General features: G+C 45.0%; 45 protein-coding genes and 5 tRNA genes (2 of these 50 running past the window's edge). 32 read left to right on the top strand and 18 right to left on the bottom strand.

All coding sequences use genetic code 11. From position 1 onward, the window contains the following. Positions 1-569: the 5' portion of a hypothetical protein gene (locus ACLI09_RS03475; RefSeq protein WP_411418196.1), read on the bottom strand. The gene continues 202 nt to the left of window position 1, outside the view; 569 of the gene's 771 nt are visible here — the first part of the coding sequence; its start codon is at positions 567-569; its stop codon lies off the left edge, out of view. Between the two features lie 200 nt (positions 570-769). Further along, positions 770-1,735, bottom strand: coding sequence for an FKBP-type peptidyl-prolyl cis-trans isomerase (locus ACLI09_RS03470; RefSeq protein ID WP_411418195.1), 966 nt, complete (start codon positions 1,733-1,735; stop codon positions 770-772). An 80-nt stretch (positions 1,736-1,815) separates the two neighbouring features. On the opposite strand from ACLI09_RS03470, the gene ACLI09_RS03465 reads away from it, so the two are divergent. From ACLI09_RS03465 to ACLI09_RS03455, 3 genes are read left to right on the top strand one after another with little or no spacing between them, the layout of a single operon-like run. After that, the gene (locus ACLI09_RS03465) at positions 1,816-2,202 is read left to right on the top strand and encodes an RNA-binding S4 domain-containing protein (RefSeq protein ID WP_411418194.1); all 387 of its coding nucleotides are present in this window, start codon (positions 1,816-1,818) and stop codon (positions 2,200-2,202) included. A gap of 3 nt (positions 2,203-2,205) precedes the next feature. Further along, entirely contained in the window at positions 2,206-2,790 is a 585-nt protein-coding gene (locus tag ACLI09_RS03460) for an SAM-dependent methyltransferase (protein ID WP_411418193.1), read from the top strand. Positions 2,791-2,797: 7 nt separating this feature from the next. Continuing rightward, the gene (locus ACLI09_RS03455; protein ID WP_411418192.1) at positions 2,798-3,289 is read left to right on the top strand and encodes a phosphoribosyltransferase domain-containing protein; all 492 of its coding nucleotides are present in this window, start codon (positions 2,798-2,800) and stop codon (positions 3,287-3,289) included. On the opposite strand, the gene ACLI09_RS03450 is transcribed toward ACLI09_RS03455, so the two are convergent. Then, positions 3,282-3,800, bottom strand: coding sequence for a shikimate kinase (locus tag ACLI09_RS03450; protein ID WP_411418191.1), 519 nt, complete (start codon positions 3,798-3,800; stop codon positions 3,282-3,284). The two genes, ACLI09_RS03455 and ACLI09_RS03450, sit on opposite strands and share 8 nt — an antisense overlap. Positions 3,801-3,939: 139 nt before the next feature. Here ACLI09_RS03450 and ACLI09_RS03445 point away from each other — a divergent pair. From ACLI09_RS03445 to ACLI09_RS03410, 8 genes are all read left to right on the top strand, one after another. Beyond that, positions 3,940-4,012, top strand: a tRNA-Lys gene (locus ACLI09_RS03445). A gap of 27 nt (positions 4,013-4,039) precedes the next feature. Next, positions 4,040-4,112 (top strand) — tRNA-Lys (locus tag ACLI09_RS03440). 758 nt (positions 4,113-4,870) lie between these two features. Then, the gene (locus tag ACLI09_RS03435) at positions 4,871-5,071 is read left to right on the top strand and encodes a hypothetical protein (protein WP_411418190.1); all 201 of its coding nucleotides are present in this window, start codon (positions 4,871-4,873) and stop codon (positions 5,069-5,071) included. Positions 5,072-5,313: 242 nt separating this feature from the next. Next, positions 5,314-12,393: a T9SS sorting signal type C domain-containing protein gene (locus ACLI09_RS03430; protein ID WP_411418189.1), complete on the top strand. Its 7,080-nt coding sequence runs from the start codon at positions 5,314-5,316 to the stop codon at positions 12,391-12,393. A gap of 586 nt (positions 12,394-12,979) precedes the next feature. Further along, positions 12,980-13,061, top strand: a tRNA-Leu gene (locus ACLI09_RS03425). Between the two features lie 196 nt (positions 13,062-13,257). Further along, complete coding sequence (locus ACLI09_RS03420) at positions 13,258-14,928, top strand: T9SS type A sorting domain-containing protein (RefSeq protein WP_411418188.1); 1,671 nt, start codon at positions 13,258-13,260, stop codon at positions 14,926-14,928. Positions 14,929-15,209: 281 nt separating this feature from the next. Next, positions 15,210-16,019, top strand: coding sequence for an AraC family transcriptional regulator (locus tag ACLI09_RS03415; protein ID WP_411418187.1), 810 nt, complete (start codon positions 15,210-15,212; stop codon positions 16,017-16,019). 77 nt (positions 16,020-16,096) lie between these two features. Continuing rightward, the gene (locus ACLI09_RS03410; protein WP_411418186.1) at positions 16,097-17,758 is read left to right on the top strand and encodes a serine hydrolase domain-containing protein; all 1,662 of its coding nucleotides are present in this window, start codon (positions 16,097-16,099) and stop codon (positions 17,756-17,758) included. A gap of 15 nt (positions 17,759-17,773) precedes the next feature. Here the strand turns inward: ACLI09_RS03410 and ACLI09_RS03405 are convergent, their stop codons facing one another. Then, positions 17,774-18,694, bottom strand: coding sequence for a helix-turn-helix domain-containing protein (locus ACLI09_RS03405; RefSeq protein ID WP_411418185.1), 921 nt, complete (start codon positions 18,692-18,694; stop codon positions 17,774-17,776). A gap of 74 nt (positions 18,695-18,768) precedes the next feature. Then, positions 18,769-19,608 (bottom strand): SDR family NAD(P)-dependent oxidoreductase, encoded by an 840-nt coding sequence (locus tag ACLI09_RS03400; protein WP_411418184.1) that lies wholly within the window; start codon positions 19,606-19,608, stop codon positions 18,769-18,771. A 210-nt stretch (positions 19,609-19,818) separates the two neighbouring features. On the opposite strand from ACLI09_RS03400, the gene ACLI09_RS03395 reads away from it, so the two are divergent. The 4 genes from ACLI09_RS03395 to ACLI09_RS03380 all read left to right on the top strand — a co-directional run bounded on the left by ACLI09_RS03395 (position 19,819) and on the right by ACLI09_RS03380 (position 23,408). Continuing rightward, positions 19,819-20,172, top strand: a complete 354-nt coding sequence (locus ACLI09_RS03395) for a hypothetical protein (protein ID WP_411418183.1) — start codon at positions 19,819-19,821, stop codon at positions 20,170-20,172. After that, positions 20,169-21,497, top strand: a complete 1,329-nt coding sequence (locus tag ACLI09_RS03390; protein WP_411418182.1) for a hypothetical protein — start codon at positions 20,169-20,171, stop codon at positions 21,495-21,497. Before ACLI09_RS03395 ends, ACLI09_RS03390 begins: the two co-directional genes overlap by 4 nt. Before the next feature lie 128 nt (positions 21,498-21,625). Then, complete coding sequence (locus ACLI09_RS03385; RefSeq protein WP_411418181.1) at positions 21,626-22,429, top strand: SDR family oxidoreductase; 804 nt, start codon at positions 21,626-21,628, stop codon at positions 22,427-22,429. A 67-nt stretch (positions 22,430-22,496) separates the two neighbouring features. After that, positions 22,497-23,408 carry a helix-turn-helix domain-containing protein gene (locus tag ACLI09_RS03380; RefSeq protein WP_411418180.1) on the top strand — a complete coding sequence of 304 codons (912 nt, stop codon included), beginning with the start codon at positions 22,497-22,499 and terminating at the stop codon, positions 23,406-23,408. Here ACLI09_RS03380 and ACLI09_RS03375 read toward each other — a convergent pair. Continuing rightward, on the bottom strand, positions 23,401-24,387 hold the full coding sequence (locus ACLI09_RS03375; RefSeq protein WP_411418179.1) for a GlxA family transcriptional regulator: 987 nt from the start codon (positions 24,385-24,387) through the stop codon (positions 23,401-23,403). The two genes, ACLI09_RS03380 and ACLI09_RS03375, sit on opposite strands and share 8 nt — an antisense overlap. A 131-nt stretch (positions 24,388-24,518) precedes the next feature. Between ACLI09_RS03375 and ACLI09_RS03370 the strand changes: the two genes are divergently transcribed. Continuing rightward, positions 24,519-25,505 (top strand): SRPBCC family protein, encoded by a 987-nt coding sequence (locus tag ACLI09_RS03370; RefSeq protein WP_411418178.1) that lies wholly within the window; start codon positions 24,519-24,521, stop codon positions 25,503-25,505. A gap of 175 nt (positions 25,506-25,680) precedes the next feature. After that, positions 25,681-27,279 (top strand): GH39 family glycosyl hydrolase, encoded by a 1,599-nt coding sequence (locus ACLI09_RS03365; protein WP_411418177.1) that lies wholly within the window; start codon positions 25,681-25,683, stop codon positions 27,277-27,279. 135 nt (positions 27,280-27,414) lie between these two features. On the opposite strand, the gene lpxD is transcribed toward ACLI09_RS03365, so the two are convergent. Continuing rightward, positions 27,415-28,410, bottom strand: coding sequence for a UDP-3-O-(3-hydroxymyristoyl)glucosamine N-acyltransferase (gene lpxD / locus ACLI09_RS03360; RefSeq protein ID WP_411418176.1), 996 nt, complete (start codon positions 28,408-28,410; stop codon positions 27,415-27,417). A 225-nt stretch (positions 28,411-28,635) separates the two neighbouring features. Continuing rightward, positions 28,636-29,103, bottom strand: a complete 468-nt coding sequence (locus ACLI09_RS03355; RefSeq protein WP_411418175.1) for a hypothetical protein — start codon at positions 29,101-29,103, stop codon at positions 28,636-28,638. Positions 29,104-29,445: 342 nt separating this feature from the next. Here ACLI09_RS03355 and ACLI09_RS03350 point away from each other — a divergent pair, with 342 nt between their 5' ends. Next, complete coding sequence (locus ACLI09_RS03350) at positions 29,446-30,804, top strand: GH1 family beta-glucosidase (RefSeq protein ID WP_411418174.1); 1,359 nt, start codon at positions 29,446-29,448, stop codon at positions 30,802-30,804. A gap of 24 nt (positions 30,805-30,828) precedes the next feature. Next, the gene (locus ACLI09_RS03345; protein WP_411418173.1) at positions 30,829-31,842 is read left to right on the top strand and encodes a glycosyltransferase family protein; all 1,014 of its coding nucleotides are present in this window, start codon (positions 30,829-30,831) and stop codon (positions 31,840-31,842) included. A gap of 315 nt (positions 31,843-32,157) precedes the next feature. On the opposite strand, the gene ACLI09_RS03340 is transcribed toward ACLI09_RS03345, so the two are convergent. Then, positions 32,158-33,621, bottom strand: coding sequence for a magnesium chelatase (locus ACLI09_RS03340; RefSeq protein ID WP_411418172.1), 1,464 nt, complete (start codon positions 33,619-33,621; stop codon positions 32,158-32,160). 88 nt (positions 33,622-33,709) lie between these two features. After that, the gene (locus ACLI09_RS03335; RefSeq protein ID WP_411418171.1) at positions 33,710-34,831 is read right to left on the bottom strand and encodes a vWA domain-containing protein; all 1,122 of its coding nucleotides are present in this window, start codon (positions 34,829-34,831) and stop codon (positions 33,710-33,712) included. Between the two features lie 111 nt (positions 34,832-34,942). Here ACLI09_RS03335 and ACLI09_RS03330 point away from each other — a divergent pair, with 111 nt between their 5' ends. Then, the gene (locus ACLI09_RS03330) at positions 34,943-35,905 is read left to right on the top strand and encodes an alpha/beta hydrolase (protein WP_411418170.1); all 963 of its coding nucleotides are present in this window, start codon (positions 34,943-34,945) and stop codon (positions 35,903-35,905) included. 181 nt (positions 35,906-36,086) lie between these two features. Next, the gene (locus ACLI09_RS03325; protein ID WP_411418169.1) at positions 36,087-37,184 is read left to right on the top strand and encodes a metallophosphoesterase family protein; all 1,098 of its coding nucleotides are present in this window, start codon (positions 36,087-36,089) and stop codon (positions 37,182-37,184) included. A gap of 32 nt (positions 37,185-37,216) precedes the next feature. Here ACLI09_RS03325 and ACLI09_RS03320 read toward each other — a convergent pair whose 3' ends face one another. From ACLI09_RS03320 to proS, 6 genes are all read right to left on the bottom strand, one after another. After that, a complete protein-coding gene (locus ACLI09_RS03320; protein WP_411418168.1) occupies positions 37,217-37,756 on the bottom strand; it encodes a TPM domain-containing protein in 540 nt (179 codons plus the stop codon). Between the two features lie 87 nt (positions 37,757-37,843). Then, positions 37,844-38,254 (bottom strand): hypothetical protein, encoded by a 411-nt coding sequence (locus tag ACLI09_RS03315; RefSeq protein ID WP_411418167.1) that lies wholly within the window; start codon positions 38,252-38,254, stop codon positions 37,844-37,846. Positions 38,255-38,538: 284 nt separating this feature from the next. Further along, positions 38,539-38,793 carry a 30S ribosomal protein S20 gene (gene rpsT, locus ACLI09_RS03310; protein ID WP_411418166.1) on the bottom strand — a complete coding sequence of 85 codons (255 nt, stop codon included), beginning with the start codon at positions 38,791-38,793 and terminating at the stop codon, positions 38,539-38,541. Between the two features lie 31 nt (positions 38,794-38,824). After that, positions 38,825-38,896: transfer RNA gene (locus tag ACLI09_RS03305), tRNA-Glu, on the bottom strand. 19 nt (positions 38,897-38,915) lie between these two features. Continuing rightward, positions 38,916-38,987: transfer RNA gene (locus ACLI09_RS03300), tRNA-Glu, on the bottom strand. 85 nt (positions 38,988-39,072) lie between these two features. Next, on the bottom strand, positions 39,073-40,545 hold the full coding sequence (gene proS / locus ACLI09_RS03295; protein WP_411418165.1) for a proline--tRNA ligase: 1,473 nt from the start codon (positions 40,543-40,545) through the stop codon (positions 39,073-39,075). 101 nt (positions 40,546-40,646) lie between these two features. On the opposite strand from proS, the gene ACLI09_RS03290 reads away from it, so the two are divergent. The 4 genes from ACLI09_RS03290 to ACLI09_RS03275 all read left to right on the top strand — a co-directional run bounded on the left by ACLI09_RS03290 (position 40,647) and on the right by ACLI09_RS03275 (position 45,298). Then, positions 40,647-41,687, top strand: a complete 1,041-nt coding sequence (locus ACLI09_RS03290; RefSeq protein WP_411418164.1) for a hypothetical protein — start codon at positions 40,647-40,649, stop codon at positions 41,685-41,687. A gap of 89 nt (positions 41,688-41,776) precedes the next feature. After that, positions 41,777-43,273, top strand: coding sequence for an OmpP1/FadL family transporter (locus ACLI09_RS03285; RefSeq protein ID WP_411418163.1), 1,497 nt, complete (start codon positions 41,777-41,779; stop codon positions 43,271-43,273). 250 nt (positions 43,274-43,523) lie between these two features. After that, complete coding sequence (gene rimO / locus ACLI09_RS03280) at positions 43,524-44,852, top strand: 30S ribosomal protein S12 methylthiotransferase RimO (RefSeq protein ID WP_411418162.1); 1,329 nt, start codon at positions 43,524-43,526, stop codon at positions 44,850-44,852. Positions 44,853-44,920: 68 nt separating this feature from the next. After that, positions 44,921-45,298: a hypothetical protein gene (locus ACLI09_RS03275; protein WP_411418161.1), complete on the top strand. Its 378-nt coding sequence runs from the start codon at positions 44,921-44,923 to the stop codon at positions 45,296-45,298. Between the two features lie 12 nt (positions 45,299-45,310). On the opposite strand, the gene ACLI09_RS03270 is transcribed toward ACLI09_RS03275, so the two are convergent. Beyond that, a complete protein-coding gene (locus tag ACLI09_RS03270) occupies positions 45,311-47,659 on the bottom strand; it encodes a B12-binding domain-containing radical SAM protein (protein WP_411418160.1) in 2,349 nt (782 codons plus the stop codon). Between the two features lie 424 nt (positions 47,660-48,083). Between ACLI09_RS03270 and ACLI09_RS03265 the strand changes: the two genes are divergently transcribed. The 5 genes from ACLI09_RS03265 (at position 48,084) to ACLI09_RS03245 (ending at position 54,123) form a co-directional block, all read left to right on the top strand. After that, entirely contained in the window at positions 48,084-51,116 is a 3,033-nt protein-coding gene (locus ACLI09_RS03265; protein WP_411418159.1) for a choice-of-anchor D domain-containing protein, read from the top strand. A 109-nt stretch (positions 51,117-51,225) separates the two neighbouring features. Then, on the top strand, positions 51,226-51,900 hold the full coding sequence (locus tag ACLI09_RS03260) for a hypothetical protein (RefSeq protein WP_411418158.1): 675 nt from the start codon (positions 51,226-51,228) through the stop codon (positions 51,898-51,900). Between the two features lie 79 nt (positions 51,901-51,979). Beyond that, complete coding sequence (gene bshC / locus ACLI09_RS03255) at positions 51,980-53,569, top strand: bacillithiol biosynthesis cysteine-adding enzyme BshC (RefSeq protein ID WP_411418157.1); 1,590 nt, start codon at positions 51,980-51,982, stop codon at positions 53,567-53,569. 37 nt (positions 53,570-53,606) lie between these two features. Continuing rightward, on the top strand, positions 53,607-53,837 hold the full coding sequence (locus ACLI09_RS03250; protein WP_411418156.1) for a hypothetical protein: 231 nt from the start codon (positions 53,607-53,609) through the stop codon (positions 53,835-53,837). Continuing rightward, the gene (locus ACLI09_RS03245) at positions 53,827-54,123 is read left to right on the top strand and encodes a type II toxin-antitoxin system RelE/ParE family toxin (RefSeq protein WP_411418155.1); all 297 of its coding nucleotides are present in this window, start codon (positions 53,827-53,829) and stop codon (positions 54,121-54,123) included. The genes ACLI09_RS03250 and ACLI09_RS03245 overlap by 11 nt, the downstream gene beginning before the upstream one ends. Before the next feature lie 92 nt (positions 54,124-54,215). On the opposite strand, the gene ACLI09_RS03240 is transcribed toward ACLI09_RS03245, so the two are convergent. Then, positions 54,216-55,667 carry an FAD-dependent oxidoreductase gene (locus tag ACLI09_RS03240; protein WP_411418154.1) on the bottom strand — a complete coding sequence of 484 codons (1,452 nt, stop codon included), beginning with the start codon at positions 55,665-55,667 and terminating at the stop codon, positions 54,216-54,218. Positions 55,668-55,894: 227 nt separating this feature from the next. Here ACLI09_RS03240 and ACLI09_RS03235 point away from each other — a divergent pair, with 227 nt between their 5' ends. Together ACLI09_RS03235 and ACLI09_RS03230 are read left to right on the top strand one after the other, a co-directional pair. Continuing rightward, positions 55,895-56,758: a helix-turn-helix domain-containing protein gene (locus ACLI09_RS03235; RefSeq protein WP_411418153.1), complete on the top strand. Its 864-nt coding sequence runs from the start codon at positions 55,895-55,897 to the stop codon at positions 56,756-56,758. 99 nt (positions 56,759-56,857) lie between these two features. After that, positions 56,858-57,671: the 5' portion of an NAD-dependent epimerase/dehydratase family protein gene (locus ACLI09_RS03230; RefSeq protein WP_411418152.1), read on the top strand. Its footprint extends 116 nt past the window's final position; only the first 814 of its 930 coding nucleotides appear in the window; it begins with the start codon at positions 56,858-56,860; its stop codon lies off the right edge, out of view.

Genomic DNA, 57,671 nt, shown 5'->3' with positions numbered 1-57,671 from the left:
CCGATTTTTTTAAATTCAAATCCATCCAAAGTGTTCAGTGTATCATAATCTCCTCCCTCAATTAACTCCTGGCGTTCGTCATAATAGGTTTTGTAATTGCCATTTTTTTTACCTGAAATTTCAGTAATTATTTTACGTAGCTCATTCGGGTCTTTTAATTGGTTTTCAAACTTCTTTTCGAATATTAAAAACGAATCAATCATAACGCAGGACATAAGATTTATCTCGGCATTTTCATATTTTTCATTATTGGGGTCGTCTTCATCGTATCTTACATTATACACAACAAATTCAGTATTATAAATGTTCAGTATGCCTCCTTTCTCTCTAAGATTAAAAGCTGTTGGTTCAGAACCATTAAGTGTAAACGTATGCTTTTGGTAAGGTGATAAAAATACACTGTCTATAACACCGTGTGTAATAATTGTGTCTTTAGAATTAAAAATTAAGGTATCTGAAACAACATCTTCTTTTCCTATTATTTTAATCCCTACCTGCTCTCTTTTGCAGGAGATAATTACAAAAGAAAGAGATAAAATTGCAAATTTTAAAATCAGGCTGTTTTTCATATTATAAATCATAACGTAGTACAATACTACACAAAAAAATAATAGAAGAACAATGGTTTTTTCGCCATTTGTGAAACAGTTGTGGTATTGCGTAAATAGAAACTGATTGAAATAGCCTCGTCGCACTGCTCTGTATACTAAAACAAAAATCCCAACCTTATCCAGATTGGGATTTTTGTGTATATAGTGCTGCTATGCTATTACTCTGGGTGACATGTAGGATCTAAGTGTACTTTAATGGTACCTGTATCGCTGCAAATATTTGTGCGGATGGCCTCAAAGCTGGGATATTCTTCATCAGTATCCGGGTCAATCAACTCAAGCTGTGTAGAGAACCCGTCGTCGTCATCGTCAGGGTCAAGGTAATTTGGGGCATAACCATCCTTATAGGCCACTGTATGGTCAAGGGTTACATCGCCCTTATCCTTATCGGTGTTATAATAAAAGGGGTCGCTAAACTCACTTTCTCTTTCGTTTATATTTAAAATACCGTCGCTATCCGCATCCAGGTATTCGGCGGCATGCAACTTAAAGCTAAAAATAAGCGGTTCATAAGCCCCTACATTACCTGAACCTGAATTATAGTAGGCAAGCCCTGAAGGCACAAACATAACACCGGCGCCATAATTTTGGTAAGACGGGGGGTTAGGGCTACCGGGTTCATCTACATATACACCGGGCCTGAACATCGGTATTATTTCCTGCCATCCCTCTATAGTACCAGACAGGTTAAGCGGCGTTTCGCCCAGTGGGTTATAGTCAAACTGGGTACCGTCAAACAACTGCCCCCTGTAAGCCACCTTTACATTGTCGGCACGGGTGGGGGCTATACCCACTCCCTGCTGCAACACGATATAGTATAAGGTATACAGTGGCACGTTAGCTTCGGCAACGCTATACACGTTTTTGCTTATCTTCGGGTAGTCCGTCTGGTCCCATATAGAAACATGGCCTGAACCGGCTACAAGCGTATCAAAAGTTACGTTAAAGTTAGCATCAACAGTCATATAGTGGGTTTGCATGTACTCTTCTATCTGCACCTTCTCGGCAGCATACTGTACAGTATAATCACGGGGCGGGGTAACATCGGCACCATCGTCTTTTTTACATGAGGCAAAAAGGGTAATGAGTGCAATAAGGCCAAGCGCCTTTAAACTTCTGTTCATTATAATTTTTTTTATAGGGGTGCAAGATACAATTTTCCCTTATTTTTGTAATGGTATAACACCATATTTTAAGAAATAGTATGAGGATTGACAAATATTTGTGGTGCGTGCGGTACTACAAAACCCGCAGTATAGCTACCCAGGCCATACAAAAAGGTCATGTTACGGTAAACGGGCAGCAGGCAAAAGCATCGCGCGATGTGTTTCCGGGTGATAAAATTACAGTAAGGCGCGACCAGATAAATTATAAACTTACAATACTTGATATTCCGGCAAACCGGCTGGGGCCAAAACTCGTAGATATATACCGTAAGGATGAAACTCCCGCAGAAGCCTTTGAACACCTTGAACTATTAAAACTCAGCAAAGAGCATTACCGCGCCCGCGGAACCGGAAGGCCTACCAAGAAAGACCGCCGCGATCTGGATGATTATGCCGATGAGCTGCCCGATGCAGACGACATATAACCAATGGAAACACTCGACAAAACCTACTGGGAAGAACGCTACAAAAGCGATGATGTTGCCTGGGATACCGGCAGCATTACCCCACCCATTAAACAATATATAGACCAGCTGACGGATAAAAACGCCCGCATACTGGTGCCCGGCGCAGGTAACGGGCATGAGTTTGCCTACCTGGCCGAAAATGGTTTTGAAAACGCCACCGTGCTGGATATTGCCGAAACCCCGCTAAAAAACATTGCCGCACGCCTGCCCCACCTTACTGCGGAACGGCTTATAAACGCCGATTTTTTTGAGCACTACGGCACCTATAACCTTATTATAGAACAAACTTTTTTTTGCGCGCTGCCCCCTGCCCTGCGTCAAAACTATGTAACCAAAATGCACAGCCTTTTAGCCCCCGGCGGTAAGCTGGCAGGGCTGCTGTTTGATTTTGAGCTTACAGAACAGGGGCCACCCTTTGGCGGAAGCCGCGAAGAGTATGTAAATTTGTTTGCGCCGCTGTTTAAAATTAACATGCTGCACCGCGCGTATAATTCGATAAAACGGCGGGAGGGTAAAGAACTCTTCTTTATCTTTGAAAAAAAATAGTACCCGGATGAATGTGATACTGAACAAGCAGCAGATTGAATATAAAACCCGCCGCATTGCTTACCAGATTTATGAAACCTTTGCAGATGAAACCGAAGTGGTAATTGCCGGCATAGCCAGCAACGGCTACGTGTTTGCAAAAATGATTGCTGCCGAGCTGGAAAGCATATCAGACCTTACCATAACACTGTGCGAAGTTACCGTTAACAAACAGGAACCGCTACAACCGGTGCACACCTCGCTTACCACTGCCCAATACACTAATAAATCGCTGGTGCTTATAGATGATGTGCTAAACAGCGGCACTACACTTATATATGGTGTAAAGCACTTTTTAGACGTTCCGCTAAAAAAGTTTAAAACCGCCGTGCTGGTAGACCGCAACCACAAGCAATATCCCGTTAAAGCCGATTTTAAAGGACTCTCGCTCTCTACGTCTATGAAAGAGCACATTGAGGTGCAGCTTGAAGGCGCAGAGCCGTTTGCGGCGCTTAATTAAGAAAATCCATAATTTCATCAGCTACTGCATCGGGCGTTTTGCCATCGGTAGTTACCACATGTTTTGCGTGGTGATAGTAGTAGCTGCGCTCAAAAAGGTGCTGCCCTATAAACTCCTTTAGCTCCTGCCCCTGTAGTTTGTCCAGCAGCGGCCTTTTGTTAGCCTGCACCTGTGTACGTTGTATAATAGTGTCAATACCCGTTTTAAGGTATATCGACTGCACACCGTCCTGCTGCAGCAATAAGTGGTTGTTTGCATAGCAGGGTGTACCGCCGCCCAGGCTTAGCACAAAGCTGTAGTCGTTTGCCAGCATTTCTTTAAACGCTTCATGCTCCAGCCTGCGGAAATGTATCTCGCCCTGCTGCTCAAAAAGCTCCGGCACGCTTTTACCGGCCTTTTTTTCTATAATTTCGTCAAGGTCAAAATAGGGTATTCCGGCCGCTTTTGCCAGTATTTTGGCCGTAGTTGTTTTGCCGGAACCCATGTATCCGCACAAAATTATCTTTTTCATATAAATAAGCCTTTCTATACTAAGGCGTTGAGAAAATTAGTAAAAAAAAACTCAAATTTATAATAAAATCATTTTGGTTAATAAATAATACATCCTTATATTTGCACCCGCATTCAGGGAATGACTTTTACTGTATTTTGACTCGGTAGCTCAGCCGGTAGAGCACATCACTTTTAATGATGGGGTCCTGGGTTCGAATCCCAGCCGGGTCACAAAAAAGTCTTTTTCCAGAATGCTACGACTCGGTAGCTCAGCCGGTAGAGCACATCACTTTTAATGATGGGGTCCTGGGTTCGAATCCCAGCCGGGTCACAAAAAGAGACATTTTTTCTAAACAGAAAACTTGTCTCTTTTATTTTAATAACCTGTTTATAAGCAGCTATACCCCTTTATTTTGCTTATCTCATAAATTCCAACAACCATCATTGAAATTCATTATCTGATATTGAATTCGTACTATTAGTTAGTTTTTTTTATTTTAAGCCATATAAATTACTCCTCTACCATTTGGAAACTCATTAACTAAATGAGCCTATCAGAAGCCGAAAACCACAATACAAATAAGATGCACATCCAGTTTCCTGCCCGGCAGAAATGGAGTATAATTGCAAGTTCTTGGTGTAAATCGGCAATTAACGAAAACTCATACAAACACATCAAACCCGTTTCTACGTGACTTAAACAATTGTTAGTTCATTGTAAACATTTGTATTTTATAGATTTTCCATTCAGCAGGATATTTTTAGCTAAGACTCATCCATATCTCCATACTTAAAACCCTCTGTCCTACTTCACCCAATTCAATTCATTTACTAATGAATTTTTTAAGTTACAAAGACAACCATCACTATACAAAAAAGTACATCTAACGATGAAAAATGTATTTAAACCGATTGTTTAGTACTTTAACATTAAAAAAATTCCACGCTTATATATTTGTAACGAAATAATTTATATCTCTTAAAGGATATAAAATTTGCAACAGCACACACACCTTACAGGCTGATTGCTACAAGTTAAGTTCAATAAAATAGTGTTCGCTTAATGTGTTTCACTTAAAAATGATTGTTATGCAAACAAAATTACTATTTTTTGTAATGGGTAGCCTGTGTGTGTGCGGAATCCCTTTTTTGTCGCTGGCGGCACAGCAATTTTTAAGCGATACCTACCACATATTTTTTACAGTTAACCAGGCCAGGCCAACACCTGGCTATACATTACAGAAAAATATTGATATCAACTTAGCCAGTACTAAAACCTATCGGCATTAATAAGACGTTTCACTCTTTTTGAGCATACCCCATATCTACTATTTAAATATCTATCCCTAAATCAAATTAAGAAAGTTAGCACCGTATTACAGCTTAACAGGGCTATACTACATTTCAACTATACATAACCGTGCATCTGGCTATTAATGGATGGCTTGCTTAATTTCCTCTGTACCTTTGAGGGTATAAGGTAGTACAATTTCACTATAAAATATATAAAATCGACAATTAATTACTCTCACATGCAACTAAAATTACTTAAAAACAGCAGGTTATTCCTGGTATTGGCCGGCTTACTGTCACTCGCGGCGGGTGCCCAGCAGACTACCGTCTTTACACAGGATTTTACCACATCGGCAGGTACCTCCTATAGTACCGTAAATGGTGCAATAGGCAACAGCAGCACTTGGTCATTAGTACGCAGCGGTACCGATATGGGTGCCCGCATAAACTCCGGCTACCTGGATTTAACTAATGATGCTACAGGTGCGGCAAACAGTGCAGGATGGATTTTAGCCTACAGGCTTTCGGCCACGACCGCACCTTATAACGCTACCTTAAGTGCTAATCCGGGCACTGTAACCTGGACGTTTAATATGCGCCAGTACCGCACTAACCCCAGTGGTGTGGCAAATAATAACTATGGTAACGCCGTGGTGCTTGCGGGTACCTCAAACACTACTGCAACTACCGGTAGCGGCTATGCAGTAGTACTGGGCAACAGCGGTAATACCGACCCCATACGTTTAGTGCGCTATAGTGCAGGCTTGCGTACATCTACCGATATGATATCATCTAACACCAGCGGTGTAAACGACTTTGGCCGCCACTACGCCAGTGTAAAAGTAACCTATTCGCCAGCTAATAATACCTGGGAATTGTTTGTAAGGAAAGACAGCAGTTCATCATTTGCTAACCCCGCTACCGGGTATTATGCAAGCCAGGGAACTACAACTAACAACGCCTCTACGGCTACAGCATTGCCTCTTTTAGGGGCATTCTGGAACGCGGGTACCAAATCGAAACAAACCGCTTTTTTTGACAATTACTCTATATCGGTTGCTACACCGGTACTTGCTTCTATATCGCCTACATCTAAAGTGGCGGGTTCTGCCGCCTTTACCCTTAGTGTAACAGGTTCTAACTTTACCAGCACCTCTGTAATACAATGGAATGGCGTTGCCCTTACTACCACTTATGTTTCGCCCACACAGCTTACGGCAAGTGTACCTGCTGCTAATGTAGCCACAGCAGGTACGGCTGCTATAAACGTAGCCACGGGTGTAGCGGTAAGCGGCTCGCAAACGTTTTATATAGATGCGGTAAATACCCCGTCTATATCTACCTCTACAAGCGCGTTATCTAATTTCGTTACCATTAGCGGTACGCCGTCAGCACCGCAAAGCTTTACTTCAACCGGCACATCGCTGGGGGCCGGCAATAACATTACCATTACAGCGCCTGCAAATTTTGAGGTTTCTTCGGCAGCGGCCGGCCCATATTCAGCCAGCATACCGGTTTCGGCAGCTACCACCACTACGTATGTAAGGGTAAAAGCCAGCGCCCCCTCAGGACTGTACTCTAACGTGGTATTGCTGGCGGCATCGGGTGCCACAACACGCCAGATAACGCTTACGGCTACAGTATTAAGTACTGAGCCCACCACCACGGCCACATCGCTAACATTTACAAATACAAACTCTATACAAACTACCATAAACTGGTCTGGCGGTAACGGCGCTAACCACCTCGTTGTGGTACGCCAGGCATCGGCTGTAGCCGCTACGCTTACTGATGGCGCTACCTACTTTGCATCAACAACATTTGGCTCAGGAGCCGATGTAGGCACTACAAGCTATGTTGTATATGCAGGCGGCGCAAACTCGGTAACTGTTATTGGGCTTAACCCTGCTACTACATACTATGCAACAGTATATGAATATAATGGCTCTGGCGGTACTGAGAATTACCGTACTACCGGTATATCGGGCAGCACAACTACACTTAACGCGCCACTTGGCCTACAGGTTAAAACGGTAAATACCGTGTATACAATTGACTTTGATACTACCGTAGAAGGTGTAAATAACGGTACTTACGAAGGCGCAGGCCTTGCCGATTTTCCGGATGTGGGAGAGCTTAATACTAACTCGTTTGTATTCTCGCCAACCACTACAACAGGCGTAACCTTTGGCGGTGATATATTAGACGATGACCCGGCCTATGGTAATGGCCTTTCAGACGGAGGCGTAACAGACGGAGGTTTTTATGCATTCCATGTAGGCACAGGCAATTATGCACTGGGCATACAACCAGATGCAACCTATCCGTCGGGCAGTACAACGTTGCGTTTCCAAAACCAGACCGGTACAGCTATAACATCTGTAAACATTGGTTATAAAATTTATGTACGTAACGATGAGGCAGGCGCCAACACTTATAATTTCTTTTATTCGCCTACTAACGCTAACAACGTAAACTACCTGGCGGCCACAGTACTTAACCATACTACTACCGCCGCTGCCGATGCACTGCCCGGATGGAAAATGTATTATAAGGTAGTAACCCTTACCGGCCTTAATATTTCGGCAAACAGCTATTATTATATCCGCTGGAGCGGCGATGTTGCTTCAGGCACTGCCTATGATGAAATAGCGCTTGACGATATTACAATAGTGGCAAACCCTACCAGCAATTATGCACCTCTTGCAGGTACGGTACAAACAGCGGTTTTAGCAGGTAACTCTAACCTGAGTGGCGCTACAACTGTTAACGGCGATATTACCTTTAACGGAGGTAAACAATATTTAGGGGCAAACACACTTACCCTTAATGGCACGGTAACAAACACCACTACTGCAGGATTAAGCGGAAGCGCATCATCAAACCTGATTGTTTCAGGAGCGGCAAGTGCTACCCTTAGCTTTGACCAGACAACACTGGGCACTACAAACCTGCTGAACAACCTTACTGTAAGCCCATCCGGCAATAATACGGTAACGCTGGGCAACAATGTTGTTGTTAACGGCACACTTACCGTAGATGAAGGCCAAACCTTTGCCCTGGGTACTAACACACTAACAGGTACATTATCTACTATTACTAATAATGGTACGGTAACTACCACTAATACCACCACTACTCCATTTGCCTCGGGCAAAACATGGGGTGGTACGGGCCTGATAGCTTTTAATGCTGCCACAGCGGCACAATACCTGCCTGCCGGTACCTATAATAAAGTTACAATAAATACCACAGGAGGTGGTAACGCCACAGGCAATATCACTCTTACAGGCAACCTCGATTTGCCAAATGCAAACGTAAGCGCTACTAAAGGTGCTTTTGATACCGCTGCGTATAGTATTACCATGGGGCCTAACTCATTCAATACCGGCTTAGGCGATGTAAGCGGAGTTATAACACGTAATAGCGGTATTACTACTAATGTGGCTTATACCTTTGGCCACTCACGAACCACAATTTTTTACCCTACAACAGGTACATTGCCTACATCTATGAGTATTAAAATTGTATTAGGATCTGCGCCGGCCGGTAAAACCGATGCAATACTGCGTACCTACGATTTTATACAAACGGGTGGTATAGGAACAAAAGCTACCATTTCTGCGCACTATCTTGACGGCGAGCTAAACAACAATACAGAGAACAAACTGGTAGACTGGGTGGTAGTAGTGCCAAGTACGCTTGTGGAGCAGGGGCGCACTAACTATGGCACTACAGATAATTTTGTAGAGCTAAGTAACGTAAATGTGGCATTCTTTTCGTCAACATTTGATTCTAAACTACTTACACTGGCCAATTCACAGGTAGCTACTGTAACCTGGAACGGATCGGTAAGTACCTCATGGACAACAGCGGCAAACTGGACGCCAAATGCAACACCGTCTGACGCTACCAATGTAATAATACCGGACGCAGCTACCACGCCAAACGATCCTATACTAAATAGCAGCGTAACTATTGGAACGCTAAACATACAAACCGGCGGTATATTAAATACCCCTACCGGCGGGCAACTAAATATTACCAAAGCGAGTGGCGCCTGGATAAACCAGGGAACCTATAACCCATCAAACGGAACGGTTGCTTTTACTGTGCCGCTGGCCAGTGGAGATGCTACTATAGCAGGCAGTACCACATTTTACAACCTTACAGTACCTGCGGGTACCAACCTAAGGCCGGTAACAGATAACGTACTTGATATAAGCGGTACATTTACAAAAGATGGTAACCTGTATGCAGGTTCTGTTACAAACACTGTTGTATACAGTGGTACTAACCAAACGGTAGTTATACCAAATGGTGCACTGGGGGCTTATGACAATTTAACCATAAATGGAACCGGAGCTATTATTCCCGCGTCTATAAATATTGCCGGTAACTTAATTACAAACCAGGCTGTAAACTTTGCAGGCACTACCGTAAATATAATAGGTACTGAGGCAGCCGGCCAGCACATAGGCGGTACGGTAAGCCCGTCTTTTAACAACCTTACTATAAACAAGCCTTCGGGTTCGGGCACACTTATACTGCAAAACAATATCGCGGTAACAGGTACGCTTACGTTAAACTCCGGGCTTCTTGATATTGCAAGCCATAACCTTACATTGGGCGCTAATGCCGTGGCAGGTACATTTTCTACTACCAGTATGATTGATGCCGACGGCACGGGGCATGTTATACGCCCATACACAGGTGTAGGTTCCTACACCTTCCCTATAGGCGAAACTACAAGTAACACCAGCTATTCGCCGCTTACTATAAACGTTACGGCAGGTACATTTAATAATGCTACAATAGCGGTAAACCTTACCGACGCCACTCACCCTAACAACTATGGCACCAGCAGCTATTTTACACGCTACTGGAGTGTAACCGAAACCGGCATAACCGGCGCGGTGGCCACGGTAACCGGCAACTATACCTTAGGCGATGCTGTAGGCGGCGAAAGCGTACTTAGTGCTGCGCAGCTAAACGGTACTTTTAACGCGATAACAAACCCGTGGGTTAAATTTGGTACATTGGGCAACACTACTTTCAGTGCTCCAAATGCGACATTAACATCTGGCCAAACCTCTTACTTTTCAGGTATTACTTCATCGCCCGTTAGCGTTACTGTAGATGGTGGAGGTACTTTTTGTCAAAATACTACAGTACAACTTAGCTCAGCAGTAGCTGGCGGCGTGGGTAACTACACCTACAACTGGTCTAACGGATTAGGCTCTGGCACAACTGCGGTGCCGCCTACAAATACTGTAGGTAGCGTAACCTACACCCTTACAGTAAGGGATGCAAACGGCATAGTGGGCACAGCTACCGCCGTGGTAACCGTAACTGCCGCTCCTAATGGTGGCACACTTACAGGAAACCAGCAAATATGTGCTAATACCACACCGGCTGCTATAACACTTACAGGCTATGTGGGTAGCATTGTACGGTGGGAGCGCTCTACCTCTACCGCATTTGCAAACCCGGCCTTTATAGCCAGCACCAATGCAACTTTAACCGGTGCCGAAATAGGTACCGCACTAACTTCTACACGCTATCTTAGGGCTATTGTACAAAACGGATCGTGTGATGTTGTACCTTCAAATTATATTGAGGTAAAAATAAACACTACCACCTGGAACGGTACTGCCTGGGATAACGGCGTGCCTACCGCCACAGATGCTGTTATATTTAATGGCGACTATACAGCAGGCGCAAGCTTTTCTGCCTGTACCATAGTGGTTAACAGTGGCGCAGATGTACTTATCCCTTCTAACTTTACCGCAACGGTAAATGGCTCGGTAACCGTTAATGAGGGTGGCAGCTTTACATTTAATAATAATGCTGCGCTCGTACAGCTTACAAATGCCGTAAATACAGGCAACATTATATTCCATAAAAACAGCAACCCGCTGTACAGGCTTGACTATACATTATGGTCTGCACCTGTAACCGGGCAAAGGCTTCGCACCTTCTCTATGGGTACCTCTAACAACCGTTTTTATATCTATAAATATGACACCCCTGATAATGGCATTACCTACGTTGAGGGCTACTGGCCTGTAGACCCGCTCACTACCTATTTTGATGTTGCTAAGGCATATCTTATACGTATGCCTAACGTAATCGCTGCAAACGTAACCGGTACTACAGGTGCAGGTCTTACAACACCTGGGCAGTATGTTGAAGGTACAGGTAATTATATTTTTGATGGTACGTTTACAGGTGCTCCAAATAACGGCAGCTATACCACGGCCCTCAGCCAACAGGGCAACTGCTTTACCGCAGTGGGCAATCCTTATCCGTCGCCTATAAGCGTAGCCGACTTCTTATCGGCTAATAGTACAAAACTGGTTACCGATACCGGAATATGGTTATGGAGGAAACGTAACAACCAGAATGTAGAGTCGTATGCTACACTTAATCTGTTTGGTTATACTGCAAACCCCAGCGACAGTACTACAAACAATAGTGGTTTGGGCAGTTTTTACCAGGGCAACAGCAGCACATGGCTTATAGCACCGGGCCAGGGCTTTTTTGTACAGGCAAAACCAAGCCTTGCAGACCCTGCAATAAGTTTTACTAACAGCATGCGCCGTAGCTCACCGGGTGCACAGGCATTTTTCAGGTCGGCAGCAGATACCGCATCACGTTACTGGCTTAATATTACCGCGCAGAATGGCAGTGCCAGCCAGGTGCTGGTAGGCTACACCGAAGAGGCCACCCTGGATATCGATTATGGTTACGACAGTAAAAAACTTGCTGAAAGCACCACCATTTCCTTATATTCTATAGTGCAGGACAGCAAGCTTGCAATACAGGCAAGGCCGGAATTTGAAGTAAATGATATGGTACCTATGGGCTTTACAGTACCGGAAGCCGGCCAGTATACCATACAGATTGACCATACGGACGGTTTGTTTAGCCAAGGCCAGAATATTTACCTGAAAGACCTTCAGGAAGGCCTTATACGTAACCTGAGCCAAAATGATTATACATTTACTACAGAAGCGGGTACATTTGAAGGCCGTTTTGAAATACACTATCAAAATGTGGCGCTGGGCACAGATAATCCTGTTATCGATGCAAATACAGTAATTGTATTTAAGCAAGGTAACACAATAAGCATTAACACAGGAAATACCCTTATGAGCCGTATTAAGGTATTTGATATACGCGGAAGGCAATTGTACAGCCGCGGTAATATTATGGCTGCTGAAACAGTTATAAGCGGCCTGAATGCACAGCAGCAAGTGCTTATAGTACAAATAACCACCGAAAAAGGAACGGTGAACAAGCGAATTGTTTACTAGTAAATCCTAAAATTTTAAAAATACCAGCCCCATTCGTTCCTGCTGAATGGGGCTTGGTATTTAACTTATGCTAATAACCCGGTAATACTATAATGTTTTCCATGGTCAGAAACCGCCGACAAACAGGTTGCCCAAAATTTACGATACTGTGGTAAAACGTAAGATCGCTGGTTTTTATGGCAGGCCGGCAGTATGGCATATTAAAGATTGTAAAAACATTTGTTTTACAAAAGTAGTTTCAGCCGAGCAAAGTTTAATCCGATGATGATACCACAACATCTGTTTGAATTCCATTTTTAAATGTAGGACTTATTTAAAAACCAGGTTTACAAATCTGATTCTTAACAGCCTGCAATTACATTAAAAAAACATCTAAAAAATTAGCTTTTAAGGGTAAACTTGTACTATATTTGCATCCGAAAGTTCAAGGACTAACAAAGGATTAATAGCCGCTTAAATTGCGATTAATCTTTAGAAAATAGAGCCACAAGACATCTCAAATCCTGTAATAAGGAGTTCGGGTTTTGTACTAAAGGGTTCACAAAGTTAAGCCGTAATGCTTAACTTTTTTTTTGCATACTTTTAAGGCCACGTGGAGAAACTGGTAGACTTGCCATCTTGAGGGGGTGGTGCCGCAAGGCGTATGGGTTCGAATCCCATCGTGGTCACAAAATCCGCTTTAAATCATTTATTTAAAGCGGATTTTTTTCACTAAAAGCAGCCCATACCCAACCACTTAATAAACACCCTTCTATATTACCAAATAAATAAATTTAACCGCAACATACATTGCATTCACGTTTGTTAACACGAAACAACTATTTTTGCCTATTAATAACAGAACCAATTTTTAACGGCAATTATATGCAGATGCAGCAATTTAACAAACGTGTTACTATACTGGCCCTTATGTGCTTTTACATAAGCGTGGCGCAAACCACAATTCTTGACCAGACTTTGCTTACTGAACAAAGCTTTAACACCTTTACGCCGGTTAGCGTAACAGGCATACAAACCTGGAACCACAACACTACTTACGGTGCCGTATGCAGCGGATACAGCAGTGGGCAAAGTTATGAAAACGACGACTTTTTTATAAGCCCGGCCATGGATTTGTCTGAAATGGATAATGTGCAACTTACTTTTAGCCATACACGGGGGCCACAGAGTTTAATGAATGCCGGCGTAAGCCAGGGGTGGTATACCGCACTGGCCACGGCAAACTATACCGGCAACCCCGCCACCACACAATGGACAGAACTTACAGGGCTAAACCAAGATATTACAACTCCCTGGCAATATATTAGCTCCGGCAGCCTTGCTATACCCGAGGGGGTACAGTCGGCAAACACGCGTATCGCATTCCGCTATAAGAGCAGTGACTCGCAGAGCGCTACCTGGGAAATAAAAAATGTAAAAGTTACCGGAGAGCCGCAGGGTAACCCATCTAACATGGTTTTTAAAATTACCAACTGGAACACCGAGTGGCTGGGCTGTACCGAATTTGGCCCCGCCGACGAGCAACAGCAAATTGAGAATGTGGCGGCGGCAATGCTGTTAATGAATTCAGATGTATACTGTATACAGGAAGTGTCTAACACCACTTCTTACCCGTCAATAGCAACATTGGTATCCCTTTTAGGCAGCAACGAATGGGGCGGTACCATTGTGCCTTCAAGCACGGGCAATTGTAACCAGAGGCAGGGGCTTATCTACAAAAAATCTACTGTGCAGTTTGTAAGCTCACAACAGCTGAATGAGGGTAATGATGCCCAGGGAGGCTCCTACCATTACAACTGGTCTAACGGGCGCTATCCGTCCGTTTATAATGTTAACCTGCTTGCGGGCAATAATGTTATACCCGTGTCGCTGATAAATATCCATTCTAAATCGGGAGATGATGATGCCGATAGCTATACACGCAGGCTGGGTGGTTCGCAGGCATTAAAAACAATACTCGACGGAGCAGCCTATAACACAAAGAAATTTATCCTGATAGGTGATTATAACGATTATCTTAACGGCACGTCAAGCGATGCCTGCAATTGTACCGATTCACCCTATAAAAATTTTATGGATGATGCAAACCGCTACACCCCACTTACCCAAAACCTTACAAGCACCGGCTGGGAGCCGCACCCCATAATTGAGCATGTTATAATTTCTAACGAACTCACCGGGAATTATGTAGCTAATAGTGCCGTGCGCGAACTAAGCCTTCCGCAAAACATTGACGATTATTATAACACCACTACCGACCATATACCGGTGAGTACATGGTTTCAATTCCCTACGCTAAGCAGCCCATCGTATACCACAAATACGGTTACCGTGTATCCTAACCCGGTAAAAGATGTTTTAACTATTACCGGCAACGGTATGGCCGCCAACACTGGTACCGAGATTTATGACCTGGCCGGCAGGCGCATATTTTATGAAAAACTAAGCGGCAATACCCTAAATGTAAGCGCACTACCATCGGGTATCTATATGGTGAAAATTGGCGGAGGGAGTGCGAAGTTTGTAAAAGAGTAAATAAATACTTTTAGATAAAATCTCAGTAAGGCAGTCGTTTGGCTGCCTTACTTATTGCCGGCTTGCCTCGCCTGCTGACAAAAAACCTTGCAAAATAGCTTTGGCCGGTAAACCTACCCAATAGCTGTTTATTATAGCCTACAGAATATCCTGCGGCATTTAAGTATAAGTAAGGGGGGCAGCGGATGTTCAATATTTAGATATAATTATCCACGTAATCTAACCGTTTATCCGTAAATTGACTACGCATTATCGTAAAAAAATAACCCGGCTACTATCCAATGCACCACTTACAAAAAGGAATATTTTACGGACAAACCAATGAGACCGTTTCCCTTGATGGGATAACGCTTACAGATACCGTTTATACCCACCGTAAGGTAGACTGGCACTACCATGAGCATGCCTATTTCACATTTATTTTAGAGGGCAATGTTATAGAAGGCAATAAAAAAGAGGTCTATAATTGCACACCGGGCACGTTGCTGTTCCACAACTGGCAGGAACCGCATTACAACATTAAGCCCGATGGCTTTACCAGGGGTTTTCATGTTGAGATAGAAAAGCACTGGTTTGACAGTTTAGGCATAAGCAGTAGTGACTTGCAGGGCAGCCTTACCATTTCTAACCCGGACAGTAAGCTCCTGATGTATAAAATTTTCAGGGCAAATAAGCTAGATGGCAACGGCAGTGGTTTGGCAACAGAAACCCTGCTGATAGAGCTGCTGTGCAACCTGTACCTGGATGATAAAACATCCGGTAAAAACCCAAAGTGGGTACAGGTAGTAAACGAAATCCTTCACGACCGCGTAGCAGATTCTCTTACTTTACAGTATTTAGCGGAAACTGCCGGAATACACCCGGTGCACCTTTCACGCGATTTTTCTAAATACTTTCATTGCACGCTAAGCGAATATACCCGAAAGCTAAAAGTAGAAAAGGCGCTGTCGCTCATTGCCTTAAAAACACAGTCGCTCACCGAAATTGCTTATGAATGCGGTTTTTCAGACCAAAGCCATTTTACACGCTGCTTTAAAGAAGTAAACGGCCTCAACCCATCCGCCCATTTAAAATTACTTTCCTTAAAATAATCCGGATGTTAATCCTGTACAATTTTCGGCAGTGCCAAATCAATAGCTTTGCATTTCAATCATAAAAAAAATTACCAATGCGGATATTGCTATTATGTATACTTGCCTTTTACACCTGTACCATTTATGCCCAAACCGCCAACCTGTACCAAACAGACGGCATCACTACAGAGCTACACCGGCAAAACATTGGCAAGGTTACCTTTATGGATGGGAATATCCCGATAGAAAACTACACAGCAGCTGATTTCCTGAAGAAGTTTAAACTCACCCATCAGTCAAACCTCAACGTCAGGATGTTCCTGGATAATTCCATTATAAATTATCTACATCGCTTGGCTCCGGAGGTGTCGGCCGACAGGCTTTTAAAAATGGGCAACCTGCAATGCGCCTTTTATGTTGACGGCGCCGCTGTATATACCGAGAATATTCATTACGGCTGTAACTTTGGGCAGGGCAGCGGCAGTAAAAATACAGCAACCGTACTGCGCATACCCCTTACCAGCCCTGACGGCGAAGACCTGTGGGGCCTGCACATGTGGGACAGGTTTATGCTTAACGGCGGCGAAAAAGCCCTTACCGATGGCAACCACACCCTTAAAATCGAAATACGTCCCTATATTGCCATTGATGAAACTACCATTAAAACAGGCGCTGTAGTAGCACAGGGCCAGCTTAAACTCATAATTAAAACACCTAAAATAACTGCGAAGCAGATTAAAGTACAGCCTATAGCGCAGGGAAGTGGTTGGGGTATTTCTCCCCTACCGTATGACCGTACTAAAATTGAACAGCTTAATAAAGCTATTGCATCCCGAAACCTTAAAGATATAACAAGCGTAGTGGCGGTTTATGAGAGCAAACTTTTGCTGGAAGAGTACTTTAACGGCGCAAACAGGGCTATGCTGCACGACACGCGGTCGGCCGGAAAATCATTTACCTCTACCCTTATGGGGCTGGCTATAAACAACGGCTATATAAAAAGCGAAAATGAAGCACTGGGTACTTTTTATAACCTGAAGGGCTATGATAACTACAACGTTAAAAAAGACAGCATAAAAATTAAAGACCTGCTTACCATGAGCTCGGCATTTGAGGGGTCTGACGCGCACAGCGACTCGCCCGGCAATGAGGAGAACATGTACCCTACGGATAACTGGGTAAAATTCACATTAGATTTAAAGATGGATACCACCAAGACAAATGGGGGCAAATGGGATTATTTTACGGCCGGCGTAGTGCTGCTGGGCGACATCTTAGATAAAAATGTTCCCAGCGGACTGGAGAAATATGCCGACGATAGGCTTTTTAAGCCCTTGGGCATTATACACTACCAATGGCAGTATACGCCCCAAAAAGTAGCAAATACCGCGGGCAGCCTGCAAATGGCATCGCTGGATTATGCCCGGTATGCCCAGCTGTATAAAAACAACGGGGTATGGAACGGCACGCAGCTGCTCCCCGTGCAATGGGTACAGCAAACGCTGAGTAAACAAATACAAATTCCCGGGAGGGACAACCAGTTTTACGGTTATTTATTCTGGAATAAAACCGTTAGCTACAAGGGCAACTTCTATGAAACCTGGTATTGCGCGGGCAACGGCGGCAATGAGTTTATAATTTTTAAAGATTTGCCACTGGTAATAATCATCACCTCTAAGGCCTACGGCAAACCTTACGGGCATCCGCAGGCCGATAAAATAGTGCATGATTATTTGTTGCCTGCTATTTTGAAATAACCTTCCTAAAGTATCTTAATTAAAACTCCTCCTGAACTCCACCGGAGATACACTGGTCTTTGTTTTAAACAGTTTGCTAAACGACTGCGGGTGCTCAAAGCCCAGGCCATAGGCAATTTCGCTAACGGATAACTCGGTGGTTGATAGTTTTTCCTTAGCCTTTTCTATGAGCTTGTTGTGTATGTGCTGCTGGGTATTTTGCCCGGTGAGCGAACGCAGCATGTCGCTCAAGTAACTGGGCGATAGGTGCAGCCGGTCGGCCAGGTATTGCACGGTGGGTATACCCTGCCCCATCGGTTTTTCGTTATTAAAATATTCGTCCAGTACTTCCTCAAGGCTTTGCAGCAGGCCGTTACTCACGGCTTTACGGGTGATGAACTGTCGCTTGTAAAAACGGTTGGCATAATTAAGCAGCAATTCTATTTGCGAGATAATTACATCCTGGCTAAAATCATCGAGGCGGCTGTTTAGTTCCTCTTCAATAATTTCAAAAATAGATATGATAACACCTTTTTCTTTATCCGACAGGTGCAGCGCCTCGTTAGCCGAATAGGAGAAAAAGCCATACTGCTTTATCTTTTTGGCAAGCGGGTACGACAATAAAAAATCAGGGTGGATGAGCAGCGTATACTGCGAACATACACCACCGTGTTGTTCATCGGCGCCTATTATCTGGCCGGGAGCGGCAAACAGGAGGCCGCCCTCATCAAAATCATAATAGTCCTGCCCATATTTTATGCGGCCGCTAAGGCGGGGCTTATAAGATATTTTATAAAAGTTGAGCACGTGTGTTTGCGGCACGCCCAGTTCTATAATATTATTACTTTCTGCACCCAGTATGGTTATAAGCGGGTGGTTAGGCTCCGGCAGGCCAAAGGTGCGTGCGGCCTCGGTAAGCGAGGTAAAGCTGTGGGGCATGGTAACATCTTTTTTCATAAGCTGAAAATTTATATAAAGATAACCGATAATGCATAAATTACCGGTTACCTTAATTTAATTTGATTATATGATTAACCCTGGGCGGCTATGGCCACATCTTCCCAGTCTTCCCACTCTGCCATGCGTTTTGCATATTCACCGCGCACCCAGGCAAGGTTGTGGCTGCCAAGCGAAAGGCGCAACGGCGGGTTTTCCGCATCTACGGCTGCAAACAGTCCATTTGGTGTGGCATCGGGGTTACCACGCTCCAGGGTCTGAAGTTGCTGGAAGAAGTTGTTTTTAAAGTCAGTATAAATATCCATTCCCGCCGAAAACTTAAGCGACTCCTGGCTGCCAAACTCCGTGGCATAAGCGCCCGGCTCTATAATAGTAACCTTAATATTAAAGTCTTTCACCTCCAGCGCAAGGCTCTCGTGTATGGCTTCAAACGCCCACTTAGATGAAGCATAGTACCCAATGACCGGCAGCGTTACGTGCCCCAGGTTGCTGCTTGTGCCCAGTATGTGGCCGTAGCCCTGCTCCCGCAGCAAAGGCAGTGCCGCCTGGATAACGGCAACGGTGCCAAATATATTGGTATCATACATCGCCTTTACCTCATCGGCGCTGGCTTCTTCTATGGTAGCCACAAGCGAGTAGCCGGCGTTGTTAAGCACAATGTCCAGTTTACCAAAGTGCGCATACGCTTTTTCTACTGCTTCTTTAGCCTGGGCGCTGTTAGTAACGTCAAGCTCTAATGTAAGTACGTTGTCGCCATACTGCTCGTTTAGCACCGCTATGCTTTCTACCTTACGTGCCGTGGCGGCTACCTTATCACCACGTTTAAGCGCTGCTTCGGCCCATACGCGGCCAAATCCGCGTGAAGCGCCTGTTATAAACCAAACTTTACTTCCTGTTGTTTTTTGATCTGACATAATTTTTAATTGTTTAAAATTTATAGTACAAATGTCGGCAGGAAGCGCGTGTTGCACGTAGCCTAAACGGGGAGTAACGTAGCCTAAATGAGATTTTTGATATATTGACAAAAAAATCACCATTAATGGGTATATGTTGATGTTAATTTTTTTAACATATTTGATCCACTCATAAGCACTTAATTATAAACAATTTAATCACATCTAATTATGAAGAAAACGTATCCTCCTTATGAAGTAACTTACATTGCACCTGCTGGTACATATGTAATCTTTGATATCGCATTTATTTCTGATGGCAATTTCGGATCAACATTTGTAAACTTGCCGGGCAGTTTAAAAGACAAACTCATCAAAAATGAAGGGCAATACAATTTAGGCAAGATTGAAGATCTTGCGGTGGAACGCACTGTTATTTCAAGTAATTTCCTGAATCCTGCAGACGAGGAAGATACAATCAAAATAAAATACAGCATTAATGACGAAACTGTAATCCATCAGAACTTGAAATCTGAAGCCGATGATGTGACTATCTATATAATCATAACCTATGTTGTATCATGAAACTAAAATTAATTATAGCAATATTTTTGATGACTTCATTTACATTTGCCCAAAAAAAAATAACGGATATTGCATTACCCACATCTCCGGCCGCATCGGTATTGGGAGTACAGCCCAGTGCCACGTTAACGCCAAAATCGTTTAAAGCGCTCGAGGCCGCGGTATATTCTAATTTTAGTAATGAAGAAGATGGACTTACCATACCTAATGATTTTGGGTTAGAATTCATGCCCTATTGGTTTAAAGACCATGGCATGACTATTACTGAATATCTTGAACCTAAATTTAAAGACCAAATTTTCCGTAACTCTGCATTTTCATTGGCATCAACTCAAAATTTCATGCTCGAAGATGGAACAGCTACTAAGAGTGTAGGCTGGGGATACAGGACATCTGTTTTTTTTAACACTAAAAATTATAATGCTGCGGTTCTACAGGATTTAGATAAAGTTATGGAAATATCAAATATAACTTCGGGTGTTAAGGGGAATTTAATGGGGTATTATGCAAACATTCCTAATATAGATACACAACACAAATACCTTACAGCCCTTAAGCCTGATTTAAAAACTTTTCTAGATACGAACACAGCTATCGTACTAAGCCAAAATGAATATGATATCTTATTTTCTGAAATATATGCCAAGGCAGTTACTATTCCTATAAACCCTGCAAAACCTGCTGATTTTTTTGACGGAGTTAACGAAGTCATTAACGAAAAACTTACTAATGAGGGATATTTCACAACGAAGTTTGAAGACCTAAAGAAAAAAATGCTTAAAAAAGAAGGCTTTGGCGTAGACATCGCTTACGCCATGTTACTGAATTTCCCAAGTAATGACTTTGAATTTTCTATAGTGCCACGCCAGTCTGCATGGCTTGCGCCTTCTTATACCTTTAACAGTAAAAACAATACTACTGCTTTTAAAGGTACAGGTGTATTGCGGTATGAATGGTATAATAAAAGTTATTACACAAAGTATTTCCCCACGACCGAAGTGTATAAAAACAATTTTGACTACGGTGCAGCCATATCTATGGACTATAATAAATTTTCGCTGCAGCTTGAAGGTACAGGCCGCAGCAGCTCATCATTAGAAGAGGTCGGCACAGATGCAAATGGAGAAACGCTTTATAAAAAGAATAGCAATTCAGATTTTCAATACATAGCAACACTAAGCTACCGCCTTACCGACCAAATTGCCTTTTCGTACCAGTTTGGTAATTCATTCAAGCCGATTTTCACCCCTGATGTAGGCACCTTAATATCACTATTGTCACTAAACTTTGGGTTTGGAGGGCCAACAACTTCAAGCGTAAATTAAAACAAAGCCCTGGTAATAACCCGGGCTTTGTTTTAATCCACCAATCTGGAAACAACGAACCCCAATCTGGAAACACCTGCGTTTTTTAATTGGCCCAACTTTGCATTATAAATGTAAAAAATAAAAAAATGCAAAAAACAATTTTTATTACCGGTGCTTCGGCAGGGCTGGGTAAAGCTACTGCCATACTGTTTCAGCAAAAAGGTTGGAACGTAATCGCCACCATGCGCAACCCCGAAAAAGAAACCGAACTAAACCAATTAGAAAACGTAACCCTGTTGCCACTTGATGTTACCAACACCGGGCAAATAAAAACTACAGTCGCCGCGGCTATAGCCACGCAACCCGTTGATTTGGTGTTTAACAATGCAGGCTACGGGCTCATGGGTGCGCTTGAAACCCTTACCGACGAGCAGATACTAAGGCAGGTAAATACTAATCTATTAGGAGTAATACGCGTTACACAGGCGTTTATCCCGCACTTCAGGGAGAAGAAAAGCGGTACGTTTATAAGCACCACATCTATGGGCGGGTTGCTGGCCTTCCCTATGCATTCGCTGTACCACGCCACAAAGTTTGGTATTGAAGGCTGGTCTGAAAGCATGTCGTTTGAGCTTGGCCTGCATAACATACAAATTAAAACCGTGGCGCCGGGTGGCATAGTAACCGAGTTTTTAGGCCGTTCGCTGGACCGGACCCTTAACCCCGATTACCAGGAACTGGAAACCAAATTATACAACATTATGGATGATATGATGGAAAATGCCAGTACCGCAGCGCAAATTGCGGAAGTGGTTTACGAGGCCGCTACCGATGGTAAGGACCAGGTACGCTATGTGGCCGGCGAAGGTGCTAAGGCAATGTATGCAAGGCGCCTGGAAATAGGCAGCGAGGAATCAAGAAAAGAAATACGTAAAATGATTTTGGGGTAACCCTATCATAAAAAACAACAGGCAACTGCATAAAATTCCCGCTGCCTGTTGTATATTTATACTGACTATGAATATTATTAACTCTATACCCGAATTCCACAGGCTGGTTTCATTGCCGGAACCAATGCACCCCCTGGTAAGCGTTGTAAGGGTTGCGGATATGCGATTTACCAATGCTGCTGTGTGGGAGCGTTTTGCCCTTAATTTTTATTGCATCTCCTTAAAAAGGGATGTGGCAGGCAAGGTAAAATACGGCCAGCAATACTATGATTTTGATAAAGGGTTGATGACATTTACCGCCCCTAAGCAGGTACAGCAGCTTGATGTGCCGCATACCGATATACTGCAGCAAACATCGGGTACGGGATTAGCACTGCTTATACACCCCGATTTTTTGCTTGGCCATCCGCTTGCCGTGGCAATTAAAAATTACGGGTTCTTTTCGTATGCCGTTAATGAGGCACTGCACCTTTCGGAAAAAGAGGAACGCGACATTGCCGAACTTTTTAAAAAAATTGATGATGAGTACCAGCACATCGACCGGCATACCCAGGAAATTATACTTTCGCAGATAGAGCTGCTGCTTAACTATAGCAACCGTTTTTATGAACGGCAGTTTATAACCCGCAAGGCCGCTAACAGCAACCTGCTGTCGCGGATGGAACAACTGCTTAATGAATGTTTTGATAATGAGGAAACCCTAAAAAACGGAGTCCCTACGGTTGAGGCAATAGCCGAACGCCTGCACCTTTCGCCACATTACCTAAGCGATATGCTGCGCCAGCTTACAGGCCGCGGCGCGCAGCAGCACATACAGGATAGGCTTATTGAAAAGGCTAAAGAGTACCTGTCTGTAACTAACCTGTCTGTCGCGCAAATCGCTTACCAGCTGGGCTTCGAATATCCGCAGTCGTTCAATAAGCTGTTTAAAAAGAAAACAAACACCTCGCCACTGGAGTTCCGGCAATCGTTTAACTAAAATCTGCCACACGCTCCCTGTTATACTTATTCCTGTACTCCAAAGGCGACATCCCTGTAATTTTCCTGAACACCTCCCGAAAGGCTTTCATATCGGCATAGCCCACATCATACATCACCTCGTTAACCGTTTTGCGGCCGGTTTCAAACGCCCGCTTGGCCGACTCTATTTTTACGCGCTGGGCATATTCCAGCGGGGTATTGCCTGTGGCCTTTATAAACCTGCGGTCAAAATTACGCCTGCCCACCGCAAACTTTGCCGACAATGCCTCTATCGAAATCTTTTCCTGAAAATTATCCTCAATATACTCCTGGGCATCGGCCACTACCCCATCGCTGTGCTGCTTTTGCCCTTTAAATATTATAAATTCGCTCTGGCTGTTGCGGCCCATTTCTATCTGGAACACCTTACTGCAATAAATGGCGGTCTCCCGGTCAAACTTTTTCTCCACCAAGTATATAATGAGATTAAGGAATGAAAACGCGCCGCCGTTTGTATAAATCCCATTCTCATCGGTTATCAATTTATCTTCCCGTAAATTCACTTTTGGGAACCGCATCCTGAAGTTATTGGCGGCGGCCCAGTGTGTAGAGCAGCTTTTACCGTCGAGTACACCCGCCGCCGCAAGCAGGTAGGCACCCGTGCAGATGCTGGCTATCTCGGCGCCCTTTTTATATTGTACCGAAAGCCAGTTGATAAGCCCGGTATTATCTTTAACCGACCGGTCGTAATTATGGTTAAGCGAGGGAATGATTATTAAATCGGTTTCAGCAACCGCGCTAATATTAATATGGGGCTTTACGGTAAAAAGCCCGTCATAAAACCCAACCTCAGCAGACGTCCCCGCAAGCTGGATATTATAGCCCTTGCCTCCGTTTTGTGTAAAGTATTCGTTGGCGCGCACCAGTATTTTATAAGAGCCTATAATACTGCTCAGGTTATTTTCGCCATCGGGCACGAGTAGGGTTATGTGTTTCATGTTACTTCATTTTCTGTAAATGTAAAAATTCACATTGTCTAAATCAACCCGTTACAATGTCTATTTTACACACCTTTAAAGAACTATTGAGATAGTACATTTGTATAACAAATCTTTTAAAACATAATATCATGCTGATAAATTCCACAATTGTGCTAACCGTCTTGGCTTTCACCATTGCTACTGATAATGACGAACAAACCATGAAAACAACCGATTTTACCCTGACCCTTACCACCGATAAATCTCCTGCCGAAGCCTTCGCCGCCATCAATAACGTAAAGGCGTGGTGGAACGAAGATTTTAGCGGCGCTTCGCAAAAGTTAAATGATGAATTTGACGTGCGCTTTGGCGACGTACATTATTCACGGCAGAGGTTAACAGAGGTTATTCCGAATAAAAAAGTTACCTGGCTGGTTACCACAAGCCGCCTGAGTTTCCTTAAAAACCATGGCGAATGGACCGGCACTACCATAACTTTTGAAATTACTGAAAATAATGGTAAAACCGAAATAAAGTTTACCCACCACGGCCTCACACCACAGATAGAATGCTATAAAGACTGCAAAAACGGGTGGACTCAGTTTCTGGAGCACAGCCTTATCGACTATATCAATACCGGCAAGGGCAACCCAAATGTGCTCAATACCAAAGTGGCCGAAAAAGCCGCTGAAAGCCATGAAGACTATACAACATCCTTTGAAGTAACCCAAAGTGTGGGGGCTGTTTTTAACGCGGTAACCAACCCAAGCGGCTGGTGGAGTGAGGAAATTACAGGAGGCGCCGCAAAGCAGGGCGATAAATTTTACTACCATTATAAAGACATCCACAGCTGCACGATGGAACTGGTTGAGGTTGTTCCCAATAAGAAAGTGGTATGGAAGGTTCTGGATAACCACTTTAATTTTACCAAAGACAAAACCGAGTGGCTGGGCAATACCATAAGCTTTGAGATAGCTGAAAAAGACGGTAAAACACAACTTGTGTTTACCCACCACGGCCTTGTGCCCGCCTACGAATGCTATAATATTTGTAACGATGCCTGGACGGGCTATATAAATGGCAGCCTTAAAAACCTGGTGGAAACCGGTAAAGGGCAGCCAAACGGTAAAGAATGAGTGTTACCGGCTAATTTTCTTCAAAGCCCATTTTTTATTTTTCGGGATATTCTTTCATTAATTTAAGCGTTTTCCTGTCAGAAAACTTTTCCCTGGCATGGTGTAGCTCATTAAATTGCTTTTGGTATATTTAACCTTAAGTAATTTATTGCAAAACATACTATATAAAACCACCATGTTACAAACCAAACCGAAGCTAAATTATCATTCATTAACAAAAATACTTATAGCAACCGTAGTAACGCTACTACTTTCTGCCGGGGGAACATACGCGCAAAACCGTACCATTAATGTAGACCTGAACAAGGAAAAAGGCGCGCTTAACACCCAATATAAAACCTGCATCGGCGCCGGCCGTGCCTATGAAGGCCTCCGTGCCGACTGGCAGCAACAGTTGGCCTATGTAAAGCAGGAATGCGATTTTAAATATATACGCATGCATGGCCTTTTAACGGATGACATGGCCGTGTACCATGAAGATAAAAACGGCAACCCAGAGTACAATTACCAAAATATAGATGCGTTGTACGACTACCTGCTCAGCATTAAGGTAAAGCCGTTTGTAGAGTTGGGCTTTATGCCAGTGCAATTGGCCAGTGGCAGCAAGACCATTTTCTGGTGGAGAGGCAACGTTACGCCGCCTAAAGATTACAATAAATGGGCAGGCCTTATAAAAAATATGACGGAGCACTTTACCGAACGTTACGGAGCCGAAGAAGTAAAAACATGGTACTTTGAAGTATGGAACGAACCCAACCTCGACGGTTTTTGGGCAGGTAGCCAGGAAGAATATTTTAAACTGTACACCTATGCGGCCAAAGCAATAAAAAGTGTAAACAAAGACTATAAAGTAGGTGGCCCGGCCACAGCAGGCGCGGCATGGATACCTGAAACCATTGCTTATTGCACCAAGAATAATGTACCCATTGACTTTGCCAGTACGCACTCCTACGGGGTTAAGCAGGGGTTTTTAGATGAGTTTGGTAATTCAGGCACTGTATTGAGTAAGGACCCAACTGCGGTTAGCGGCGACATCATCAATTCACGTAAGCAGATAAAAGAATCGGCATTGCCCAACCTTGAACTGCATTATACTGAGTGGAGTTCATCGTACACCCCCGCCGACCCCATACATGACAGCTACCACGAAGCGGCTTATATACTCGAAAAGATAAAACAATCGGGCGATGCGCCAAACTCTATGAGCTACTGGGTGTTTACCGATATTTTTGAAGAGGCCGGGCCACGCTTTAAGCCCTTTCATGGCGGGTTTGGGCTACTTAATACGCAAGGCATTAATAAATCAGCCTTTCACTCATACCGCCTGCTGAACAAGCTTGGCAATACTGAATTGGCTAATTCCGATACCGGATCATGGGCTACAAAAGATGCCAAAGGCGGTGCACAGCTACTGTTATGGGACTTTACCAATACCCACCCGGGCGATGCCGTAAATAACCAGGTGTATTACGCGCAAAACCTTCCGGCTAAAGATAAAGGTACTGCCAACATTTTGATAAAAGGCCTGGCAAAAGGCATGTATAAGCTGGAAGTGTATAAAGTAGGCTATAACGCAAACGATCCTTACACGGCCTACCTGCAAATGGGGCAACCCGGCAACCTTACTAAAGACCAGGTTGCCAAACTAAAGAAAATAAGCAACGGTGCGGCTATTTCTTCCGAAAGTATTAAAGTAAAAGCCGATGGCACATTTACAAAGCAGCTGCCATTGCGGGAAAATGATGTGTATTTTTTGAACCTTGTGAAGGAGTAAAAGCGTAACACGCAATCCCTCTTAAAACCTGCTCTTAGAAATTAATTATACCACAGAGATTATAAAAAAATCAGGTAAGGCCATAAAACAAAAAACCCGCCTTATCAGCGGGTTTACTGTTATATGTTTTTTAAATTATACTTTTCCTTCGGTTAACCTTTTCAGGGTAGCCCATTGCTTCAGGGTAGTGCGCGCCTCAAGCGCGGGGTAGCCCAGGTAGGTTTTACCGGCCGGCACATCGCCTGTAACGCCGCTTCCTGCACCTATTACCGCCCCTGCCCCTATGGTAGAGTGGTCTTTAATAGACGCGCTTCCGCCAATGATAACACCGTCGCCCAGCGTTACCGAACCGGCAAGCCCGCTGGCACCCGCCATAATACAGAACCTGCCCAGCACGCTGTTGTGGCCTATTTGCACCAGGTTATCTATCTTGCAGCCGTCGCCTAAAATGGTAGAGCTAAACTTGCCCCGGTCTACGCAGGAGTTTGCCCCTATCTCTACGGCGTTGCCTAAAATTACATTGCCTATTTGCGGTATTTTAGCCAGCCCCCTTTCCGGGCACGGCCTGAAACCAAATCCATCGGCACCTATGGTTGCATTGGGGTGCAGTATGCAGCCTGCGCCTATATGGCAGTTTTCCCGCACTACCGCGCCCGGCCAAAGCGTAGTAAACTTGCCTATGGTACAGTTGTCAAGCACGGTAACATTAGCATACAGCGTTACGCCATCGCCCAGCTGTACCCCCGGCCCCACATAGCAGCCTGCGCCAATACGCACGCCTGCCCCCAGTGTAGCGGTGGGATGCACCGTAGCGTTTGGGTGAATGTCTTCGTCAAAAACGGGTGGGTCGCCGGCAAACAGTTCCAGTACCTGAGACATGGCAAGGTCGGCATTGCTTACCTTTATAAACGCCCGGTTCTCACCCGGCGGTATGGCTATATCATTATTTACAACAGCTACTGATGCCTTAGAACCTGCCCACAGTTTTTCATATTTTTTATTCCCTATAAAAGTAACCTGGCCTTCTTTAGCCCGTTCTATCTGTTCAGGGGCAGTTATCGCCACTGTGGTATCGCCCACAAGTTCCCCTTTTAAAAGTTCGCAGATGTGCCGTGCAGAATAAGATTTCATAGGCGTTTTTTTAGATTTTATGTTATACAATTACAAACTGTACTACCGGTTTGAATATTAAATAAGAAATTGCTAAAGAAAACGCTAAAGAAGAAAAAATATTTTAAAACTCCGCAATTTCGGGCGTGTTTTTTTAAATGTTTTTATTTTACAGAATTATTTTTTGCCATTACATTAAAGTACCGCTTTAATAATGGTGTGCCGTAAAGGGCAACGATTACAAAACTACAAAGGGCAGTACTGCACCTCAAAGGTACCGTTTACATAATTTTCTGAAGCGTCAGAACCTTCAGCCCTTACCCTGCCTTTAACAGTAGTTTCGGTTATGGCTGTAATTTCAATTTTTATTTCGCTTGTACTTTCATAATCGCCATTCGCTTTTTTAAATACCAAAAAGGCATCTGCACTGTCATAGCTGCCTATAGCTGCAGGCATGCCCATATATACGGGCGACGTAGTGGCGGCAAAGCAATCAATATCGGCAGTATCAAGATAAATATAATAACTGGCTACACCGCTAAGGGTTATGGGCCTGGCATAGCCCCCGCCCAACGAAAAACTACTGCTGTAAACAGTTCCGGAAACCGGGTTATTTGAAAAACCAGTGTTTTCGGAGGAAGCCGAATCATCGGTGGAACTACAGGACACAAATACTAAAGCACCTGCAAAGAGACGGAAAAAGATTTTTTTCATGAAAATAATATTAATTAGTTGGTCAAGCCTTACTTATAGTAAGATAAAGCCAAATATACTATTAATTGCCGGAAAGCAAAACCGCTAATCAGAAATTAGAAACCAGAAGGCTAAATGCAGAACTTCGAAACGAAATCAGAAATTAACATTTCTTAACAATTACATCATTTAGTATTTACAATTTATTGACGCCCATAGGGTTATATTTGATAAAACTTAAGCGTCATGAAAATCTTCCGCATTAATTACTTCGCTATGTTCAGGGAGTGGCTGTTTTTAAAAGCCATGCAATCCTTTTTTATTCATTAAAAATGTGTTTGGCCTGCACAACGGGCCGTGTGGATGGAGCGAATGGAAAATTTTATTTTAAACAAATCACAGTTTGGCAACAATTTTCTGTGGGGTGTTTCTACGGCTGCTTTTCAAACGGAGGGCGCACACGATACTGATGACAAGGGGCTATCCATCTGGGATGTTTTTACGGCGCAAAAAGGCCGGATAAAAAACGGCCACCACGCGCAGGACGCCTGTAATTTTTACCACAATTATAAAGACGATATACAGCTTATAAAGCAGCTTAACATACCTAACTTCAGGTTTTCGCTGTGCTGGCCGCGCATTATCCCGCAGGGTACCGGTAAAGTGTCGCAAAGCGGTATTGACTATTATAACCGGGTTATAGACAGCCAGCTGCAAAATGGCATTACCCCCTGGGCAACCATTTACCACTGGGATTTACCCCACGCCCTCGAACTTAAAGGCGGGTGGACCAACCGCGACAGCGTGGCCTGGTTTGCCGAATATGCCGATGTGTGCGCACGCAACTTTGGCGACCGCGTTAAAAACTGGATGGTAATGAACGAGCCATCTGTATTTACCGGTGCAGGCTACTTTTTAGGCATACACGCGCCGGGCAGGCGGGGCCTGGGCAACTTTCTCAGTGCCGTGCACCACGTTACACTAAGCACAGCCGAAGGTGCAAGGGCAGTTCGTGCCGCCGTGCCCTATGCTAACCTGGGCACTACATTTTCGTGCACGCAGATAACCCCTGCATCTGATAAGGAAAGGCATGTTGCTGCCGCAAAACGGGTAGATACACTGCTGAACCGCGCTTTTATAGAACCTGTTTTAGGCATGGGGTACCCTGAGGCAGATTTGCCTGTACTGAAAAGAATGCAGCGCTATATGAAGCCCGGTGATATAGAGCGTATGTCGTTTGATTTTGATTTTACCGGTATACAGTGCTACACCCGCGAGGTAGTACGGGCATCGTTCTTTACGCCTTATGTAGGGGCACGGCTTATCGCCGCAAACAAGCGCAATGTGGCTACTACCGAAATGGGCTGGGAAGTATACCCCCCCTCTATATACCACCTCATAAAACGGTTTGATGCCTACCCACAGGTTAAGAACATTATCATAACCGAAAACGGCGCGGCCTTTCCTGATACTGTTGTTGATGGAAAGGTAAACGATGTAAAGCGTACCAAATATATATATGACCACCTGCAGCAGCTGCTTAAGGCAAAAGAGGAAGGCGCACGGGTAAACGGCTATTTTGTGTGGAGCCTGACCGATAACTTTGAGTGGGCGGAAGGCTACCATACGCGTTTTGGGCTGGTACATGTGGATTTTGAAACCCAAAAGCGCACCATAAAGCAGTCCGGCCACTGGCTGGCAGGTTTTTTGAAGGATAATTAGTACATTATTTTGTAATATAGCAAGATGGAAGATAGCAGTAAGACCCTTAAGATATTATACGCGGTGCAAGGCACGGGCAATGGCCACCTGAGCCGCGCCATGGATGTAATTCCGTGCCTGCAAAAGCACGGTGATGTTGATATACTGGTAAGCGGTATACAGGGTGACCTCGAGTTGCCCTTTAAGGTGAAATATAAGCTAAAAGGCCTGAGTTTTATATTCGGCAAAAAAGGCGGGGTCGACCTGTTTAAAACCATACTCAGGGCTAACCTGCCCAAGCTGCTGCGCAACATCCGAAAGATACCGGTAGAGGATTATGACCTGGTAATAAACGATTTTGAGCCGGTTACCGCATGGGCCTGCTATTTTAGGGAAAAACTTTGCATATCCATAAGCCACCAGGGCGCTGTGCTTAACAAGGCGTTCCCGCTGCCTGCTGAAAGCGACCGTAAAGGCAAGCTGATTTTAAAAAATTATGCACCGGCGGATTACGCCTATGGCTTCCATTTTTATGAGGCGGGCGATGATATATTTACACCCGTTATCCGCGGGCATGTGCGCAACAGGGACATTACAAACAAAGGGCATTATACAGTATACCTTCCTTCTTATGACGATGACATGCTTATAAAAAGCCTTTCGGACTATCCGCGTGTAACCTGGGATGTGTACAGCAAGCACTGCAAAAAGAAAAAAACGCACCAAAACATCACCATAAGCCCTATTGACAACGAAAAGTTTACAGCCAGTATGGCGGCATCGGCCGGGGTGTTGTGCGGGGCGGGTTTTGAAACCCCTGCCGAAGCGTTATTCCTGGGCAAAAAACTGATGGTAATACCCATGCGCAACCAGTATGAGCAACAGTTAAATGCCGCTGCACTTAAAAAAATGGGCGTACCGGTACTAAAAAGCCTGAAGCCAAAATACCTGGGCAAAATAAACGACTGGCTGGAAAGCAACACCATTATCCCGGTAAATTACCCGGACAGGACACAGGAAATTGTAGATAGTATTATAGCGAAACACAGGCCTCAGTAATAGCTTCAAAAAGTTTATTATAATAGATTGCCGCGGTCGTTCCTCCCTCGCAAAGACGGTACGTGAAGAAAGTTGCGTAATCAAAAATCTCAATCCTGCCTGTCATTGCGAGCGGAGGAACGGAACGTGGCAATCTCATAAGGAAGTAATTTTGCTGATGAGGATTTCTCCGTATCGGCTAAACTTTATAATGTCTTAGGAGATGCTATCTAATGGCTTTAATAATTAATCAGGAAGTTGATAGAATTGAAAACACCTGACAGGTTTTAAAAACCTGTCAGGTGTTTTCAATATTATACATAAACAACTATGAGTTTATAACTTACTTATATAACTCCCAAACGGGTCTTTAAACTGGTAGCCTTCGTCGTAGCGGTCTTTGCTCAGTTTTTTAAATTCTGACAAGCCCCATAGAACAAATTCTTTCATAAACAGCAGGTCCTCTTTAGCGGTATCGGGCTGGTATTTCTGTATTAACTGTTTCAGCGGGATGATACTATCCAGCGCTTTCTGGTACTCCCTGTCCGAAGCATCATCCGTCAGCTCCAGGCCGCTTTCGTTAAAGAACCAGTCGATAATTTCCTGGTATGGGCCTTTATCCTTGTTCTTTTCCAGCTTTTCTATTTTTGGGAAATATTCCTGGAACAATGTTTTAACCGCGCTGCCTAAAAGTACCTCGGCAACGGCGGCGGCACCTTCCTGCTCGCCTTCGTACACCAACTCAACCTTACCTGTAATGGCGGGAATGATGCCCATAAAATCGCTGAGGCGTACGGCGGTCTTGTCCTGGCCTGCTTTTAGGGCGCGGCGCTCGGCGGTACTCAGCAGGTTTTCAAACGCGGTGATGCTCATACGGGCGCTAACGCCGCTCTTGTAATCTACGTACTCGCTTTCGCGGGCTTCAAAAGCTATCTGCTCCAGTAAGTCTTTGGCCAATGACGGCACATAAATTTTCTCGCCCTGGCGGGTATCAAGGTTGGCTTCCTGCTCCGTTATGGTGCGGGCTATTTTTATGGTTTCAGGATAATGCGTAAGTATCTGGCTGCCTATCCTGTCCTTAAGTGGCGTTACAATACTGCCACGGTTGGTATAATCTTCGGGGTTTGCGGTAAACACAAATTGCAGGTCGAGGTGCATGCGTACCTTAAAGCCACGTATCTGTATGTCGCCTTCCTGTAATATATTGAAGAGCGCCACCTGTATGCGTGCCTGCAAATCGGGCAGCTCGTTTATTACGAAAATACAACGGTTGGCACGCGGAATCATCCCGAAGTGTATCACCCGATCATCGGCGTACGACAGTTTCAGGTTAGCCGCTTTTATCGGGTCTATATCGCCTATCAGATCGGCCACGGTAACGTCGGGTGTGGCCAGTTTTTCGTAAAAGCGTTCGTCACGGTGCAGCCAGGTAATCGGGGTAGCGTCGCCTTTTTCGGCAATCAGCTCTTTTGCATAGCGCGAAATAGGTTTTAATGGGTCGTCGTTAATTTCGCTGCCCTCCACCACGGGAATGTACTCATCGAGCAAATTCACCATAAGGCGCGCCAGCCGCGTCTTGGCCTGCCCGCGTAGTCCCAGCAGGTTAATGTTGTGGCGGCTCAGTATCGCACGTTCCAGTTCCGGAATTACAGTATGCTCATAGCCGTGCACCCCTTCAAAAACGGTTTGCCCTTTAGCAATTTTCTTACGCAGGTTTTTGCGCAGTTCATCTTTAATGCCCTGGCTTACATAGCCCGATGCTTTTAGTTCGCCAAGTGTCTTAATATCCTGTATGTTCATTATTCTCTATGTTCTATTATATATTTTCTATTCGTGGGGTTGACAATAATCAATTGACAATAATCAATTGACAATAAACAATATAAAATCATTTCACCCTCTTCTTCCTGTTCGTTTCATAATCCTCAAAAATCATCTCCCCTAACCCCTTAAGCCCTGTGTAGAATGCCTTGCCTTGGTTGGCCTCGGTAAACTCGCGCACAAAGCGCTGCAGGTAGCTGTCCTGCGCAATCATAAAGGTGGTAATGGGTATGTGCAGCTTGCGTGCCTGTGCCGCCATGGTGTAGCATTTCTCGGTAATATAATCGTCGAGGCCGTTGCTGTTCATGTAGTAGGTGCCATCGCTTTCTCGGATGCAGCTGGGTTTACCGTCGGTAATCATAAAGATCTGCTTGTTGGTGTTGCGCTTGCGGCGGAGGAGGTCCATCGCCAGTTGCAGCCCCGCTACCGTGTTAGTGTGATACGGGCCTACCTGCAAATACGGCAGGTCTTTAATGGCTATGGGCCATGCATCGTTGCCAAACACCAGTATGTCCAGCGTGTCTTTCGGGTAGCGCGTAGTGATGAGTTCGGCCAGCGCCATAGCTACCTTTTTGGCAGGTGTAATGCGGTCTTCGCCGTAAAGTATCATACTGTGGCTAATATCAATCATCAGCACGGTGCTCATTTGCGCCTTAAAGCGGCTGTCCTCCACCACCAGGTCTTCTTCGGTTAACTGAAATGAATCAATGCCGTTGTTTACCTGGGCATTCCTGATGCTCTCGGTAAGCGAAATTTTTTCGAGGCCGTCGCCAAAGCGGTATTCGCGGTACTCGCCGGTTTGCTCGTCGCCCTGCCCGCTGTGTTTGGTGCGGTGGTTACCCGATCCGCTGCGTTTCAGCTTGCCAAAAATCTGTTTTAGCGCCTGCTGGCGGATGTTCTGCTCCATCTTAGAGCTCAGTGTTACACCGTCGCCACTGCCGTCGGGCTTAATTTCCTCGCGGATGTATCCTTTCTTTTTTAGGTCTTCAATAAAATCGTCAATTGTGTATTCGGGTGTGGTAAGCTCATACTCCTTATCCAGTTGGCGCAGCCAGTCGATAGCCTCATCAAAATCGCCCGAAGTGTGCGTAATAAGCTCGGTAAAAATTTCAAAAAGCTTATCAAACGGCGATAGGTTTGGCGCCTGGTAGGTACTGAATACAAACCCTTTTCTTCTGCTTGTTTCCATACCCCTAAAATTACTACATAAATAAACGCATACGCCATGCAGCGAAAATTAATTTTCGTTAAAGTTTATTGGAAGTAAAATTGTAAAATTGTATTACCAATTGAACCCACTATGCACCGTTCCACACCCCGTCCTAAACGTAAAAACCCGCTACGCACGCTGCTTCGGATCCTTATTATAGCTTTCATACTGCTTAATATCATCGCCGCGGTGCACGCCTGGTCGTTCACACACTTTGATGACAACGCCGGGGCACGGGTAAACCCGGACCGGATGACCAACACACAGAAAGCCAAACTGCTGCTGCTGGGCGCTACATTGCCAAGGCCGGTAAATACTGATTTGCCAAGCCGGGACTTTGAGCGTGTAACCCTGCAAAGCAACGTGCAGCTGAGCGCCTGGTACATAAAGGCCAAAAAACCGAAAGGGACGGTGCTGCTGTTTCACGGCTACCAGGGGAATAAGTCCGGGCTACTGCCCGCTGCAAACCGGTTTATCGCCATGGGCTATAACGTGCTGCTTACCGATTTTATGGGTTCGGGCGGCAGCGAGGGCAACAGCACCACCATAGGCTTTGACGAAGCTGAGGAAGTGAAAGACTGCTTTAACTACATACAGCAAAAGGGAGAACAACACATATACCTGTACGGCAGCAGCATGGGAGCGGTAGCGATAATGAAGGCCATAGCTGATTATAAGTTAGCAGCGAAAGGCATACTAATAGGCTGCCCCTTTGGCACCATGTATAAAACGGTTAGCAATCGATTTGAAATTATGGGGGTCTATAAGTTCCCCCTTGCGGGTATGCTTACATTTTGGGGTGGTGTGGAAAACGGCTTCTGGGCATTTGGGCACAACCCCGAGGATTATGCCAAAAGTATCAGCTGTCCTGCATTGCTCTTGTGGGGCGAACTTGATAACCGTGTGAGCGGGGAAGAAATAGATGCCATATATGCAAACCTCAACGGGCCTAAACAATTAAAAAAGTTTATACACTGCGGGCATAGCGCCTACCTTGATGAGTATCCTGAAGAGTGGGACGAGGCGGTACAGGGGTTTTTGAAGGAGTATTAGTTAAGACTTAAAGATGAGAGATAATAGATGATAGATAATAGGTGGTAGATCACAAATCACTACATGCCCCGGACTTTCAACTTTAAGACTTCATTACTTTCCACTTTAAGACTTTCATCCTTTCGACTTATTGGCTATCTTGCGCATTAATTGGTTATTCCCCTGTAATTACATTTTTCTTATGTCTTTTAAACCGGATAAAAAGTATGCCCAACCCATTATAAAACTCTACCAGCCCGACGATAGCTATAAAGCGCTTCCCCTGCCGGAGCCTACAGGGGCCTACCCCTATCACCTGGATGCGGAAACAATTACTGAGGTAAATCCTGATCGTTTTAGCTTTCATATGGTGGGCGATACCGGTGGTGTACGCAACCCGGCCGGGCAGCAGCGTATAGCCCGCGAAATGGGCAAACAAATAACCGAAGGCGCTCCCGGCGAAAAGCCCGCGTTCCTGTACCACCTGGGCGATGTGGTGTACCATTATGGCGAAGCCGAGCAGTATGACGACCAGTTTTTTAAACCCTACAGCGCCTACCCCGCCCCAATATTTGCCATTGCAGGCAACCACGACAGCGACGTGAACCCGGCCAACCCAAATCCCTACAACAGCCTGGCACCGTTTGCGGCGGTGTTTTGCGATAGCGAATCCCGTGGTGTGGCGTTCTCAACCAGTAGGCTGCGCAAGAGCATGACCCAGCCGAATGTGTACTGGACGCTGCAAACACCATTGGCAAACATTATAGGCCTGCACAGCAACGTACCCAAATATGGTTACATAGGCGCCGACCAGCGCAAATGGTTTGTAGAAGAATTAAAGTGGGCCGCAAAAGAACGCCCCGGCAAAATGATTATAGTAACCATACACCACGCGCCCTACACGGCCGATTTTAACCATGGCGCAAGCGTGCCGATGATTACGTTTTTAGAAGAAGCCTTTGCCGAAAGCGGCGTGCGACCCGATATTATCTTTAGCGGGCATGTACATAATTACCAGCGTTTTGAGAAGACCTACCCTGATGGCAAAGTACTCCCCTTTATCGTCAACGGTGCGGGCGGCTTTGATGAGCTGCATTCGCTTGTTATGGAGGGCGACCCCTATTACACTATTGAAAACCCGCTGCTGGATAATGTAAAGTTGCAAAACTACCGCGACGATAAGCACGGCTTCCTTAAAATCACGCTTACGCGAAAGGGCAACGGCATGGCATTAACCGGGGAATATTATGTTATGGAAGATGGGGTAAATGTGGGCGACAGGTTTGAATACGGGGTGTAATGTAAGCTACATCAAGCAAGTGAAACTTGAATTCACTTCCATTTATTCGTTAATTCAAGAACAGCATTTTTAATTCCGTTATAGTAATTATTTTTCTTAAGCTCTGGAATTGCTTTTTCAGAAATCACTTTTTGGCATTCCTCATCGGATAAGGCCACTCCTTTCGCCTTGGTTAACGCAATTTTTCTGTTTGCCTTACTAAATGTAATTAAAATAACCCTGCCCTTATTATTAAAATCAATTCTCCACTTATCTGCTACTGCGGCTGCAAAAGTTTGGTAGTCGTCATAAGCCTTAAAAGAACGGGCAGAGACAATCAATATTTTGTTGTCGGTGTTTTTATCATAGTTCAGGAGAATCTTATCGAGTTCCTGCTTTTGTGCAGCGGTAAATATGTTTTCAGTATCATTTAGTAAACCCATCTGCCTTGGAAAAACAGGTTGTTGTTTAAGGTCATTTAAGGTTACGGAACTTGAAGATTCCTTCTCAACGCAAAATTTTTCTTTTGAGTGCGGAAAATAAAAAAAAAGTAAACCTGTAATTACAAATGATAGGCTTAAAAGTTTGAACATAATTGAGACAAATTTATACGCCCAAATATAAGAAAAAAGCCTCCCATTTCCTGGAGGCCTTAACATATAAATAAAACTGGATGCCAACTATTGGAGTACTAACGTACCCGATATAAGCTGCTCGGCGTTCTTAAGTTTTTGCTCCTGCTCCTGCAGGTTGCGCTCGGCTTTGCTTAAAAACAGAAGATTATTGGTGTTTTTCACCTTTGAGAGTTGTTTGTCAGACAGGTTATACACGTGGTTACTTTTTAGCTGCCTGTAAAAATCGGCGTAGCTTACCTGCCCCTGCGGTATAAGTGCATCGGTACTCTCTGTAAGCACATGCTGGCTTAAGGTTTTTTGCAGTTTTAGCGACTGCCTGCGCAGGCTGCTGTAACGGTTAAGTATTTCTTCCTTCCGTTTCAGGGAAATCCTCTTTATAATAAACACCGAAACCAGGTACACAAACGCAACGGCAATTAAAACTTCAAGAATCGTAAAATCATCATTAAGTAACATAAGAGTAAGGTATTATGCCACTAAGCTACATATAAACAAAATATGAATATTTTTTTTTCGACAAGATGCAATTAAAAGAAGTTGAACTACATAAAAAACCAAAATACGTACTAATTAAATCATAAAATCAGGTATATTTCAGCTAAAAAATACTTACTGCAATAAGCTTAAAATCCCTGGCCTGTGGGTTTAATATAGCAACGCTATATATTAGCAGAATCACTAAAAACAAAAAGCCTTCCCTGTTGCGGGAAGGCTTTACTGTAATGTTTAGAACTTAATTCTTAGTTAAGGGCAGCAACGTGCCTTGTAAGCTTAGATTTAAGGTTAGACGCTTTGTTAGCGTGTATGATGTTTTTCTTGGCAAGTTTATCGATCATAGAGATAACACCTGCAAGTTTTTCAGAAGCTTCAGATTTTACTGTAGCAAGGCGTATTGCTTTTATAGCATTACGTGTAGTTTTATGCTGATACCTGTTCAACACCCTTTTCTTTTCGTTACTCCTGATTCTTTTTAAAGCTGACTTATGATTTGCCATTGTAATTCTTTCTTAAAAATTATTTTAATTGTAGTCCGTACGGGAATCGAACCCGTGTTACTAGAATGAAAATCTAGCGTCCTAACCCCTAGACGAACGGACCGTGGTTGTCTAAAGTATTGTAGCCCGTGGGGGAATCGAACCCCCCTTACTAGAATGAAAATCTAGCGTCCTAACCGATAGACGAACGGGCCAGTATTAGTTGTTCCTCTAATGCGGATGCAAAAGTACGATTTATTTTTACTTCTGCAAGAGAGGAACAAAAAAAATCAAAAAAATTTAATAGGCTTTGGCAAAAAGCACCCTGCCCCCGCTTGGCGCGCCGGTAAGCACGCACACTCCTGCCTCTTGTTTACGGTTAAGCGGAATGCAGCGTATGGTGGCCTTTGTAAGCTCTTTTATCTTCTCTTCGGTTTCAGGAGTGCCATCCCAGTGGGCAGATATAAAGCCGGTTTTATTTTCCAGTACATCCTTAAATTCCTCAAAGCTGTTTACCTCGGTAATGTGCGCATCACGGAAGCTAAAGGCCTTGTCAAAAAGGTTCTTTTGTATCTTCTCCAGGGTTTCTTCTATGTAGGTAACTATATCAGCACTAATCACGGTTTCTTTCGTCAGCGTGTCGCGCCTGGCCACCTCAAAAGTGCCGTTGGCAAGGTCGTTTGGCCCTATGGCTACACGCAGCGGCACGCCCTTAAGTTCGTACTCGGCAAATTTAAAGCCCGGCTTGTGGGTATCCCTGTCGTCATATTTAACCGATATGCCCAGCTTGCGCAGGCGTGCCATAAGCTGTTTTGCTTCGGCGCTAATGGCCTCAAGCTGCTCATCGCCTTTATATATAGGTACAATAACCACCTGTATAGGCGCCAGGTTAGGCGGCAGTACCAGGCCGTTATCATCGCTGTGCGTCATTACCAGCGCACCCATAAGGCGTGTTGATACTCCCCACGATGTAGCCCACACATGCTCCTGCTTACCCTCTTTGCTTGTAAACTTTACATCAAATGCCTTGGCAAAATTTTGCCCTAAAAAGTGTGAAGTTCCCGCCTGCAGCGCCTTACCGTCCTGCATTAAGGCCTCTATGCAATAGGTTTCTATCGCCCCTGCAAAACGCTCGTTAGCGGTTTTCACCCCTTTTACCACCGGTATGGCCATAAAGTTTTCGGCAAAATCGGCATACACGTTCATCATCTGTTCTGCCTCTGTAATGGCTTCTGTCTGTGTGGCGTGTGCGGTATGCCCTTCCTGCCACAGGAACTCGGCGGTCCTTAAAAACAGGCGCGTGCGCATTTCCCAGCGCACCACGTTTGCCCACTGGTTTATAAGCAGCGGCAGGTCGCGGTAGCTTTGTATCCAGCCGCGGTAGGTATCCCATATAATGGTTTCAGATGTAGGCCTTACTATAAGCTCTTCCTCCAGTTTAGCATCCGGGTCTACTTCAATTTTCCCGTCGGCCCCGGTGCGCAGCCTGTAGTGGGTAACTACGGCACATTCTTTTGCAAAGCCATCTACGTGGCTGGCCTCTTTACTAAAATACGACTTGGGTATAAACAGCGGGAAGTAGGCGTTCTGGTGCCCGGTTTCCTTAAACATCCGGTCTAATTCTGCCTGCATTTTTTCCCATATCGCATAGCCGTAAGGCTTAATGACCATGCATCCCCTAACCGCCGAATTTTCGGCCAGGTCTGCCTTTACAACCAGTTCATTATACCATTTGGAATAATCTTCTGACCGCTTTGTTAAATTCTTACTCATCGTATTTATTTTGGCACAAATATTGTTTAACTTTATATCATAAAATAGTGTAGCAAAACTAACCTATTTTTGCATGTACAACAAATAAAAAAAATGCAGTTATGAAAAGTGAGTACTTAAATATGCGCCGGTTTTCCCTCTTTGCTATGGCGGGGTTGCTGGGCTGGGCTGTTACCTCGTGCAGTTCTTACCAAAACACATCTAACACTGAGTCGGATGGCGTTTACGGTTCTGTGCCCCGCGATGCTAACAATCAGCCGGTGTACACCTATAATGACAGATCTGCCGCAAATAACCAGACAGGTAATGGTTACCAGCAGTATTTCGGTTCCCTTCAGGACGAATATGCGCCGGTAGCAGACCCCGATAATTATTCTACCTACGATACCATACAGAACAGCAATGCCGTGCAGCAGTCTTATGCTACCGGCTACAGCGGCTGGGGCGAGACCACCGATAATGTTAATGTAAACATTTACGGCGGCGGCTGGGGCGGCTGGGGTGGCTGGGGCTATCCTTACTACGGCGGCTACTATTCTCCCTACTACTACGGTGGCGGATGGGGATGGGGCCTTGGCCTGGGCTGGGGTTACGGCTGGGGCGGCTGGGGCAACCCTTACTGGGGTGGCTACTATGGCGGCTGGGGCGGTTACTATGGTGGCTGGGGTGGTTATTACGGCGGCTACTATGGCGGCTACCCACACTACCACTACGGTAACTATGCATCAAGGGGTAATGCCTACTACCACGGCGGGCGCAGCGCTTATTATGGCAATACCGGCAGGTATTCAACAAGGCGCGGCGGTGCTACTTACGGCTCAGGCGGCAGCCGGGGAACATCTACCTACAGCACCCGCAGAAACTCCCCTACCTTTTCTTCAAGGGGAAATTCAACAATAAACAACAGCAGGAATTATAATAACAGCGGCAACAGCCGTGGGTACAATAACAGCACCCGCAGTTATAACAGCGCGCCATCACGCAGCTATTCACCGGCAACATCGCCATCACGCAGTTCAAGCCCCAGCTATAGCGCGCCACGCAGCAGCGGAGGCAGCTTTGGCGGAGGCCGTTCAGGCGGAGGCGGCGGTGGCGGTGGCTCACGCGGCAGCGGCGGCGGAGGCGGAGGCCGCAGGGGTTAACCTACTACTATACGGCCCCGTGTTTTTTAGCTATATAAAAACACGGGGCTTATTTTTACCACTTCAATATCAATTACCAGATTTTAGCGATGAAAAAAATACTTACAGCAGCCATTGTCATGGCAGCAGCAACGCTGCACGCGCAGCAGGACCTTAATACCGCGCAAGATGCCGTGCGCTTCAGCACCGATAACCTTACCGGAACGGCTCGTTTCCGGGCTATGGGCGGCGCCTTCGGGGCACTGGGCGGAGACCTCTCCTCGATAGGCATTAACCCCGCCGGTTCGGCAATTTTCCTGTACAACGCCGCTACATTTTCGCTTAGCAGCTATAATACTAACAACCAGGCAAACTTTTTTGGCAGCAGGACAAAGCGTAATGATAACGCTTTTGACCTTAACCAGGCCGGTATGGCGTTTGTTTTTAACAATGCCAAAGAAGATGCGGTAATGAACAAGTTTGCCATAGGCATTAATTATGAAAATACACAGTCGTTTGAAAATATAGTAGGCATAGGCGGCACAAACCCTACCGGCTCTATATCAAGTTACTTTTTGCACTATGCTAACGGCGCCGGCGGCGGGCAGGGGGTTAACCTGGGCCGCATACAGTCGCAAAATTTTGAGTACCTTACTTTTGCAGAACAGCAGGCATCACTGGGTTACGAAGCCTACGCTATAAACCCTTTAGTGGATGAAAGCAGCAACACCGAATATGTTGCAGGCACATCGGGTGGCAACCACTACCAGGAGAGCCTTATTCGCACCGGCGGCTTTAACGGCAAGGTAAACCTTAACTTTGCGGCAGAGTTAGTGAAGCGCCTGTATGTAGGGGGTAATATTAATGTACATTTTACCGATTATATTAACAATACCAGCTTTTATGAAGATACAAAGAACATAAGCGGTACCGGCTTACGGGATATAGAGTTTAATACAGAGCGCTATACCTACGGCGGCGGCGTATCGTTTGATGTGGGCGCAATTGTAAAGCTTACTGATAAATTCCGCGTGGGTGCGGCATACCAGTCGCCCACCTGGATGTGGCTGCAAAACGAAATAACCCAGAATATAAACTATGTTTTTGACGGGGGATACAACTTTTACAACCCGGAGGTAACCATGGTAGGCGATGACTATACTATAAAAACGCCAAGCAAATTCACTTTTAGCGCCGCGTCTATCTTTGGCAAAAAGGGCCTTATTAGTGTAGACTATGCCGTGCGCAACTATGCCAATACCGAATATACCGGCAACCGCTACAGCGCCATAAACCAGGAACTGAGCCAAACGCTTGACTGGGCGGGAGAACTGCGTGTGGGTACCGAATGGCGCGTAAAACAGCTAAGCCTTAGGGGCGGCTATCGCTACATGCAGAGCCCGTATAAAAATGGCACCACCATGGGGCCGCTTACAGGTTATTCGGCGGGGCTTGGCTACAACTTTGGCGGCTCCAGGCTCGACCTTGCCTATGCCTGGTACCAGCGCAAAAGCGATGTGAGCACCTTTACACCGGGCCTTACCGATGCAGCACGTGTAAAAACCACTAACAACAACGTTACATTATCTTACACAATAGATTTATAAAAATTCATCTTTACTTCTTGCTATATTATTTAGTGAAAAAGCCATCTGTGTTTTGCAGGTGGCTTTTTTGATTGTACTGAATAGTGATAGATGGTGAAAGAGTTATAGCATTATTTTATAAAAACGCCCCTGGAAAACGCTGTACCCCTTTTGTGAACCGCTTTGCCATACCCGGAAATAAAAATTAACCCTCACACTCCTTTGACAACCAATAAAAAGCGTACTTTTGCACCCTATTTTTTACCTGTATATGAGAACGAAGTCAATAAAAAAGAATAAGATTAATGTAATTACCCTGGGCTGCTCTAAAAACGTGTACGACAGCGAAGTACTTATGGGCCAGCTGCGTGCCAGCGGTAAAGAGGTTACCCATGAGGCTACGGGGCGCGACGAAGGCAACATCATTGTGATAAACACCTGCGGCTTTATTGACAATGCAAAAGAAGAGTCGGTTAACATGATACTTAATTATGCCGATAAAAAAGAACAGGGGCTTGTAGACAAGGTTTTTGTAACGGGCTGCCTGAGCGAGCGCTACAAGCCGGACCTGCAACGTGAGATACCTAATATAGACGAGTACTTTGGCACTACCGAACTGCCGTTGCTGCTTAAAGCACTGGGGGCAGATTATAAACACGAACTGTTGGGCGAACGCCTTACCACTACCCCAAAAAACTATGCCTACCTTAAAATAGCCGAGGGTTGCGACCGCCCGTGCAGCTTTTGCGCCATACCGCTGATGCGGGGCAAGCACGTGAGCCAGCCGATAGAAAAGCTGGTTAAAGAAGCGGAAGGCCTTGCCCGTAACGGCGTTAAAGAGCTGATACTTATAGCGCAGGACCTTACCTATTACGGCCTTGACTTATACAAGAAAAGAAATCTTGCCGAACTGCTGGAGCAACTTGTAAAAGTAGAAGGCATAGAGTGGATAAGGCTGCACTACGCGTTCCCTACCGGTTTCCCGATGGATGTGCTGGATTTAATGAACCGTGATCCTAAGATTTGTAACTATATTGACATCCCGCTACAGCACATAGCCGACAGCGTTTTAAAATCGATGCGCCGTGGTACTACACAGGAAAAAACCACTAAGTTGTTAAAGGAGTTCAGGGAGCGCGTACCGGGCATGACCATACGCACCACGCTTATTGTGGGCTATCCCGGCGAAACCCAGGAAGATTTTAATACCCTTAAAGAATGGGTTAAAGAAATGCGCTTTGAACGCCTGGGTTGTTTTGCCTACAGCCATGAAGAAAACACCCATGCTTACCTGCTGGAAGATGATGTGCCTGCCGACGTAAAACAGCAGCGCGCTAACGAGATAATGGAAATACAAAGCCAGATATCATGGGAACTGAACCAGGAGAAGATAGGCAACACCTACCGCTGCATCATCGACCGTAAAGAAGGTACGCACTTTGTGGGCCGCACCGAGTTTGACAGCCCCGATGTAGATAACGAAGTATTGATAGACGCCAGCCTTGCCTACCTTAAAACCGGCGAGTTTGTAAACATAACCATTACCGATGCCACGGAGTTTGACCTATATGGCATCCCGGCGGTAATGGTTGAAAGCTAAAAAATTAAGATAACTAAAAGCGAGGCAATTGGCTTTTTTTAGTATGTTTGATAATAAATTTTATATTCATGAAAAAACTGCACGCTGCATTGATACTTTTTGCACTGATATTTTCGGCAACGGCATTTGCACAGCGAGGCTATGGCGGCGGGTTGCCCGGCGGCGGCCCTAAAAAGGCCGAAAAGCCTGATTATATAGCGCTGACGGTAGATTATTATACTAAAGAACTTAGCCTGGATGGCTTTCAGGCAGCAGCGGTACGCGAAGTTATAAAGAGCCATATAGGCGAACTTGACAGTATAATGCAGGATACGGAGACCACCGATGCTGAAAAGAAAGACCGTGCCCAGGATGTGAATGAAAAAATTGACGCTGAGATTTTTCGGATGCTGTCTGAAAGTCAAAAAGAGAAATTTACTAAGCTAAAAGAAAAGCGAAAGCACTAAAATATCGCTATATTACAATATCAAAAGCCCGTAATCGCGTAAGGTGGTTACGGGTTTGCTGTACCAAAACGGTTCAAACTCATCCAGCCCGGCGGCTTCGTAACTTTCCTTTACCTTACTAAACAGCATCGGTTTTTCCGGCGCGGAAATCTGCACTATAAAATTGCTCAGCCATATCCCCTGCCCCTGGCTTACCTGTATGCTAAAGCTTTCTTTTTTATCATGAAAAGTCAGTGCAGCCATTTCAAAGCTCCTGCCCTTTTTTGTTTTCGTAAAAAATTCAATCGTTGGCCTTGTGCCGGCCCACACTACTTTTGCCGTTGGCTTTATGCCAAAGGGTTCTTCTTCCAGCAATACACCCGATATATAATCAGGCGGCACTTTTGTGCGGGGTACTTTAAACTCAAACCAGTCCTGCAACGGATATTCAAAGCAAATGCCGTGCATAAAATTAAACAGCGACTTCTTTAGCCCGAAGCTGAACTTATCGTGGTTGGCGCCGCTCTTGTCTACGTGTACAATGTCGTTATTCGCAAAGGTGCCTATGGCATCGGTTTCTTTTAATACGCCAAACTGCTCCGGGTACATGCCCACGGGGCTGTGCGCCGTCATGGCAAACTGGTGCCAGAAGCCCGACTGTAGTATGCCGGTTTCAAACATTTGGCGCACCATTTCGAGCGAGTCGATGGTTTCCTGGGCGGTTTGCGTAGGGAAGCCGTACATAAGGTAGGCATGCACCATAATGCCGGCCTCGGTAAAGTTGCGCGTTACGCGGGCCACCTGTGCTACGGTTACGCCTTTTTGTATCATATCCAGCAACCTGTCTGATGCTACTTCGAGTCCACCCGAAATGGCAATACAACCTGAAAGTTTAAGTAATCGGCAAAGGTCGGCCGTAAAGCTTTTCTCAAAGCGTATGTTCGTCCACCAGGTTACGGCCAGGTTGCGGCGGATTATTTCCAGCGCCACCTCGCGCATCAGTGCCGGGGGCGCGGCCTCATCTACAAAATGGAAACCGTTTTGCCCGGTCTGGGCTATAAGTTCTTCCATACGGTCTACCAGCAACTTTGCCGCCACGGGCTCGTATACCTTAATATAATCAAGCGAAATATCGCAGAACGTGCACTTGCCCCAGTAGCAGCCGTGCGCCATGGTAAGCTTGTTCCAGCGGCCGTCGCTCCACATGCGGTGCATGGGGTTTACAATTTCGATAACCGAAATATAGCGATCCATCGGCAAATCAGAATAATCGGGCGTACCGACATCACTTTGCTTATAATCGCGGCAACCGGAATTGTCTATATATTTCACCACGCCGTCCACCAACGCAAAAGTGCGTTTTAGCCGGCTAACTTCCCTCGTGCCGTTTAGGTGTTCAATAAGGCATTCTATGGGCGATTCGCCATCATCAAGCGTAATAAAATCGAAGAACTCCATTACCCTTGCGTCGCTTAGCGAACGCAGCTCTGTATTGGGGAAGCCCCCGCCCATAGCGGTTTTTACCCCGGGGAAGTTCTGCTTTATGTACTGCGCGCTCCTGAATGCTGCATACAAGTTGCCGGGAAAGGGCACCGAAAAGCACACCAATTGCGGGTTTACCTCCCACATGCGTTCGTGCAGCAGGTCTATCAGCAACTCATCAATATAGGTGTACGGCTGTTGCAGCATGTTGTACAACTCATCAAACGAGTTGGCCGAACGGCCCAGCCTTTCGGCATAGCGGCTAAAGCCAAAGTGCGGGTCGATGCACTCCACGATAAGGTCGGATATATCCTCCAGGTAGAGGGTGGCGAGGTGCTTGGCCTTGTCCTGCGTGCCCATGCTGCCAAAGGCCCAGTCAAGCTCCTCAAGCTGTGCAAACCGGGACGCCTCGGGAAGAAAATCTTCGCTGCATATAAGGTGTGCCAGCGTAGGGTTCTTGCCCTGCAGGAACAGTATAACAGCATCGATGGTTTTAAAGTAGTCGTTTTTGAGGGCGAGGATGCGTTGGGCGTTGGCACTTAAAACCTCACCCCCGCCCCCTCTCCGAAAGAGAGGGGGGTAAGCTTCACTCGGGTAGTTAGGATTTGTATTAGTCCTCACCCCCGGGCCCTCTCCGAAGGAGAAGGGAGCAGCTTCACTCGGGACTCTTGGGGACATTTTTAATTCGTAATTCGTAATTTGAAATTTAGAACTTATTCTCTCAAACAAATCCGTCAACCCCTGTTTTGAGAACAGCCTCAGTATTACCTCAATGCCCAGGTCGGCCTGGGTGGAGACAATGCCTTTGGTATTTAAAAAACCCTTCAGGTAGGCCGTGGCCGGATAAGGCGTATTCAGCTGGGTAAAAGGCGGCGTTATCAACAGGGCTTTGGTACTCAAAACTATAGCGGTTTAAGGGTGCAAAAATACAACATATTTACGTGTTGGCAATAGTCTGTTTCATTCCCTTGATATAAGGAGTGGACCAATACATATATTAACAAAGTCTACGGTAAAACAGTAACTGGCGCAAATCTAAATCAATGCCAAAGCCACTAAAAAATTTTCGCTAACACGTTCCTTAAAAATTATTTAACGCACCTACTTATTTTTCAAATAAAATAATCGCAATACTACCATATTGTAAATATAAAATATTAAAAAACAACTACTTAAAATTCATTTTTTAATAAATATTTAGCCTGAAAAGCGATTTATGGTAACATACTAAAAGTACATTTGGGGTGTTGACGCAACTTTTTAAACCCTGCAGGTAAAAAGCAAACAACAAAAATTATAACCATTTTTTTCAAATCTTACCATTATGTTTAAAAAACGATTTTTTCTGGCTTTAGCCCTGGCAATTGTTTCCTTTGGGACAATCCAGGCCGGCAGCACGCCGAAAAACGGCATTCTTACATCTTTGGCTTATGATTGCACCGGTGGGGGTAACGAAACGTTTACTAACATTGGCGCAGCATCAAGCGGTTATTCAACACGCACCTGGACAGGCGATAACGGGGTGGCATGGAGCGCTACTGACGCACGTACCGACCAAACCCTTAGCGGCGCTGCTATTGCCATAAGGACCAGCACACTTAAAAATACAAGCACCGTAACAGGCGGCGCAGGCACAGTAAGCTTTAAATACAAAAGGGTATTTACAGGCAATTCTACATTAAAATTATATGTAAACAACGTTCAGTATGGTGGCGATATTACAGTTTCCTCTGAAACTGCCACTACCTTTACTTATGCTGTTAATGTACCCGGCAATGTAGTGATAGAACTTAGAAACAGTGGCAACAGGACTATTATAGACGACCTTGCCTGGACGTGCTATGCTGCCCCGGTAGCCGGCCCTGAGCTGCAGCTAACGGATGCATCTAATGCTAACGTGGCCTGTGGCGCACTTACTGTTGACTTTGGCGCGCACTCTACAGCAGTGTATACCGATGCTATATTCAACATTAAAAACACAGGTACCTCTACACTTACCATATCGGCGCTTACCCTTAGCAATACTACCGATTTTACGGTTATATCGCCGTCTACGCCGCTTAGCATAAGCGCTTCGGGTTCTGCTATCGTACTGGTTCGTTTTGACGCGGTTACTGCCGGTGCCAAAACAGGTACCCTTACTATTGTAAGTGATGATACTGATGAGGCATCATGCGTGGTAAACCTTACAGGCACTGGCCTTGACGACTGCACAGCCCCTGCTATGGATGGTGTGGGTATTGCCGTATCCGGCGTTACACCCACCACTGCCGATGTAGTGGTTAGCGGCGTTACCGCAAGCAATTACCTTGTTATACTTACAAATGGTACTGCTCTTACCGGCGCTCCTGTAAATGGCACCCTTTATAATGTGGGCGATAGCCTTGCCGGTGGTACTGTTGCTTACAACGGTACTGTTGCAAGCTTTACACTAAGCAGCCTTTTAGAAGATAATGACTATAATATTTTTGTATTTCCATACAACAATGCAGCGTGCGCTAACGGACCCGTATATGCCACAACCTCTGTAGATGATAGTTTTGATACACCCGTTGCACCCTGTGTAGGCGGTAACGAAACGTTTACTAACATTCCTGCAAGCTCTTCTGCCTATGCGGTAAGGACATGGACAGGCGACAACGGCACGGGCTGGACAGCTGACGATGCCCGTACCGACCAGACCCTTAACGGAAAAGCGATAGGCCTTAGGGCAAGTACACTTCAAAACACTACCCTTATCACTACAGGTATCGGTACGCTTACCTTTAACTACAAAAGGATATTTACCGGAAACTCTACACTAAAAGTGTATGTTAACGGGGTGCAGTATGGTGGCGACATCACGGTATCGCTTGATACCCCTTCTGTATTCTCTGCCGTTATCAACATAGCCGACGATGCTTCTATCGAAATTGTAAACAGCGGCAACAGGATTGCCATAGACGATATTGCGTGGGATTGCTATGCTGCTTCCCCTGAACAGGAACTTCAGCTGCTGGACAGCGAAGGTGCCCTGCAAACATGTGGTGACTTTGTACTTGAGTTTGCCCCTGTAGGTGTTGGTACTGACAGCGATGTTACCTTTACGATACAAAACACCGGCCTTACCGACCTTGAGGTTAGCGCACTTACACTTAGCGATTTGGTTAATTATACTATCGTATCACCGGCAACAATACCTTTTACAGTTGGTGCTTTAGACAGCGAAGTTGTAACTGTACGTTTTAATACCGGTACAGAAGGTACTTATCCTGCAACACTTACCATAGAAAGCAACGACAGCGATGAGGCCGAATGTGTGGCAGGACTTACTGCAACTGCCCTTTTTGAATGTGTAGCACCCCTTGCTGACGAAGGTGTTGCAACAATAAGCAACGAGACCGATACAGCTGCAGATGTTGCCGTAACAGGCGTTACCGCACACAACTATATTGCGGTAATAAGCGAAGGCGGCACAGTAGACGCTCCTGTTAATGGGACTACCTACATCGTAGGCGATACACTGGGTGCCGGTACCGTGGCTTATGTAGGTAACAGCGCTACATTTACCATCAGCGGCCTTGACCCTGAAACTACTTACGGCCTTTTCATCTATGCTTATAACAACACCAACTGTGTTAATGGCCCTGTATATGCTATAGATGTGCTTGAGGACGAAATTGCTACTACGGCTACACCTTGCGTGGGCGGTGGCGAAACATTTGCTAACATACCTGCGAGCTCTACGGCTTATACTGTAAGGACATGGACAGGAGATAACGGCATAGGCTGGACGGCCAGCGATGCCCGTACCGACCAGACCCTTAACGGCAAAGCCATAGGTATAAAGGCCGGTACACTTGAAAACACTACCCTTATTACCGGTGGTATAGGTACACTTACCTTTAACTACAAGAGGATATTTACCGGAAACTCTACGTTAAAAGTATATGTAAACGGTGTGCAGTATGGCGGTGATATCACTGTGTCGCTTGATACGCCTACGGTATATTCTGAGGTTATCAACGTATCGGCTGATGCTACTATCGAAATTGTAAACAGCACTAACAGGATAGCGGTTGACGACATAGCGTGGGATTGCTACTCAGGTTCTTCTGCAAGAAAAGCAGCTGCTGTTGCTACAGTAAGCCAAAAAGAAGTTGCACTTTACCCTAACCCAAGCAACGGCCGTTTCCAGGTACAGCTTGCCGGCGATAATGCCGATGTAGCCGTATATAACATGGCAGGCAGTCGCATCCTTGACAAAAAAGTAAACAATAACGAGACGATTGACCTTAGCGCTGCTGCTAAAGGCATATACCTTGTGGTTGTTACTTCGGGTGAGACTGTGGTTAACAAAAAAATAGTGGTGGAATAACACTTTTTTTCAATAGTTGAGAAACCCCCGGCAGTAGTGCCGGGGGTTTTGATTTTTAGGGAGGTGGAAGGATTTTTTGTTATATTTGGGTAAACCGAACTGATATGCTATGAGGATGATTTTGATTTTGTTTATTATATTCCCGCTACTACTCCAGGGACAAAATTGTTTATGCCCGCCGGAGTCATGCTTTTTCGAAGTATGGACTGAACCGCAATCTATTTTTACATTTTCTGATGGGACAAAAGTAAAAATTTGCGCGCCTGTACAAGTGATTATTGATGATGACAAAGAAACATACTATACTTATTTAACTACAAGTATCTGCAATGGAAAAATAGAAATTCCTTTTGTAGACAGATACGACATATTTATCTTCTCAACTTCTTTTGAAAACGACACTTTAACCGTATCTAAATATTTACCTATTCCTAAAGGGCACAGCAATACTCGCTATAAAAGTATGAAGTGTGAAATAAATAAAATCTTTATTAAAGATGGAATTCTGACCACCATAAGTCAGTTAATGCCTATTCAATCGCCTTATACACCAAAGGAGGAAAAATACATAATCAAGCAGTTTGAAGCCGGCTCAGAAGAGTTAAAAGGCGATATAGAAAGGCTATACACCCGTTTATTTGTACTGGCCTTAGTCGGAAATGAAAAAGCGAAAAACTACTTCCTGCATTTTGAGCAGCTTTATAAAGAATTAGATGATGATTCAATTCATGATTACAAATACTTGGCAGACCTTTTTAAAGAAAAGGAAAGTACAACACCCTAAATATTCAAAAATTAATCATTCCCATAGAAAACCATCAATCCATTTATTTTTCCGTAAATTTGGGCAAAACAAATAAGCAATGCCTTCAGACTGTATCAGCTACCAAAATTCAGGCTACTTCACGCCCCTCATGGTTGATTACCTTAACCAGGCCGAAAACCTGAAACCGCTGTACCACCGCTTCCCTACCCTCGATAATTTTCACGCCCAGATATTAGAAAAGCAGCAAAACTTCCCTGATGCTAACCGTAGCGTTTTAGTCAGTGCGCTGTTAGAGCAATATAATAATGTTGATGCTTCAGCTGCTACATTACAAAACATACAGCTGCTTGCGGATAACACAACCTTTACCGTTACCACCGGCCACCAGCTCAACCTGTTTACCGGTCCGCTGTACTTCCTTTATAAAATAGTATCGGCCATCAACCTGGCAAAGGAACTTAAGGCGGCCTACCCGCAGTACAACTTTGTACCCGTGTACTGGATGGCTACCGAAGACCATGATTTTGAGGAGATAAACTACTTTAACTTCCGCGATAAAAAGATAAAATGGCCGCGCGAAAGCAGTGGCCCCGTAGGCAGGCTCAGTACCGAAGGGCTGGATGCCGTGCTTGAGGTTTTTAAAAAAGAGCTTGGCCCCGGCGATAATGCCAAATGGCTTACCCGCCTGTTTGAGCAGGCCTACCTGAACCACGATAGCCTTGCCGATGCAACGTTATACCTGGCCAACGAAATTTTTAAGCAACACGGCCTGGTTATCATAGATGCCGACGTGCCGGAGTTGAAAAAACTGTTCGCACCTCATGCTAAGGAAGAACTGCTTCAGCAAACGTCCCATCAAAAAGTAGCGGAAGCCACTGCCCTGCTTAAAGATTACAACATACAGGTTAACCCGCGCGAAATCAACCTGTTTTATATTGAAGACAACCTGCGGGAGCGTATTATTTTCCAAGATGGTTTTTACTACGTTAACCACACCGAACTGAAATTCACCGAAAGGGAACTGCTCGCCGAACTGGATAGCCACCCGGAAAAGTTTAGCCCTAACGTTATCATGCGCCCGCTGTACCAGGAGGTAATTTTGCCCAACCTGTGCTATATAGGCGGCGGCGGCGAACTGGCGTATTGGCTGGAACTCAAAACATTTTTTGAATCGCAACACGTTACCTTCCCCATGCTGCTGATGCGAAATTCGGTACTTTTAGCCACCGAAAAACAGGCCGAAAAACTGGATAAGCTCAACCTTACCTGGGCCGATGTGTTTAAAAAACAACAGGAGTTGCTCAATAAAAAGATAGCGGATTATTCGGCCCTGTCGCTGGATTTCTCTGCACAAAAGGAAGCGCTTAAACAGCAATTTGAAGCGCTTACCGCAATTGCACAAAAAACCGATGCCTCGTTTACCGGCGCTGTAAAAGCCCAGGAAGCCAAGCAACTAAAAGGCCTCGAAAACCTTGAAAAACGCCTGCTAAACGCCGAAAAGCGCCACCACCGAGAAGCACTGGAACGAATTGTCTCCATCCAGAACGAACTGTTCCCTAACCGCAGCCTGCAGGAACGCCGCAATAATTTTTCAGAATTTTACCTGACGCATGATGGTAAGTTGTTAGATAAATTATTTGAAGCATTAAAGCCTTTAGAACAGGAATTTAACGTTATCGTGCTTTAAAATTTTCTGTATATTTACAGTACAAATTTGCTGTGTTATGAATATTGCTGAAGAAAAAGCCAGGCTAAAAAAAGAGATTGACAACATAAACGACCCTGCGGTACTGCACCGCATTAGTGCATTGCTGTCTCATGACAGCGGCTCGCTAATGACTGAAGAGCAGCTGGCTATTGTAAGGGAAGAAAGAGAAAAATATCTGAAAGACCCCTCAAGCCTGATCTCATTAGATGATTTTAAAGCCAATATTGAAAAAAAATATGGCTTTTAAAATCTTTATTACCGAGCGCGCGCAAACAAATATTGACGATCCGGTTGATTATTATGAATTTAAAAGTGAAAATTTAGGGAAGCGATTTTATAACGATTTTTTATCAAATCTTAAATACATTGTAAAAGATCCTTACCTGTTCGCAATAAGAGAATTTCCTTTCAGGGAATATCCACTATCAACTTTTCCCTTCCTCATCATTTATGATATTGTGGGCGATACTGTGGTAATTGCTTCTGTTTTCAACACGGCTAAAAATCCCCGGAAGAAACCAACGAGGCTTTAATATCAGCTATATTAAGGCAGGAACTGAATGTATGATAGTGTGGATGTAAAGAAGTAACCAAATTTAAGATCCACAACCGTTAGGTTTATTGATTACATATTACCGCCATTTTTCTTCAGGCAACTTCCCCTCGGCATATCGCCCTCCCGCAGTACAATGTCAGAATGCAGGAACTGTGCTGCAGCGGCAGAGTCGTGTACTTTAACGGCGCTGCGTGTTAACATTTCCGATTCAAATTCGGCCAACACGCGCTCCCTTATCCCCGCTTCCCTGCATTGGGGTGTGTTGCATTCCTTGTATAGTTTCCGGGCCAGCGCCAGCGCATCCAGGAGTGCCTGGTTTGCCCCCTGCCCTTTAAAGGGGCTCATAGGGTGTGCGGCATCCCCTATCAGGGTAACCGGCCCTGCATGCTGCATTAATTCGGGGGTAAGGAGCTCGCGGTCATACACCGGGTAGCCTGAAACCAGCGCCCCGGGCGTTGCGGCTAAAATTTGGGGGATGGGGCTGTGCCACTGCGCCCTGCGGCATGCTTCTTCTTTTAATGCATGAGGGCCCAGCGCGCTTAATGCCTTAGCTTCATTTTCCGGCATGGGGAAGCTAAACTGCCACATTACAGAGCCTGTATTATAGGGCATCATATACATGCGTTCATGGCCGTTAGCGGTTTGAAATACAGTTGCCGAATCCAGTAGAGGGCTGTCAATGCCTTCCAGTAAATCTAAAGGGCAAATGCCCAATATTACTATGCAGCCCAGGTAGCGTAACGGAGTAGCATCTTCAGCTATAAGCAACCGGCGTACCGCGCTGCGGATACCGTCTGCCCCTACTACAACATCTGCCATGGCATTCTTTGTCGCGCCATTTACCTGAAATGTTAATGCAATACCTCCGCCCTCAACTTGCTCAAAGCCTGTTAGCTGGTGCCCCCATTGCACTGCCTCATGGCCGCCAAGCTGCTCCAGTAGCGCCAGGCGCAACGATTGCCGCGCTATGTGCATATTAGAGCGTTTACCAGGTGCTTTTGCGTCTTGGGGTATCCACTTGCGGTTGCCCCATTCGCCTACTATCTTACCCTCCGTAGTATGTACTACATGCCTTGTAGAAATTACCGCATCGGGCAATGAATAGATGCCCAGCCCCTGCATTGCTTTACCCGCTTGCTGCAACGTGAGTCCGTAACCTTGTGAGCGGGCATTAAAATCGGCATCGCGTTCATAAAGCGTAAAAGGTATACCACGGTGCAGGCAGGCTACCGCCAGGGCTACTCCCCCCATGCCGGCGCCAATGATGGCAACATGCGGATACTTTTCGGTATCAGCCACAGGAGGTGCAGCAGATTGTACCAACCCTGAACCACCACATTTAGCGCAGGGGTACAGGTGGCCTTTAGGGGTCATTGGGGCGGGGCCACCACCTTTGGTTCTTTCAAATTCGGCTAACGCTGCCTGGTAGCTAAGGCGGGCTTTTTTGCTTACCCCTTTGCTTTTTTTGCCAATACCCCGGCATTCAGGGCAAACGGCACGGCATGTTGCTTCACTTTGCATTTTTTCACAGCTCTTTATTCCCACCTTACAAAAGAAAAAAGCAGGCTATTTACCTTGGCTGATTCCATTTATTAAGGGGAGTGCAAATGTACAATTTCCAAATTATTATTACGTAGCGTTGTAAAAAATCAGCCTTCCTGGCCCGTATAAAGCTTGTATCTGACGTATAATCATTACATTTATCGGAGTGAAAACAAGATAATAAAAGCGGCGTTTTAAAGGAGCCTATGGAACAGCATGATAACAACGGTATGCTTTATATGATTGACGGCAACTTAAATAAAGTTATCAGTCATTACTACCACATTTATAATACCGATGGCAAGACTGTAGCCAAACAGTTATCACCCAGCCTGGAGTTATTACTGGTATTTAATTTTGGTACTCCAGTCCATATATCCTTTAATAATGGTTCCGCGCCGCATGTGCTTGAAAAAGGATGTGCCGTGCTGGGCCCACTAAGGCAAATGCTGAACTATGAACTTAAAGACGGGGCCGATGCTATTGTTGTAAACTTTAAGCTTAGCGGGTTTTACAGGCTTTTTAAAGTGCCCCTCAATAATTTTGACGGGCAAACCGTGTATGACCCTGCTGAAATAACCGACAAGTTTTCTTTTGATGATTTATGGACCGGGCTTTCTAATATTGCGGATATTAAAGCCCGGCTAAGTATTATATCAGAATATCTTGCACATTATATACATGAGATGGATGATGCCGCTCAGCCCCTTATTGATGGCGAGCATTATTTTTATAACCCGGCAACACATCCGGTAAAGGCCATTGCATCAGATGCTAATGTAAGCGAGCGCACCGTTCAGATTCGATTCCAAAAGTATGCAGGGTATTCCCCAAAAGAGTTACTGCGCTTTTTACGGTTTAAGATGGTTATAGGACGGCTGACTAACACTGACGAGGCAACACCCGATATATTCGAAATTATAGACACCTTTAACTATCATGACCAGAGCCACCTCATTAAAGATTTTCAGCATTTTTTAGGGACAACACCACAGCAGTTTATAAAAGATATAAAGGGTAAAGAATTTTTTACCGTAGGGTCCGGAACCAAAAGCCCCGACATTATTTAAATTATTCAGCCACCACCAGTTTCGTTTTCTTACAATGGCAGCAACCAGTTGCGGCGTAGTTTTGCTTTAGAAATCAACAAAATTCTAAATCTCAAAATTATGACACATACTATTTTAGGCGCTAACGGCACCATTGCAACCGAACTTATTCCTGTATTAAAGAGGAACAATGTAAACATTAGGCTGGTATCAAGAAAGCCACAGCGTATTGAAGGTACTGAATCGGTAACGGCAAACGCGCTGAATTCTGAAGAGGTACTGTCGGCCATACTGGGTTCAGATGTGGTATACCTGGTAATCGGCATTACGTATAACGCAAAAATATGGAAAGAAGAATGGCGGGTAATTATGCGAAATGTAATAGATGCCTGTAAGGCGACGGGTGCAAAACTGGTATTTTTTGATAACATTTATATGTACGGCAAAATTGATGGTGTAATAACCGAGGAAACCCCGTACCATTATATAAGCAAAAAAGGGAGGGTGCGTGCTGATGTTGCCCGGATGTTGTTGCAGGAAATGGCCGCAGGCACAGTTAAAGCTACCATAGCAAGGGCTACCGATTTTTATGGTCCAAGGGTTGTGGAGAAGAGCGCTGCCGGCCTACTGGTATTTGACAGGATGAAAAAAGGAAATAACGCGCAGTGGCTTATAAACCCTAACGTACCCCGGTCTTTTAACTATACACCGGATGCTGCCGAAGCACTTTACATACTTGCTACAGATGAAAAGGCTTTAGGACAGGTGTGGCACCTGCCTTCAGCGGACCCGCTTACCGCAAAAGAATTTGTTGCCTTAGCTGCTACGTATATGAAGGGTTCTGATAAAGTTTCGGCATTGCCCAAGTGGCTTTTAAAGGTAATAGGCCTGTTTGACCCCTTTATGAAAGAAGCGTATGAAATGAACTATCAAA

Origin of the sequence: Flavobacterium sp. RHBU_24 (assembly GCF_046613695.1) — a bacterium.
GTDB lineage: Bacteria > Bacteroidota > Bacteroidia > Flavobacteriales > Flavobacteriaceae > Flavobacterium.
This window is presented reverse-complemented; position numbering and strand designations above follow the sequence as displayed.

Bases quoted from the DNA above. Each gene is read 5' to 3' on its own strand.
- ACLI09_RS03470 (WP_411418195.1), bottom strand. From the start codon at position 1,735: ATGAACAGAAGTTTAAAGGCGCTTGGCCTTATTGCACTCATTACCCTT.
- ACLI09_RS03465 (WP_411418194.1), top strand. From the start codon at position 1,816: ATGAGGATTGACAAATATTTGTGGTGCGTGCGGTACTACAAAACCCGC.
- ACLI09_RS03460 (WP_411418193.1), top strand. From the start codon at position 2,206: ATGGAAACACTCGACAAAACCTACTGGGAAGAACGCTACAAAAGCGAT.
- ACLI09_RS03455 (WP_411418192.1), top strand. From the start codon at position 2,798: ATGAATGTGATACTGAACAAGCAGCAGATTGAATATAAAACCCGCCGC.
- ACLI09_RS03450 (WP_411418191.1), bottom strand. From the start codon at position 3,800: ATGAAAAAGATAATTTTGTGCGGATACATGGGTTCCGGCAAAACAACT.
- ACLI09_RS03435 (WP_411418190.1), top strand. From the start codon at position 4,871: ATGCAAACAAAATTACTATTTTTTGTAATGGGTAGCCTGTGTGTGTGC.
- ACLI09_RS03430 (WP_411418189.1), top strand. From the start codon at position 5,314: ATGCAACTAAAATTACTTAAAAACAGCAGGTTATTCCTGGTATTGGCC.
- ACLI09_RS03420 (WP_411418188.1), top strand. From the start codon at position 13,258: ATGCAGATGCAGCAATTTAACAAACGTGTTACTATACTGGCCCTTATG.
- ACLI09_RS03415 (WP_411418187.1), top strand. From the start codon at position 15,210: ATGCACCACTTACAAAAAGGAATATTTTACGGACAAACCAATGAGACC.
- ACLI09_RS03410 (WP_411418186.1), top strand. From the start codon at position 16,097: ATGCGGATATTGCTATTATGTATACTTGCCTTTTACACCTGTACCATT.
- ACLI09_RS03405 (WP_411418185.1), bottom strand. From the start codon at position 18,694: ATGAAAAAAGATGTTACCATGCCCCACAGCTTTACCTCGCTTACCGAG.
- ACLI09_RS03400 (WP_411418184.1), bottom strand. From the start codon at position 19,608: ATGTCAGATCAAAAAACAACAGGAAGTAAAGTTTGGTTTATAACAGGC.
- ACLI09_RS03395 (WP_411418183.1), top strand. From the start codon at position 19,819: ATGAAGAAAACGTATCCTCCTTATGAAGTAACTTACATTGCACCTGCT.
- ACLI09_RS03390 (WP_411418182.1), top strand. From the start codon at position 20,169: ATGAAACTAAAATTAATTATAGCAATATTTTTGATGACTTCATTTACA.
- ACLI09_RS03385 (WP_411418181.1), top strand. From the start codon at position 21,626: ATGCAAAAAACAATTTTTATTACCGGTGCTTCGGCAGGGCTGGGTAAA.
- ACLI09_RS03380 (WP_411418180.1), top strand. From the start codon at position 22,497: ATGAATATTATTAACTCTATACCCGAATTCCACAGGCTGGTTTCATTG.
- ACLI09_RS03375 (WP_411418179.1), bottom strand. From the start codon at position 24,387: ATGAAACACATAACCCTACTCGTGCCCGATGGCGAAAATAACCTGAGC.
- ACLI09_RS03370 (WP_411418178.1), top strand. From the start codon at position 24,519: ATGCTGATAAATTCCACAATTGTGCTAACCGTCTTGGCTTTCACCATT.
- ACLI09_RS03365 (WP_411418177.1), top strand. From the start codon at position 25,681: ATGTTACAAACCAAACCGAAGCTAAATTATCATTCATTAACAAAAATA.
- lpxD (WP_411418176.1), bottom strand. From the start codon at position 28,410: ATGAAATCTTATTCTGCACGGCACATCTGCGAACTTTTAAAAGGGGAA.
- ACLI09_RS03355 (WP_411418175.1), bottom strand. From the start codon at position 29,103: ATGAAAAAAATCTTTTTCCGTCTCTTTGCAGGTGCTTTAGTATTTGTG.
- ACLI09_RS03350 (WP_411418174.1), top strand. From the start codon at position 29,446: ATGGAGCGAATGGAAAATTTTATTTTAAACAAATCACAGTTTGGCAAC.
- ACLI09_RS03345 (WP_411418173.1), top strand. From the start codon at position 30,829: ATGGAAGATAGCAGTAAGACCCTTAAGATATTATACGCGGTGCAAGGC.
- ACLI09_RS03340 (WP_411418172.1), bottom strand. From the start codon at position 33,621: ATGAACATACAGGATATTAAGACACTTGGCGAACTAAAAGCATCGGGC.
- ACLI09_RS03335 (WP_411418171.1), bottom strand. From the start codon at position 34,831: ATGGAAACAAGCAGAAGAAAAGGGTTTGTATTCAGTACCTACCAGGCG.
- ACLI09_RS03330 (WP_411418170.1), top strand. From the start codon at position 34,943: ATGCACCGTTCCACACCCCGTCCTAAACGTAAAAACCCGCTACGCACG.
- ACLI09_RS03325 (WP_411418169.1), top strand. From the start codon at position 36,087: ATGTCTTTTAAACCGGATAAAAAGTATGCCCAACCCATTATAAAACTC.
- ACLI09_RS03320 (WP_411418168.1), bottom strand. From the start codon at position 37,756: ATGTTCAAACTTTTAAGCCTATCATTTGTAATTACAGGTTTACTTTTT.
- ACLI09_RS03315 (WP_411418167.1), bottom strand. From the start codon at position 38,254: ATGTTACTTAATGATGATTTTACGATTCTTGAAGTTTTAATTGCCGTT.
- rpsT (WP_411418166.1), bottom strand. From the start codon at position 38,793: ATGGCAAATCATAAGTCAGCTTTAAAAAGAATCAGGAGTAACGAAAAG.
- proS (WP_411418165.1), bottom strand. From the start codon at position 40,545: ATGAGTAAGAATTTAACAAAGCGGTCAGAAGATTATTCCAAATGGTAT.
- ACLI09_RS03290 (WP_411418164.1), top strand. From the start codon at position 40,647: ATGAAAAGTGAGTACTTAAATATGCGCCGGTTTTCCCTCTTTGCTATG.
- ACLI09_RS03285 (WP_411418163.1), top strand. From the start codon at position 41,777: ATGAAAAAAATACTTACAGCAGCCATTGTCATGGCAGCAGCAACGCTG.
- rimO (WP_411418162.1), top strand. From the start codon at position 43,524: ATGAGAACGAAGTCAATAAAAAAGAATAAGATTAATGTAATTACCCTG.
- ACLI09_RS03275 (WP_411418161.1), top strand. From the start codon at position 44,921: ATGAAAAAACTGCACGCTGCATTGATACTTTTTGCACTGATATTTTCG.
- ACLI09_RS03265 (WP_411418159.1), top strand. From the start codon at position 48,084: ATGTTTAAAAAACGATTTTTTCTGGCTTTAGCCCTGGCAATTGTTTCC.
- ACLI09_RS03260 (WP_411418158.1), top strand. From the start codon at position 51,226: ATGAGGATGATTTTGATTTTGTTTATTATATTCCCGCTACTACTCCAG.
- bshC (WP_411418157.1), top strand. From the start codon at position 51,980: ATGCCTTCAGACTGTATCAGCTACCAAAATTCAGGCTACTTCACGCCC.
- ACLI09_RS03250 (WP_411418156.1), top strand. From the start codon at position 53,607: ATGAATATTGCTGAAGAAAAAGCCAGGCTAAAAAAAGAGATTGACAAC.
- ACLI09_RS03245 (WP_411418155.1), top strand. From the start codon at position 53,827: ATGGCTTTTAAAATCTTTATTACCGAGCGCGCGCAAACAAATATTGAC.
- ACLI09_RS03240 (WP_411418154.1), bottom strand. From the start codon at position 55,667: ATGCAAAGTGAAGCAACATGCCGTGCCGTTTGCCCTGAATGCCGGGGT.
- ACLI09_RS03235 (WP_411418153.1), top strand. From the start codon at position 55,895: ATGGAACAGCATGATAACAACGGTATGCTTTATATGATTGACGGCAAC.